Raw genomic sequence first — 55,032 nt, 5'->3', positions numbered from 1 at the left:
GCGGGACAATCTGGATGGATGTATCGGATGCGGCTGCCTCAGCCTGCCCAGTTGCGCGCTTTACAATCCGGTCGACACCGCCGCGCGCAAGGGGGCTGGCCCGCGTTATCTGATGGGGGATCGACCGTGATGGTGGGTTTTTGAGCATCAGGATCACCGGAGCTTTTCACGTGAGATCAAAGTTACATTTTGACGCGGTGTAGTGATTGCATTGACGCATCACGTGGTTTAGCCAGCTTTGAAGCTTAAATATATGCAGTGAATTGCACCGGGATTTGACAAGGGGAGTTTCCATGACTGACACGCAACGTGAGGCAATGGAATATGATGTGGTCATCGTGGGGGCGGGGCCTGCGGGTCTTTCCGCGGCGATCCGGCTCAAGCAACTGGATGCAGAGTGCAACGTCGTGGTGCTGGAAAAAGGCTCCGAAGTGGGCGCACACATCCTGTCTGGTGCCGTTCTTGATCCCGTTGGTCTGGATGCCTTGATCCCTGATTGGAAGCAAAAGGGCGCGCCGCTCAACGTGCCGGTGCGAGAAGATAACTTCTTTATGCTGGGCGAGGCGGGCAAGCTGCGGATTCCGAATTTTCCCATGCCGCCGCTGATGAACAATCACGGCAATTACATCGTGTCCATGGGCAATGTGTGCCGTTGGATGGCCGAGCAGGCCGAAGAGCTGGGCGTCGAAATCTTTCCCGGCATGTCCTGCTCGGAGCTGGTCTACGGTGACAAGGGTGAGGTGAAAGGGGTCGTGGCCGGTGAATTCGGCAAGAACCCCGACGGGACCCATGGCGATGCCTATGAGCCCGGCATGGAGTTGCACGGCAAATATGTTTTCCTCTCGGAGGGTGTGCGCGGGTCGCTGTCAAAGCAGGTCATCGAAAAGTTCAGCCTGTCGGACGGGCATGAGCCACAGAAATACGGACTCGGCATGAAGGAAATCTGGGAGATCGACCCCAACAAGCACCGCGAAGGCACGGTCACGCATACCATGGGCTGGCCCCTGGGCGGCAATGCGGGGGGCGGCTCTTTTATCTATCATCTTGAAAACAATCAGGTCTATGTGGGGTTTGTGGTGCATCTGAACTACAAGAACCCGCATCTTTTCCCCTATATGGAATTCCAGCGCTTCAAGCATCATCCGATGGTGGCGGACCTGCTGGAGGGCGGCAAGCGCGTGGCTTACGGCGCGCGGGCGATCAGCGAAGGTGGCTATCAGTCGATGCCAAAAATGGTGGCCCCCGGTGTGGCCCTGCTGGGCTGTTCGGTGGGCATGGTGAACGTGCCGCGCATCAAGGGCAACCACAACGCGATGCTCTCGGGCAAGGCCGCTGCCGAAGCCGCGTTCGCCGCGATCTCGGACAACCGGGCAGGCGATGAGCTGACAGCCTACGAGACCGAAGTGCGCACCGGTGCCATCGGCTCTGATCTGAAAAAGGTCCGCAATGTCAAACCTTTGTGGTCAAAGCATGGACTTATGGCCAGCCTTTTCATGGGTGGTATCGACATGTGGACCAATTCGGTTGGCTTCTCGCTTCTGGGCACGATGAAGCACGGCAAATCGGACGCCGAGGCGACCGAGAAAGCGGCAGATCACAAGCCCATCGATTATCCGAAACCGGATGGCAAGCTGTCGTTTGACCGGTTGACCAATGTGGCGTTTTCCTTCACCAACCACGAGGAAAGCCAGCCTGCGCATCTGACGCTCAAGGATGCTGCAGTTCCGGTGGCCCAGAACCTGCCAATCTATGCAGGCCCTTCGGCGCGTTATTGCCCGGCGGGCGTGTATGAGTTTGTGGAGGAGGAGGGTAAGGACACGCGGTTTGTCATCAATTTCCAGAACTGCGTGCATTGCAAGACCTGTGACATCAAGGACCCCGCACAGAATATCGTCTGGACAACGCCGCAGGGTGGGGATGGGCCAAACTACCCCAACATGTAGGTTCTGCCTGCCCTATTGGGCGCCGTCCCGATGAAAATCACGTGAAGGCAGCCGCGGATTATGGACCATTGAGGCCGCGAGCATTGCGCTTGCGGCGGAACCTGATAGCCTGTGCCAGCAGTCAAAAGCCATAAGAGGTCACCTATCATGATGCGCAGATTGTTGACACCGATTGCCGCCGTGGGGCTGTCTCTGGCCCTCGCGGCCCCCTTGGCTGCGCAGTCGATTGCCGGACCCTATCTGGCCGCCCGGTCTGCTGCGATACAAAATGATTTCGAGCAGGCAGCTTCTTATTACACGCAGGCACTGGCGCGTGATCCGGGTAATCTGGAACTGATGGAGAGTGCCCTTGTGGCGCAGTTGGCTCTGGGACGGCTTGAGCGGGCCCTACCGATTGCCACCGCTATTCAGAGCGCGGGCCAGACCAGCCAAGTGGCGCAGCTCGTGCTGACCGCTGATATGATAACGCGTGAGGCCTATGACGAGCTTTTGGATCTTGCCCCTTACGAAAACCGGATCGGTGCCTTGGTGGACGGGCTGGTCGAGTCCTGGGCATTGATGGGCAACGGCAGTGTCAGTGACGCGTTGGAACGCTTTGACAGTATTGCAGAAGAGTCCGGTCTCGAAGCTTTCGCGATGTTCCATAAAGCGATGGCGCTCGCGTCTGTCGGTGACTTTGAAAGCGCCGATCAGATTTTTGCTGCGGATGAGACCCGGTCGGTCCTGCAAACGCGGCGGGGGGTTCTGGCGCGGGTCGAGATATTGTCTCAGCTTGAACGCGAAGACGAAGCGTTGCAGTTGCTGCAAACCATGTTTTCAGGGGCGACCGACCCCGAAATTGATGCCGTCATCGCGGCTCTGAACGAAGAGGAGCCGCTGCCGTTCACCCACGTGAATTCGGTCAGGGAAGGCTTTGCCGAGGTATTTTTTACCGTGTCAGCGGCCCTGCGCAGTGAAGCCGAACCTGAGTATACGCTTCTTTACGCTCAAATCGCGCGCATATTACGACCCGATCACGTCGATGCGCTGTTGTTGACCGCAGAGCTTTTTGAGACCCTTGAGCAGCATGATGCGGCGATTGCGGTGTTCAAGGAGGTGCCGGCGAACGATCCGGCCTATCATGCGGCGGAGCTTGGCCGGGCAGCGGCCCTGCGCAGCTCTGGCCGGGCGGGTGCGGGGGTTGAGGTTCTCGAACAGCTCGCGCGCAGCCACGGTCACCTTGTAACCGTACAATCCGCCTTGGGCGATGCCATGCGCCAGCAGGACCGGTTTGAAGAAGCCGTCATTGCCTACGACCGGGCTGTGGCCCTTACTCAGGAAACGGGCCAGCCCAGTTGGTTCCTGCTCTATGCCCGAGCGATATCGCATGAACGGCAAGGCAACTGGGAGCAGGCCGAAGCTGATTTTCGCGCCGCCCTTGAGCTGAACCCCGGGCAGCCACAGGTGCTGAACTACCTCGGCTATTCCTTGGTGGAAAAGCAGATCAATCTGGATGAAGCGCTGGAAATGATCGAACAGGCCGTTTCGGCAAGTCCCGACAGCGGCTATATCATCGACTCTCTGGGATGGGCGCTCTACCGGCTGGGGCGCTACGAAGAAGCGGTGCCGCATATGGAACGGGCGGTGGAACTGATGGCTGTTGATCCGGTTGTCAACGATCACCTTGGCGATGTCTACTGGGCCGTCGGCCGCTACCGCGAAGCGGAATTCCAGTGGTCGCGTGCATTGTCCTTTATCGACCGCGGCGAAACCGTGGAAGATATCGATCCCGATCGCATACGTCGCAAGCTCGCAGTGGGGCTGGATGTCGTGCTCGAAGAAGAGGGCGCGGAACCTTTGAGGGTGGCGAGAGAGTAACCCTCCACCGCATGCAAACGTCCACATTCGTAAGCGTTTTTGCGCCAGCAAAAATTAACCTGACCCTTCACGTGACGGGGCAGCGCGCGGATGGCTATCATTTGCTCGACAGCTTGGTGGCCTTTGCCGATGTGGGGGATGAGCTTGTTGTGCAAACCGGCAAGACGGTCTCGGTCATCACCGAAGGCCCTGAGGCCGCAGCCGTTCCTGTCGATATGGACAACCTTGTCCTGAAGGTCGCGGCCTTGTTCGAGGACATGCCGGGCGCCTCCTTTCTGCTGACCAAGAACCTGCCGGTGTCCTCCGGTATCGGGGGCGGGTCGGCAGATGCGGCGGCGGCCTTTCGCGGTCTTATGACATTTCGGCGGGGCGGACAGGTATCCCCCGCGCTCTACGATCCGGCCAACACGCCCATGGCCCAGAAACTGCTGGCCTTGGGCGCAGACATCCCGATGTGCCTGTTGTCCCGCGCGGCCCGCATCCGCGGGATCGGTGAAGAGATGACCCCGCTTCCGCAGCTTCCCGAACTGCACGCTGTTTTGATTAACCCGAGATGTCGCGTTGCGACGCCATCTGTGTTCTCCGCCCTGAAACACCGTGACAAGCCGCCGATGCCCGCCACGCTTCCCCGGTTTGCAGGGCCAAATGACCTGTTCCTTTGGCTGGCGCGTCAGCGGAACGATCTGGAAGAGGCGGCGATGGGGCTGGAACCCGTCATCGGTGAGGTGAAGTCGGCACTTGCGGCAGACCAGAACTGTCGCCTGGCCCGGATGTCCGGATCGGGGGCCACGGTTTTTGGTCTATATGACACGGCCGCTATGGCCAGGGCCGGTGCAGATGCGCTGCGCAAAAAGCATAAAGACTGGTGGGTCAGGGCTGTACGTCTGGGCGATCAGCTTGACCGTGCCTTGCCACGTCAGTTGATCCGCTCAACCACGTAATCCGCGAGATCTGTCAGCATCTTCTTTACAGGATGATCCGGCAAAGGGGTCAGCGCTGCCTTTGCCCGCGCGCTCTCAGCGCGCGCCACGGCACTGGTGTCCGCCAGCGCGCCGTGTTTGTGCAAAAGCGAAATCGCATGGTCGAGATCGCCGTCTTCCTGCCTGCCCTTTTCGATGGTCCGCACCCAAAAGGCGCGCTCTTCCGCATCGGCCTTGGCAATGGCCTTGATCAGCGGCATTGTCAGCTTGCGCTCGCGAAAATCGTCGCCCAGGTTTTTACCGATCACACTGGCATCGCCCTGAAAATCCAGCAGATCATCGACAATCTGGAAGGCCACGCCAAGTGCGTCGCCATAGTCATAAAGGGCGCGCACCTGCGCATCAGGCGCGCCTGCGATGACCCCGCCCACCTCAGTCGCGGCGGAAAAGAGCGCGGCCGTTTTGCCCCGCACCACCTGCAGGTAAATCTCTTCGGTTGTGTTGAGGTCCTGGCTGGCGGTCAATTGCAAAACCTCGCCCTCGGCAATTGTGGCGGAGGCGTTGGACAGGATGCTGAGCACCCGCAGCGATCCGGTCTCAACCATCAGCTGGAAACTGCGGGAGAACAGATAATCGCCAACCAGCACCGACGATTTGTTGTCCCACAGCAGGTTTGCCGTCGGACGCCCCCGGCGCTGGCCGCTCTCATCGACAACATCGTCATGCAGCAGCGTGGCAGTGTGAATGAACTCTACTGTGGCGGCCAGATGGATGTGAAATGGGCCGTCATATCCGCACAGATGCGCAGCGGCGAGCGTCAGCATCGGACGCAGACGTTTCCCGCCCGCTTCGACCAGGTGGGCGGTCACTTCGGGGATGCGGGGCGCATGCTTTGAGGCCATCCGCGCACGGATCAATTCATTGACAGCCGCCAGGTCTTTTTCCAGAAAACTGGCCATACGGTCATGCGGTTTCTGGAAATTCTCGGTTTTCGACATCAACTTCCCGTTTGCAAGGCTCGACATCTTCACCGGCTTGCCCTTACATCCCTGATATGAAGGAACTTTTGCGCAGCACCGACCCTACGATCATTGCTTTTGCCACCGCCCTTCTCCAAGGGGAGGATATAGCCTGCTTTGAAATGGACGTAAACATGAGCGTACTCGAAGGCGGCATCGGAATCTTCCCGCGCAGGCTGATGGTCAGGACAGACGATCACGCAGCGGCAACGCGGGTGATGACGGATAATGACATCCCCCTCGGGTTATGACCACCCGGCTGACAAAAGACGCGTTTCTGGGCGGCAAGGTCATGCTGTATCAGCCGACAACAGGTTACCGGGCGGGCGTCGATCCGGTGCTCTTGGCCGCGACAGTGCCCGCGCAGGCCGGAGAGCGCGTTCTCGATTTGGGGTGCGGTGTCGGCGCGGCAGCGCTTTGTCTTGGAGCGCGCGTGCCCGGCCTGACCTTGGCCGGTGTCGAGCTGCAGGAAGACTACGCCGCTCTTGCGCGCCGGAACGGGGGAGGCAATTTCGAGGTGGTCACCGCTGATCTGATGGATCTGCCGCTGGCGTTGCGCCAACGGCAGTTTGACCATGTCTTGGCAAATCCCCCCTATTTCGACCGCAGAGCAGGGCGTGCGGCAACAGATACCGGACGCGAAGCCGCGCTGGGAGAAGCGACACCGCTTTCTGACTGGGTGAAGGTTGCGGCCAAGCGGTTGGCTCCAAAGGGATACGCACATTTCATCCACCGCGTCGAAAGGCTGCCCGAAATCCTGACCACAATGACCGCAAGGTTGGGCAGCATCGAAGTGCTGCCGATTTGTCCGCGGCAAGATCGCGCCACTGAACTTGTGATCGTGCGCGGTCGCAAGAACGGGCGGGGGGCGTTCAAGCTCCATGCGCCGTTGGTGCTGCATGAGGGGCCGCGCCATGAAAGGGATGGCGACAGCTACGTCGCGGAAGTGCGCGCGGCCCTGCGTCATGGTGGGTCGCTCGTTTTCTAGTCTGATATTAAGGCCTCGTTAACGCTTTGCAGGTGCATAATGCGGATGCAGCGTGACTTGAATCACATGATGTGTTCAACTTGACGCTGTAACCGAAGTAACAGGAGGACTGAATGAGCTTGAATGCACATGTTGAACAACTGAAAAAGAAGCATGAATCCCTCAGTGCGGCTGTCGAGGCCGCCCAACGTGCACCGGGCGTAGACACCCTGGATGTCGCCGACCTCAAAAAACAAAAACTCCGCGTCAAAGAAGAAATCACACGACTGTCGAGTTAAAGCTCCGGTCGACCTGTAGGGCAGGCGCGCGAAGGCGGCGCCTCCCTCTGTCCGCTAACTCACGCGCAGAATTTCCAAACCCTCTGTCACGTAAGCTGTTTTTTCGATCTCGCGGACGATCCAGTCGCGAAAAGCGCGGACCTGAGGTCGGTCTTGAGTGCCTTGCGGACACAGGAAATGAAACCGCCCCCCCGTCATGATGGCTTGCGGGAAGGGCAGCACCAGACGCCCTTCGGCAATGTCCTTGACAACCAGTGCCCGCCGTCCAAGCACCACCCCGACACCCGCCAAAGCAGCATCGATCGCGTGATCTGCCTGACTGAAGCGGGGCCCATGATCGGGGCCATAGGCGATACCCATAGCAGAAAACCACGCGCGCCAATCGCAGCGCGGCTCAACGAAGTTGATGGAATCATCAAAGATCAGCGGTGCCTTGGTCAGGCTTTGCGGAGTTGGGTATTTTTCCGCCAATCCCGGTGTCATCACCGGGGCCACCCAGTCCTCCGCAAGGGGGAGCGCCCAAAGATCCGGATCAACCGTGGCACCGTAGCGGATTGCCACATCCACCGCATCGCGCGCGAAATCCACGATCCGCAGGGAGGCAGAAAATCGCAACTCGATATCCGGGTGGCCTTGGGCGAACTCATATAATCGGGGTGCCAACCATTTGGCGGTGAAGGCGGGTCCCGCTGTCACCGTGAGCGTCTGGCCGTCCTGAAGCCGCTGCGTTGCGCGCCATGCAGCGGCGAGGGTTTGAAACCCATCCGCAGCGCCATGGGCCAGGGTTTTGCCAGCATCGGTCAGTTCGACTGCGCGGTTCAGCCGGCGAAAAAGGGGCGCTCCAAGATGCTCTTCCAGTGATTTGATCTGAAAGCTCAGTGCGGCGGGGGTCACTGACAGCTCCTCTGCGGCCTTGGCAAAAGACATATGACGGGCTGCGGCATCAAAAGCACGCAAGGCGGTCAGAGGGGGTAGGCGATCAGGCATAATCAGATAAGTATAACTTAACTGAAGGAATGAAAAGTCTCGTTTGTCACTCTTTTAAACCAATGTCATATAGGGATTAGTTTAGAAGCACTGATGAAAATCTTAAGGAGATCAAGATATGTTCGAAGCCGCCACCACGGAGAGAACCCGAGCAGCACTCCAGCGGGCCCACCAGGAACGCGGCCAGATTCTGCGCGACGCCTGGGACTGGCTTTTCCCGTCATCCGTTTCCCGCTGATTGTCTGCAGCGATCTTACGGGATAGAAAAGGGGCCGGTTTGTGAGAACCGGTCCCTTTTTTCGTCTTGGATTGGTATTCTAGACGAAGAACTGAGCGCCATTGGCAGAGATGGTCGAGCCATTGATGAAGCCTGCGTCGTCAGAGGCAAGGAAAGCCACACAGCGCGCAATCTCTTCGGGCTCGCCCAGGCGGCCCGCCGGGATCTGGCCGATAATGCTTTCGCGGACTTTTTCCGGGACGGCCATCACCATTTCTGTCGCGATGTAACCCGGGCAGATCGCGTTTGCGGTGATACCGGCGCGCGCCCCTTCCTGAGCCAGCGATTTCACGATGCCCAGATCGCCTGCTTTGGTCGCGGCATAGTTCACTTGCGCGAACTGCCCCTTCTGACCGTTGATCGAGCTGATCACGATGACGCGTCCGAATTTGCGCTCTCGCATGCCGGGCCAAACCGGATGGACCGTGTTGAAAACACCGGTCAGGTTTGTGTCGATCACCTGTTGCCATTGCTCTGGCGTCATTTTGTGGAAAGGGGCATCGCGTGTGATGCCTGCGTTGGCGACGACCACGTCAATCGGGCCAAGGTCGGATTCGACCTGGGCGATACCGTTCTTGCTCTCGTCGTAATCGGCGACATTCCACTTGTAGGTCTTGATACCTGTCTCAGCGGTGAATTTCGAGGCGGCTTCATCGTTGCCTGCGTAGGTGGCGGCGACAGAATACCCCGCATCTTTCAGGGCATTGGAAATTGCGGCGCCGATTCCCCGGCTGCCTCCGGTGACAAGTGCAACACGGGACATACTTTGGTCTCCTCCAGTGGTCTTCGATTTTGGGTCGGTCTCTTACACATGCTCACAAGAATATGCGATCATGCGGCGGGTCTTAGGCGGCGCCCGAGGAGGCCGCCTTGATCTAGATCAGGGACGCTCCAGGCACATCGCAACGCCCATACCACCACCGATACAAAGTGTGGCGAGGCCTTTTTTCGCATCGCGCCGCTTCATCTCGTGGATCAGCGTGTTCAGGATGCGCGCACCGGAGGCGCCGATGGGATGGCCGATTGCGATCGCACCGCCGTTGACATTCACGATCTCCGGGTTCCACCCCATGTCCTTGTTCACCGCGCAGGCTTGCGCGGCAAAGGCCTCGTTGGCCTCCACGAGGTCGAGATCTTCGGCTTTCCAGCCTGCTTTTTCCAAGGCTTTCCGGCTGGCGTAGATGGGGCCTGCACCCATGATCGACGGGTCGAGACCCACCGTGGCATAGCTCGCAATCCGGACCAGAGGTTCAATGCCGCGCTTTTCCGCCTCATCCGCAGACATCAGCAAGGCACCTGCTGCGCCATCGTTCAGACCGGAGGCGTTAGCTGCGGTGACCGATCCATCCTTGGTGAATGCGGGGCGGAGTTTTTGCATGGCCTCCATGGTCGCGCCGTGGCGGATGTATTCGTCCTTATCGACAACGATATCGCCCTTCCGGGTCTTGACGGTATAGGCGAACACCTCGTCCTCGAACTTGCCGGCCTTTTGGGCGGCTTCGGCCTTGTTTTGCGACGCGACGGCGAATTCATCCTGCTGCTCACGACTGATTTGCCATTTTTCAGCAACGTTTTCAGCGGTTTGACCCATGTGATAGCCGTTGAAAGCATCCCACAGACCATCGCGGATCATGGTGTCGATATATTTCATGTCACCCATCTTATGCCCGGCCCGCAGCGGGGCGGCGTGGGGTGAAAGCGTCATGTTTTCCTGACCGCCTGCGGCGACGATTGTGGCATCTCCCAGCTGGATGTGCTGTGCGGCAAGGGCCACGGTGCGCAGCCCCGAGCCGCAGACCTGGTTGATGGTCCAGGCCGAGGATTCTTGTGGTAAACCAGCGTTGATATGAGCCTGACGGGCCGGGTTCTGGCCTTGGGCTGCCGTCAGCACCTGACCCAGAATCGTCTCGGACACTTCAGATGCATCCACGCCTGCCCGCGCAACGATTTCCTTAAGCATTGCCGCGCCGAGATCATGTGCGGGGGTGTTTGCGAAAGACCCACCGAAGCTGCCGACGGCAGTTCTTGCGGCGGAGGCGATTACGACATTCGTCATGGTGATGTGGTCCTTTGCCAGTTCCTGAAAAGACCCAATTCACACGCAGTTGCGCGCGACGCAGCCCCCTCTTCATTACGGGCAACAGTTACCGCATCCTTAATTATGCATCAACAGCTTGTGTATGTGACAGACTACCGCAAAGGGAAAAACCGCTAAATCGTTAAACGGCCTGACGTATGCGATTGTCTCTCAGCCATGCCGGACGGGTGGTTGCGGCCGCAAAGTGGTAACCTTGCAGGCAGTCAACGCCGAGGCTCACCAGAACATCCGCATCTTCCTGGCTTTCGACAAATTCGGCGACGGTCAGCATGTCAAAGTGCTTTGCGATACCGACAAGCGCTGCCGTCATGGCCCGATTATCGGGGTCGTTGGCAATGCCCTGAATGAACTGCCCGTCGATCTTGATCACATCAAAACAGAACTCCTTGAAGTGGCGCAGGGCGGTATAGCCTGCACCGAAATCGTCCATTGCAAAGCAGATGCCCTGCATTTGCAGACGGTCCATGAAATCCACTACCAGCTCCGGCACCAACATGGCCGAGCTTTCGGTGATTTCCAGAACCAGCCGTTCGCCGATGAGCTCATTCCGCTTGAGCCAGCGGTCAAGCATCTGGTTCCAGGGCTGGTAGCCAATCGACCGGGCCGACATATTGATCGAGAGGCGTAATTCGGGATTGTCGTTCAGGGCGCGCAGCCCCTTGGCAAGCGCCAGCGTGTCAAGTTGTCGTCCCAGCTCCGAGGACTCAATGGCATCCATGAAGGCGGACGCGGGAATGACGCGGCCGGTTTCATCCAGTACCCGGATCAACCCTTCGTAAAAGGCGATCTTGCTCTGATCGCGTGCCTGCATCACGGGTTGATAGGCCAGCAGAACCTGCTTGTGACGGATGGCGGCGGCAACCATATCGATGGTCTGCTGATCGCGTCGTGTGACGGCAAAATTCAGGGGGTTATCGCTTCCCGGTGCGATATCGGCCATCATTCTCTTATTCGGTCCCGGCATTGTCGTCCTCGCAGTGTCTGGTTGTGCCACATTGACTCCTTGGATGCTAAAGCCGGGTTAATATTCCTATTTTGTTCTAATTTTAGATGTGATCTAACTATCCTAAACCTTCTGAAACAAAAGGAAAAATAATGAAGATGCGATGTGAGTGGGCGGGTCCGGAACAAATCTATCTGGACTACCATGACACCGATTGGGGGGTCCCGGAATATGACAGCCGCGCGCTTTGGGAGAAACTGATTCTCGATGGTTTCCAGGCCGGGTTGAGCTGGATCACGATCCTTAAAAAACGCGACAACTTCAGGGCGGCCTTTGCCGGATTTGACCCGCATGTGATTGCAGAGTGGACCCACGCAGATGTCGAAAGGCTGTTGGCCGATCCCGGAATTATCCGTCACCGGGGCAAGATCGAGGCTGCGATCTCCAATGCCCGCGTGTGGCAGCAGATCGAGGCGCAGCAGGGCTTTGACCATTTCTTGTGGAACTACGTCGATGGCAAGCCTTTGCAAAATGCCTGGCAGACCCAGGCAGAGGTGCCGCCGCAGACCGAATTGTCCGGGCAGATCTCCAAGGATCTCAAGGCGCGGGGGTTCAAGTTTTGCGGCCCCACGATCGTCTACGCCTTTATGCAAGCCACGGGCATGGTCAACGATCATCTGGTTGGGTGTCACAGGTATGATGCGGTGGCGGCCATGGGGCGTTGACTCTGTATCAATCCCCAGTATAAGCGCGGCTTCATTGGTGTTGGTGGCCCCCGCAAGGGACAGCCTGTCAGGTGCAAACCAAAGGACAACGCCCTTCACGCCCGACCGGGCCACACAGAAGGAGATCAGCCGTGACAAAACGCACCGCTGCCAAGTACAAGATTGACCGCCGTATGGGCGAAAACATCTGGGGCCGTCCGAAATCCCCGGTGAACCGCCGGGAATACGGCCCCGGCCAGCACGGCCAGCGCCGCAAGGGCAAACTGTCGGACTTCGGCATCCAGTTGCGCGCCAAGCAGAAGCTCAAGGGCTACTATGGCGACCTGACCGAGAAGCAGTTCCGCCGCATCTATGCCGAGGCGGAGCGGGTCAAAGGCGATACCGGTGAAAACCTGATCGGCCTGCTGGAACGCCGTCTCGATGCGGTGGTTTACCGTGCAAAGTTCGTGCCGACCGTGTTTGCGGCCCGCCAGTTCGTGAACCACAAGCATGTGCGGGTGAACGGCAAGATCGTGAACATCCCCTCCTACCGCGTGAAAGAGGGTGACGTTATTGAGGTTCGGGACCGCTCCAAGCAGATGGCGGCGATCCTCGAGGCAACACAACTGCCCGAGCGGGACGTGCCTGATTACATCGACGCGGACCATTCCAAGCTGTCTGCGACATTCGTGCGCACACCGGCCTTGGGGGATGTACCCTATCCGGTCATGATGGAACCGAACCTCGTGGTCGAATTCTACGCCAAAAACTAAGGTCTGATCGAGACCGAGACTTTGGGGCCGCGCCGGATCAGACCAGCGCGGCCCTTTTGCGTGGCACGGCGGGCTTTGTGCAACGTCTTGCCCTGCAGGTCTTTTTCGATTGCATGCGCCAGTTGGGGCTGGCACAGATCAGCGCCCCCCGCTAAGTTCCGCTTCAAGGAGACGGCCAGATGACGACAACGATCCGCCCGCAGCCCGGCATACTGGAGATCGCGCTTTATCAGGGCGGGGCTTCCCATATTGAGGGCCAGGCCGATCCGCTCAAGCTGAGCTCAAACGAGAACCCACTGGGCTGCAGCCCGAAGGCTGTCGAAGCGGTCACGGCAGCAGCGCTCAAAATGCACCGTTACCCGTCGACCGATCATGACACGCTCAGGCAGGCGATTGCCGCGGTGCACGCTCTGCCCAAGGATCAGATCGTCTGCGGCGTTGGATCGGACGAGATACTGACCCTGCTGGCGATGGCCTTTGCGGGGCCGGGGGATGAGGTTCTTTACCCCGAGCATGGGTTTTCCATGTACCGGATCTTTGCGCTGTCGGCCGGCGCGACCCCCGTTGTGGCCCCGGAGGCCACGCGCAAGGTGTCGGTGGACGCGCTGATCGACAGGATATCCCCCGCAACGCGGCTCATCTACATGGCAAACCCCGCCAACCCCACCGGCACGGCTCTTGATCTTGCAGAGGTGGCCCGGCTGGCCGACGCTGTGCCGGAGACATGCCTGCTGGTTCTGGATGGCGCCTATGCCGAATTCTTCGACGGCTATGATGGCGGGGCCTCGCTGGTTGCATCGCGACCAAATGTCGTTATGACGCGCACCTTTTCAAAGCTCTATGGGCTTGGGGGGCTGCGGGTTGGCTGGGCTTATGCGGCGCAGGACGTCATCGATGTGCTCAACCGTATTCGGGGGCCCTTCAACCTGTCCGAACTGGCCCTGGCCGGGGCGGAAGCCGCCGTGCGGGACCGTGCCTTCGTGGAGACCTGCCTGACATTGAATGCCGAGCAGCGGGCGCGCCTGACGGGCGGGTTGCGTCAGTTGGGCATTGCCTGTGACGACAGCCATGCGAACTTTGTGCTTGCGCGGTTCACGGATGAAAACGAGGCCTTGGCGGCGGATAAACACCTCAAGGCGGCGGGTATTCTGGTGCGTCTGGTGAAAGGCTACGGTTTTCCCGAGGCCTTGCGGATCACCGTTGGCGAGGGGGAGGATGTAACGCGGGTGCTGGACGCCTTTGCAAGTTTCAAGGGGTCGACATGAGTGTCATCTACAACCGCGTGGCGCTGATTGGTCTGGGGTTGATTGCCTCCTCCATGTTCTGGGCCATGAAGCGCAAAGGTCTGGCCGGAGAGGTGACAGGCTACGCCCGCTCGTCACAGACCCGTGACACGGCGCGCCGGATCGGTCTGTGCGATCATGTCCATGACAGCGCCGCTGAGGCTGTCGAGGGGGCGGATCTGATCGTGCTCTGCGTGCCGGTGGGGGTGATGGGCGCGGTGGCGGCGGAGATTGCACCTCACCTGAAACCGGGCGCCACCATCACCGATGTGGGGTCCGTCAAACGCGATGTGATCGATCATGTTGGGCCGCATCTGCCGAACGGCATTCACTTTATTCCGGGCCATCCGCTTGCAGGGACAGAGCATTCAGGACCTGAATCCGGCTTTGCCGAACTCTTTGACAACAGGTGGTGTCTGTTGGTGCCGGTCGAGGGCAGCGATGCGAAGGCCGTGGCCCGGCTGCGCGCGCTCTGGGAAGGTATTGGCAGCAACGTGGAGGAAATGGAGGCCGATCACCATGATCTGGTACTGGCCGTGACCAGCCACGCGCCACACCTGATTGCCTACACGATGGTGGGGGTTGCGGACGATCTGCGCCGGGTGACCGACAGCGAGGTCATCAAATACTCTGCCGCCGGGTTCCGCGATTTCACGCGGATTGCGGCCAGCGATCCCACCATGTGGCGCGATGTGTTTCTGACCAACAAGGACGCCACGCTCGAAGTGCTGGGCCGCTTTACCGAGGAGCTTTTTGCCCTGCAGCGCGCGATCCGCACCGGGGACGGCGATCACCTGCACGACTATTTTACCCGCACCCGCGCGATCCGTCGCAGCATTATCGAAGCGGGTCAGGACACTGATGCGCCGGATTTTGGACGCACAAAGGCGTCTTCGTGAAGCGGTTGATGGTCGCCCTGATGCTTTTGGGCGGTGTTGCGAGTGCCGCCCCCGAAGCCTCTTTGCGGCCCGTGGCAAGGGCCGGGGTCAATGCGGGCTCGGGCGTGACGCTGGAGCCGTCCGGAGCGATTGCGCCGCGCCGGCGGGATGCGGCGGCGGTGGCTGCTGCGGGGCGCGGGCAGGGGATGGTCGCGTCGCTCAGACCTGAATTGCGCCCGCGCAGGTTTCGCCGCATCGCGCGCGAACAGGAAAGGCTGCGCCAGCGGGGCGCGGTCTGCGGTGATCTCGACATTCAGGGAGAGGTCGTGGGGCGCGTTGCGGGGCGTCAAAACGGCTGTGGCATAGAAAACGCCGTCCGGGTCCGGACCGTCTCCGGGGTCACCCTGAGCCAGCGCGCCGTCATGGACTGCACAACGGCGCAAGCGCTCAAGACATGGGTGGATGAAACCGCCAAGCCCACCCTGCGGCGCAGCGGCGGCGGGCTCAAAAGCCTCCGGGTGGCGGCGCATTATGTCTGTCGCACGCGCAACAACCGGCCCGGCGGACGTATTTCCGAGCATGGCAAGGGCCGTGCGATCGATATCTCCGGGGTGCGGTTGCGGGACGGCACGCTGATCACCGTGCGCAACGGCTGGAATGGGGCGAACACGGCGCAGGTGATGCGCCGCCTGCACAGTGGGGCCTGCGGTCCTTTTGGGACCGTGCTTGGTCCGAACTCAGACCGGTTTCACCTCGATCACTTCCATTTCGATACCGCGCGGTACCGAAGCGGTCCCTATTGCCGCTAGCGCAGGATCAGCCGTGGTGCGGCGCCCAGCGGGACAAACCCCATGAACATGGTCCCCTCGCGGATCGCGATGGTCACGTCAATTGTATCGGGATTGCCCCCCGACCGGGCAAGTGCGCTGAGCACATTCTCGATTTGCGGACGCATCGCTGAGGGCAGCGTGCCGGCGCTTTCCGCCAGTGTCAGCATATCCTGCCAGTTGCGGGCCTGAAGCGAGACCTCGCCGCTCAGCAGGCCCGTTTCTGCCACATCAAGCGTCGCCGCACTGCGGATCAACAGCGTTCCCCAGACCGCTTCCGCCAGCCGCAGGTCAATCCGGCGGGGCTGCGGGCGAGAGACCTCGATCGCCGTGCGATCCACCGCGCGATCAAAGGCGACCGACATATCGAGCGCCAGGCTGTCGAAGGTCACGGGCCAGTCGGCCGGGACACGCAAGGCACGCCGTGGCACGCTGCCGGGTTGAAAGGCCGGGGCGTCCAGCATGAGATCATAGAGGGTCGGGTCCTCGGCGTCTTGACGCATGCGTAAGGTAAGCGCCCGGGCCCCCAGAACCGTGCCCTCGGGGGCCGCAAGGGTCCAGAGCCCTGCCGTCAGCGCCATTTCCTCCAGTTCCAAATCGGTGCCCGGATGCAGGCGCAGATCAGCGACAGCGTCCTGGGCGATTGCTGTCCTGCGTTGTTCCGGACTGGCAAAAATCATCTCATCGGCTGGAAACACCAGGCTGACAAAACCCGGCCAGAAGGCCGAGGCGTTGATGCGCAGGGAAGAGGCCTCGAACACCACACCGGTTTGTGGATCGGCCAGCACCGGGCGCTGCAGAACGGCGTCCAGTGCATTGGGGTAGCCGCTCATGCTGATCTCGGTGACCTCGGCCTGCCAGCCCTCGCCGCGCCGTTCTGCGAGCCAAGCCTCAATCCCGGCCTGCAGGGTCGAGGCGGCGAAAAACCACCATCCGCTCCACAACAGGGCAAAGACCACTGCCAACCAGACCAATCGCCGCATAAGTGACCTCTTCCGTTTCGCGCTGATTTGAGGTTTACGCAATGCAGGCAAGGAGAACCAGAGCGATGACAATGTGGGTATTCGGATATGGCAGCCTGCTGTGGAATCCGGGCTTTGAGGTTGCAGAAAAGGTGATCGCCACGCTGCCCGGCTACGCGCGGTCTTTTTGCATGCGCTCCATTCACCACCGTGGCACGGAAACGCATCCGGGCCTAGTGCTGGCACTTGACGAAGAGCCTGCGCATGTCTGCGAAGGGGTGGCGCTGGCGGTAAAGGCGGGGCACGAGGCGCAAACACTGACCTACCTGCGGGAGCGTGAGTTGATTTCGTCCGCGTATCTGGAGCGGGAATTGGAGATTGATCTGACCGATGGGCGGCGGGTTTTGGCACTTGCCTATGTCATCAGCCCTGACCATGTGCAGTATTGCGGGGGCCTGCCGCTGGAAGAGCAGGCCCGGATCATCGCAACCGCCATCGGGGGGATGGGGCCGAACACCGAATACCTCTACAACACGGCCCAGCATTTGAGCGAGATCGGCCTGCATGACCCTGACCTTGAATGGCTCAGTCAGCGAGTTCGCGCACTCAGCTCATAAATTCTTGGCGCTTGGCGGCGTTTTCTGTGTAAACTACGCCCAGAGCAGAACAATAACGGTCAGGAGCGCGGGCGGATGGCCTTACCAGACCAAGAGACCAGACCAGTCTTTTCACAACCGGTGCGGCAAATCTCCCTGATGCTGATCGTCCTCGCCCTGTCCGGGTTTGGCGGATTTCTGGCCTTGCCACGCGTCTTGCCGGTGTTTCAGGCGAACCCCTATCTGAATGGCTTTATCATCTTCGTGTTTTTCATCGGGGTGTTGGCCTGTTTTTATCAGGTTTTCCAACTGATCAGCTCTGTCCGGTGGATTGAGCGCTTTGCCACCGACAGGCTCGATGGCAGCATGCAGCCACCGCTTTTGCTGGCGCCCTTGGCCTCTTTGTTGCGCCAGCGCGGGGCGCGGATGCAGGTCAGTGCCTCCTCCACCCGCTCCATTCTCGATTCCGTGGCCACGCGGATCGACGAGGCGCGAGAGATCACACGCTACATTGTCAACATGCTGATCTTCCTCGGCCTTTTGGGGACGTTTTATGGCTTGGCCACGACCGTGCCCGCGGTGGTCGACACCATCCGCAGTCTGGCCCCGCAGGATGGGGAAGGCGGTGTCGATGTCTTCAACCGCCTGATGAGCGGGCTTGAAGCGCAGTTAGGCGGCATGGGGGTGGCTTTTGCCTCCTCGCTGCTGGGCCTTGCAGGCTCGCTGATTGTCGGGTTGCTTGAGCTTTTTGCAGGCCATGGTCAAAACCGGTTCTACCGGGAGCTTGAAGAATGGCTCAGCTCTATCACGCGGGTCGGGTTTACCTCGGGCGAGGATGCCTCAGGTGACCAGAATGTGCTGGCAGGTGTCGTGGATCACATGGCCGAGCAAATGATCACCCTGCAGGAGATGTTTCTGCAGTCCGATACCAGCCGCGCGGAGGTCAACGAAACACTGGGGGGGCTGGCAAGCTCCATCGAACGGATGACCCAGCGCATGGAAGGCTCTGACCCCTCCAGTGCGGCGCTGGAACGGGTTGCGGCGGGGCAGGAGCGCCTGATTTCACTCTTCGAGGCGCAGGGTCAGGGGGAAGGCATCGATGCCGAAAGCCGGATGCGCCTGCGGTCAATCGATGTGCAGATGCTGCGTATTCTGGAAGAGATCTCTGCCGGACGGCAGGAAAGTGTCGCCGAACTGCGCACGGATATCAACAAACTCGCTGAAGCGTTGAAACCCCGTCGTCCGCGACCTCTGGGTAAAGCGGCCCCAGGAGACGGCTGATGGCGCTGTCGCGACGCACAGGTACGCGGTTTCAGGCCTCTATCTGGCCCGGTTTCGTCGATGCGATGACCGGCCTGTTGCTGGTGCTGATGTTTGTGCTGACGATCTTTATGATCGTGCAATTCGTGCTGACTGAGCGGATCACGGGGCAGGAGACACAGTTGGATCAGCTTGCGGGCGAGGTGGCCGCCCTGGCCGAAGCCCTGGGTCTGGAAGAGCAGACCAGCGACCGGTTGCGCACCCGTGTCGGGGAGCTGGACGCCACCTTGACGGATGCCGAGGCGCGTATCGCGGCACTGACTGCCGCACGGAATGCTCAGGCCGAGGCTCTGTCCGAAGCGGAAACCCGGATCACGGGCTTTGAAGCACAGGTCGCCGCCTTGATCTCGGAACGCGACAGGGCCTTGGGTACCATCACCTCGCTTGAAGAAACCCAGCAGGCGCTGGAGACCGCCCAGGCCGAGTTGATGGAAGAGCGTGAGGCGTTGAACCTTGCGCTTGCCGCCGCGCGTCAGGAGGTTGACGCACAGGCCGAGGCGGCCCGTCTTGCAGCGGCCCGTCGCGAAGCGCTGGACGCATTGGTGGCCGACTTGCGCGCCCGCAACGCGGATGCGCAGGGCCGGATCGAGACCTTGAGCGGTCAGTTGGACGAAACACAGCAAGCCCTCAGCGCCGAAGAAGCCGCCCGCTTGACAGAGGCCGCCGCGGCAGAGCTTTTGCGCGCGCGCCTTCAGGACGCTGACGCGGAGCTGACGGCGATGACCTTGGCGCTTGAGCGGCAACGCCAGGAGGCGGAGGATACACTGACGTTGTTGGCCGCGGCGCGTGCTGCAGAGGCTGAGCTCGACACGGCTTTGGCAGCGGCCCTGTTGGAAATAGGTCGCCTTGAAGGCCAGGTTGCTGAGGGCGAGACTGCGCAAACCGCGCTCGCAGCCCTGGAGGCGCGTCAGGAGGAAATGGCCGCGCGTCTGAGCGCAGTGCTGGCGGACCTTGATGAAGCACAGGCCCGCGCGGCCTTGGAGGCCGCCGCGCGGGCGGCGGCCGAAGCTCAGGTCCAGACGTTGGCTGAGGAGGCGCAGAATGATGCAACATTGCGCACGCAACTGGCCAATGCCCTTGCCGCCCAACGCGCCGCAGAGATTCTTGCCGAAGACACATCGACAGAAGCGCAGCGGCGGGCGGCTCTTTTGGCGCAAGCGCGGAACGCCTTGGCCGAAGAGGAAGAAAACAGTGCCGCAGCACAGCGTCAGACCGAGTTGCTCAATCAGCAAGTTGCTGCGCTGCGGGCGCAATTGGGGGATTTACAGGCTTTGCTGGATGATGCCCGCGACCGCGATGCTGCCCAGCAGGTGCAGCTGCAATCGCTTGGATCGGAGTTGAACACGGCGCTTGCGCGGGTTGCGGCTGAGGAACGCCGTCGCGCCCAGCTTGAAGAGGCGGAGCGCATCAGGCTGGAAGAAGAAGCCGCGCGTCTGGCGGCAGAGGCGGAACGGCTGACCCAGGAAACAAAAGATCTTGAGCAATATAGATCAGAGTTTTTCGGCCGCCTGCGCGATGTTCTGGGGCGGCAGGAAGGGGTGCGCATCGAGGGAGATCGGTTCGTCTTCTCGTCCGAAGTGCTGTTTGAGCCGGCGCGGGCGGATCTATCGGCGGAGGGGCGCGAGGAGATCGGCAAGGTGGCCGAGATCATTTCGAGCGTGGTGGATGAAATTCCACCGGAAATCGATTGGATCATTCGCGTGGATGGGCATACCGATGATCTGCCCCTCTCTGGTGCAGGTCAATTTGCCGATAACTGGGCGCTGAGCCAGGGCCGGGCGCTGTCGGTGGTGAAATACATGGTGGATGCCTTGGGTATTCCGCCGCAGCGCCTGTCCGCAAATGGTTTCGGGCAGTATCAGCCGGTCGCTTTGGGCAATACCCCTGAAGCGCGTGCGCAAAATCGTCGAATTGAGCTGAAATTCACCGAGCGCTGAGATAGGCCTTTCCTCTTTGCCGGTGGTTTTGTTGTTTTATCGGAACGCTGTGGAAGCACCGTCGTTGCGGCGCCTGTTTCTGCTTGGCAGGCGTCTATCTTGCCGGCGCTTTTCGCCTTTGAAGCCTCTGACGGGGTCGCTTGCTTCCGGGGAGCGGCAGAGCACATGAGGTAAAATCATCGCGCCCGAAGATCGGGTACCTCTAATGCAAGACCCCTGCCAGATGCCCGGCAGGGGGTAAGCATTAAACTATACGATTGATGTGGTCAGCATTTGTTACTCTGCCGTCAGGAGTGGCGGCTTGTCTCCGGACAGACGCGGATTATCAGGCCCTTCGATTTTGAGATCGATGTTTCCGGCTTTGACGCCAACCTTCACCACACCGCCCTTGGCCAGCTTGCCAAAGAGCAAGTCTTCGGCGAGAGGCTTTTTGATATGCTCTTGTATCACACGACCCAGCGGACGCGCGCCCATCTTGCTGTCATAGCCCTTGTCCGCCAGCCATTCGGCTGCGGGCTTGGTCAGCTCAATTGTGACATTGCGATCCATGAGTTGCGCTTCAAGCTGCAAAACAAACTTTTCGACAACGCGCAGAATGACTTCCTTCGGCAGAGGTGCAAAACTGATGACCGAGTCCAGACGGTTGCGGAATTCAGGTGTAAATGTGCGCTCGATGGCCGCCGTATCCTCGCCTTCGCGACGGTCACGGCCAAACCCGATGGCTTCCTTGGCCTGTTCAGCAGCGCCTGCGTTGGAGGTCATGATCAGCACCACATTGCGGAAATCCACTGTGCGCCCGTTGTGGTCCGTCAGCTTGCCGTGGTCCATCACCTGCAACAGGATGTTGTAGACGTCCGGGTGCGCTTTCTCCATCTCGTCCAGCAGCAGTACGCAATGCGGATGTTGGTCCACACCATCTGTCAGCATGCCGCCCTGATCAAATCCGACGTAGCCGGGAGGCGCGCCGATCAGGCGAGAAACGGCATGCTTTTCCATGTATTCAGACATGTCAAACCGCAACAACTCCACCCCAAGCGTATCGGCAAGCTGTTTTGCCACCTCGGTTTTGCCAACCCCGGTGGGGCCTGCAAAGAGATAATTCCCAATTGGCTTTTCGGGTTCGCGCAGGCCTGCCCGGGCCAGTTTGATGGCCGACGACAGCGCTTCGATTGCGGCGTCCTGGCCAAAGACCACGCGTTTCAGAGACCCTTCCAGATCCTTGAGCACCTCTGCATCGTCTTTGGACACATTCTTGGGCGGGATGCGGGCGATCTTCGCGACGACATTTTCGATTTCTTTTGTGCCGATCGTCTTGCGCCGTTTCGCAGCGACCACCAGATGTTGGGCTGCCCCCGCCTCGTCAATCACATCTATCGCACTGTCAGGCAGTTTGCGGTCGTTGATATAGCGCGACGCCAGTTCGACGGAGGTTTTGATCGCATCAGCGGTGTATTTCACCGCGTGATGATCCTCAAAATAAGGTTTCAGACCCCGCAGGATTTTCACGGCATCTTCCACCGACGGCTCATTCACATCGATCTTCTGGAACCGGCGGCTCAGGGCGCGATCCTTCTCGAAATGCTGGCGGAACTCCTTGTAGGTGGTTGATCCCATGGTGCGCAGCTTACCGCCCGCCAGGGCAGGTTTGAGCAGGTTTGAAGCGTCCATGGCCCCCCCGGATGTTGCACCGGCCCCGATCACGGTATGAATCTCATCGATAAAGAGGACGGCATCTTTGTGATCTTCCAACTCGGAGACCACAGCCTTCAGTCTTTCCTCAAAATCGCCGCGATAGCGCGTGCCGGCCAGCAGTGCGCCCATATCAAGGGAATATATCGTCGTCTCGGCAAGAACTTCCGGGGTTTCGCCAGCAACAATCTTGCGCGCGAGACCCTCGGCGATGGCGGTTTTGCCGACGCCCGGATCCCCGACCAGCAGAGGGTTGTTCTTGCGGCGACGGCAAAGCACCTGAATGCACCGCTCCACCTCGGAATCGCGCCCGATCAGCGGATCAATGTCCCCTTCACGCGACTTGGCGTTCAGGTCGACGCAGTATTTCTCCAGCGCGCTCTCTTTTTTCTCGCCTTCCGTCACACCTTGCGGTTCCTCTTCGGTCTCTGGTGCGCCGGAGACCGGACGCTGTTCACCGTAAGCGGGGTCTTTTGCAACCCCATGGGCGATAAAATTCACCGCGTCATAGCGCGTCATGTCCTGCTCTTGCAGGAAGTAGGCCGCGTTGCTCTCTCTTTCGGCAAAAATTGCCACCAACACATTGGCCCCGGTGACCTCGGTGCGGCCGGAAGACTGCACATGGATCGCCGCGCGTTGGATCACGCGCTGAAAGGCTGCGGTGGGGACGGCTTCGGACCCGTCGATATCCGTGACAAGATTGCTCAGGTCTTCGTCCACGAATTCGACCAGCGTCGTGCGCAAATCTTCGATGTCGACGCTGCAGGCCTTCATGACGCGGGCCGCATCCGGTTCGTCGATCAGCGCCAGCAGCAAATGCTCCAGCGTTGCAAATTCATGTCGTCGGGCATTGGCCAGAGCCAATGCGGAATGGATTGCCTGTTCCAGTGTGGTCGAAAATGAAGGCACGTCGCGTGCTCCTTCTGATCGGGGTCGGTGGGGATGCCGAAGGATGTCAGCTCCTCGTCCAACCATAGCCTCATAGTGTTAGAGTTTGGTTGATCGTAGCGCGGCTTCAAGTTTTTTCTGCATTTTTGAGGTCACAAATTGTGTGAACGTTACAGCCAAGACTACGATATGGGCGTTAAAAAGCGTCCTTTCGGGCGCGGATTTCAGCAAATACGTCGCTGTCGGACGCGGTGGTCAGCCCTAATCTTGAACGAATTCCGGGGTTTGCGGCGCGCAGAAACGGATTGGTTGCAAGTTCAAGGGCCAGAGTTGACGGAACGGTCGGCTTTTCCTCGGCACGCGCGGCCGTGATCGCCTCGCCACGTGATATAAGATCAGGATTATCCGGTTCAATGGTTAATGCAAATCTAGCGTTGGCGGCGGTGTATTCATGACCTGAACACACTTTCGTTTCTGGCGGCAGTGCGGCGAGCTTGCCGAGCGAGGCCCACATCTGCGCTGCTGTGCCTTCAAACAGACGCCCGCATCCCAGCGCCATCAGGCTATCGGCGGTAAAGACGGCGCCTGCCGCCGCACAGTAATAGGCAATATGGCCTTTCGTGTGCCCGGAGACATCTATGACCTCCACGCGATGTCCTGCAAAATCGAAAGCATCGCCATCTTTGAGGGCAACATCCAAATCCGGCAGGCGATGCGCATCGGCGGCGGCCCCTCGCACAAGAGCTTTGTGCTCTTGCAGAACAGCCCCCAGCCCCTGCACGTGATCGTCATGGTGGTGGGTGATCCAGACCTCGTTCAGCCGCCATCCCCGCCCGGCCAGCGCCTGCAGAATTGGGCCGGCCTCGGGAATATCAACCAGCGCCGTTTTGCCTGCGTCACTGTCGTGGAGCAAAAACGCATAGTTATCAGACAGACAAGGGATGGTGACGATCTCAACGGGCATGGTCATTTTCCTCAGGCTTGGTAACACTACGCACCAGAGTGACCGAACATGGGGCCGGCTGCAATGCACCTGGATGTACAGGATCTGCGAAATTTCTACTACCGCAGCGCGCTGGGGCGGGCTGCACAGGCCTCCTTGCGGTCGCGCATGCGAGAGTTCTGGCCCGAAGCAAAGGGCCAGACCGTGGTGGGGTTTGGCTTTGCGACACCGTTGCTGCGTCCCTATCTTGGCGATGCCCGGCGCGTCATGGCGCTGATGCCCGGCCCGCAGGGGGTGATGCCCTGGCCTTCCGGCATGCCGAATGTCTCGGTCCTGACCGAAGAGACAAGCTGGCCGATCGAGACCGGCCACGTGGACAAGCTGGTGCTGTTGCATGGGTTGGAAACATCTGAACGGGCGTCCGACCTTCTGGAGGAATGCTGGCGTGTCCTCGGGCCGGGGGGGCGGGCTCTTTTCATTGTTCCAAACCGGGCGGGGCTCTGGGCGCGGCGGGATCGCACGCCTTTTGGCTACGGTCGACCCTATTCCTCAAGCCAGCTCGAGACACAGTTGCGCAAACACCAGTTTCTGCCCGAACGCCATCTTGGGACATTGTATCAAGTGCCGTCGTCGAGAAAGCTGTGGATGAAATCCGGCCCCGCGCTGGAAAAGATCGGTCGTCGCATGCCGACGTTTCTGGCGGGGGGCGCATTTATGGTGGAAGCCACAAAGCTCGTTTACCCGCCAAAGGGCAAGGTTCAGGAAAGCAAGCTGACAAACCCGGTAGGGGTGCTGAAACCCGCGGCAAAGCCGGTGTGATATCCGCCCGGTCGAGCGCTTCGTGCTCTCGCCGCACGCACACTATAATACACCCTTCTCCGTCTTGACGGTGCCCGGCGCGAGACAGCATTCCTCAGCCTGATCCGCGGGCCCCTGCAGAGCCTTGAAATGTGAGTTTCCGACCGTTTCCTAAAAGTGCCCAAAATTGCAGCTTTCCCCGTATCACATTGACGCACTATACTGTGTTGCGGGCGGCGAACCTCTCTGCTACATCACCGCTGATTTCGACGTCTTGACTCGATTCAAGTCGCGCCAACATTCCCGCGGACGCGACTTTTCGCATTAACGGGGCCTGAACATCGGAAGGGTGGACGTGTCAGAACCAGCTTCGATCTCCACAAGTATCGCTGCGCGGTACGCAACCGCAGTGTACAGCATCGCCAAAGAGGGTGGTGAAATCCCGGCTCTCGAAGCAGATATTGCTGCACTGCAGAGCGCCCTGGCCGACAGCGAAGATTTTCGCGGGTTGGTGAACTCTCCCATCTACACCCGCTCGGAACAGGCCTCGGCCGTCTCGGCGCTGGCCGGCAAGATGGAACTCAGCGACACGGTCGCAAATACGTTGAACCTGATGGCGCAGAAGCGCCGTCTTTTCGTGCTGCCGCAACTGATATCGACCCTGCATGATATTATTGCGGGCGAAAAGGGCGAGGTCACGGCTGATGTGGTGTCCGCCAAGGCGCTGACAAAAACGCAGGCCGATAAATTGGCCAAGACACTCAAAGCCTCGACAGGCAAAACCGTTACATTGAATGCAACCGTTGATGAAAGCCTCATCGGCGGTCTTGTTGTTAAAGTAGGTTCGCGCATGATCGACACGTCGATCCGCGCGAAACTGAATTCCCTCCAGAATGCAATGAAAGAGGTCGGATAAATGGGTATCCAAGCAGCAGAGATTTCTGCGATCCTGAAAGACCAGATCAAGAATTTCGGTCAAGAAGCCGAGGTGGCCGAGGTGGGCCGCGTGCTCTCCGTCGGGGACGGTATTGCGCGCGTCTATGGTCTGGACAACGTCCAGGCCGGGGAGATGGTCGAATTCCCCGGCGGCATTCAGGGCATGGCGCTGAACCTCGAATCCGACAACGTCGGTGTGGTGATCTTCGGCTCCGACCGGGACATCAAGGAAGGCGACACGGTCAAACGGACCAACTCCATCGTATCGGTGCCCACGGGCGACGAACTTTTGGGCCGCGTTGTGGACGGTCTGGGCAACCCCATTGACGGCAAAGGCCCGATCAATACGAAAACATCCTCGCAAGCGGATGTGAAGGCACCGGGGATTATCCCGCGCAAATCGGTGCACGAACCCATGGCAACCGGGCTGAAAGCGGTCGACTCCATGATCCCCATCGGCCGGGGCCAGCGCGAGCTTATCATCGGCGACCGCCAGACCGGTAAAACGGCCGTGGCGCTGGACGCGATCCTCAACCAGCAGTCCTATAACGAAGCGGCTGGCGATGATGAGAGCAAAAAACTCTACTGCGTTTACGTCGCGATCGGTCAGAAGCGCTCCACCGTGGCGCAGCTGGTCAAAAAGCTCGAAGAAACAGGCGCGATCAAATACACGATCGTTGTGGCCGCGACCGCCTCCGAACCGGCCCCGATGCAGTTCCTCGCGCCTTACGCCGCGACCGCAATGGCGGAGCACTTCCGCGACAATGGCCGCCACGCGCTGATCATCTACGACGATCTCTCCAAGCAGGCCGTCTCCTATCGTCAGATGTCGCTGCTGCTACGCCGCCCGCCGGGCCGTGAAGCCTACCCCGGCGACGTTTTCTACCTGCACTCCCGTTTGCTGGAACGCTCCGCCAAGCTGGGCGATGACGCGGGCAACGGTTCGCTGACGGCGCTGCCGATCATCGAAACGCAAGGCGGCGACGTGTCTGCCTTCATCCCGACCAACGTGATCTCCATCACCGATGGCCAGATCTTCCTTGAAACCGAGCTTTTCTATCAAGGCATCCGTCCGGCTGTGAACACCGGTCTGTCGGTGTCCCGCGTGGGCTCCTCTGCGCAGACATCGGCTATGTCCTCCGTGGCGGGCCCGGTAAAACTGTCGCTCGCGCAATACCGTGAAATGGCGGCCTTTGCGCAGTTCGGCTCAGATCTCGATGCCTCCACCCAGCAGTTGCTGGCCCGTGGCGCCCGGCTGACCGAGTTGATGAAACAGCCGCAGTATTCGCCGCTGACCAACGCAGAAATCGTCTGCGTCATCTTTGCGGGTACCAATGGATTCCTCGACAAGGTCGACGTCAAGGACGTGGGCCGTTTCGAGGCCGCCTTGCTCAACCACATGCGCACCAAACACAATGACGTTCTTGAGTGGATCACAAACGAAGATCCCAAGATCAAGGGTGACGCTGCGGATAAGCTCAAAGCAGCGATCAGCGAATTCGCCTCTGACTTCGCTTAAGAGGTAGGCCCATGCCAAGTCTTAAGGACCTAAAAAACAGAATCGAGTCGGTCAAATCGACCCGCAAGATCACCAAGGCGATGCAGATGGTTGCGGCGGCAAAGCTGCGCCGTGCGCAGGAGGCCGCGGAGCAATCGCGCCCCTACACCGAACGGTTCAACGCCGTGATGGCCGGGCTTGCGGCCTCCGTTGGCGGGTCGGATTCCGCCCCCAGATTGTTGTCGGGCACCGGCAGCGAAAAGGTGCAGCTCCTGATCGTGATGACCTCGGAGCGCGGCTTGTGCGGCGGGTTCAACTCCAACATCGCAAAGCTCGCCAAGACCCAGGCCACAAAGCTGGTGGGTGAAGGCAAAGAGGTGAAAATCCTCACGGTCGGCAAGAAGGGTCGCGATCAGATGAAGCGCGACTTTGGCGATCTGTTCATCGGACACGTGGACCTGACAGAGGTCAAACGCGTCGGTTACGGCGATGCACAAGGTATCGCCAAGGACGTGCTCGCCCGTTTCGATGGCGGTGAATTTGACGTCGCGACGATCTTTTACTCGAAGTTCGTCAACGTGGTCAGCCAGATCCCGACGGCGCAGCAGATCATCCCTGCCAAATTCGACGCGCAGGAAGGGGATGAAGCTTCGACGCTGTTTGACTATGAGCCGGACGAAGAGGCCATTCTGGCCGATCTTCTGCCACGCGGTGTAGCGACACAGATTTTCTCGGCCCTGCTGGAAAACGGTGCTTCTGAGCAGGGCGCTCGGATGTCCGCGATGGACAACGCCACACGTAACGCGGGCGAGATGATCGACAACCTGACGATTGAATTCAACCGCTCGCGGCAGGCCGTCATCACCAACGAGCTGATCGAAATCATTTCAGGCGCGGAAGCGCTTTAAGAATAAACCGGAGAAACGACATGGCAAATGCAGTCGGCAAACTAACACAAGTCATCGGCGCGGTCGTCGACGTCCAGTTCGAAGATCACCTGCCGGAGATCCTGAACGCGCTGGAAACGGATAACAATGGCAACCGCCTGATCCTAGAGGTGGCCCAGCACCTGGGTGAAAACACCGTGCGCGCCATCGCGATGGACAGCACCGAAGGCCTCGTACGCGGTCAGAAGGTGACCGATACCGACGGGCCGATCTCCATCCCCGTGGGTAACGCGACGCTCGGCCGGATCATGAACGTGGTGGGGGAGCCCATCGACGAAAAAGGTCCTGTCGCCGCGGATGAGACACGCTCCATCCACCAAGACGCGCCAGCTTTTGCCGAACAATCCACCACATCTGAAGTTCTGGAAACCGGCATCAAGGTGATCGACCTGCTGGCACCTTACGCCAAGGGCGGCAAGATCGGCCTCTTCGGTGGTGCGGGCGTGGGCAAGACCGTTCTCATCATGGAACTCATCAACAACATCGCCAAGGTGCACTCGGGCTTTTCCGTGTTCGCGGGCGTGGGGGAGCGGACTCGCGAGGGCAATGACCTCTACCACGAGATGATCGAATCCAACGTGATTAACCCCGACGACCTGTCGAAAAGCCAGGTGGCGCTGGTCTACGGTCAGATGAACGAACCACCCGGCGCGCGGATGCGCGTGGCTCTCACCGGCCTGACGCTGGCCGAGCAGTTCCGCGACCAGTCGGGCACGGATGTTCTGTTCTTTGTAGACAACATCTTCCGCTTTACCCAAGCCGGGTCCGAAGTTTCCGCCCTGCTGGGCCGCATTCCTTCCGCCGTGGGCTACCAGCCGACGCTGGCCACTGACATGGGGGCGATGCAGGAACGCATCACTTCGACGAAAGCCGGGTCGATCACCTCGGTGCAGGCGGTCTACGTGCCTGCGGATGACCTCACCGACCCCGCGCCCGCGACCTCCTTTGCGCACCTTGATGCGACAACGGTGCTGTCGCGCGCCATTTCGGAACTGGGCATCTACCCGGCTGTGGACCCGCTCGATTCCACATCGCGTCTGATGGACCCCTCGGTTGTGGGCGACGAACACTACCAGGTGGCCCGTGACGTGCAGGGGATTCTCCAGCGGTACAAGTCGCTGCAGGATATCATCGCGATCCTCGGGATGGACGAACTCTCCGAAGAGGACAAGCTGACCGTGGCGCGCGCCCGGAAAATCCAGCGGTTCCTCAGCCAGCCGTTCGACGTGGCCAAGGTCTTTACCGGCTCAGACGGGGTGCAGGTGCCCCTGACTGAGACCATCGAGAGCTTCAAGGCGGTTGTGGCCGGCGAATACGACCACCTGCCCGAGGGCGCATTCTACATGGTCGGCGGCATCGAAGAAGTCAAAGCCAAAGCTGAAAAAATGGCGGCTGACGCTGCCTAAGGAGGCCTGAGAATGGCAGATACAGTGCAATTCGACCTCGTCTCGCCGGAGCGCTTGCTGGCCTCTGCGCAGGTGACGGCTGTGCAGATACCGGGTGCTGATGGCGATATGACGGCCATGGCGGACCACGCGCCAACCATCACCACGCTGCGGCCTGGCCTGCTGATCACCGACGGGCCGGATGGCAAATCGGAATTCGTCGTGACCGGTGGCTTTGCCGAAATCAGTGCACGCGGTATCTCGGTTCTGGCGGAGCGGGCAATCCCCAAGGCTGAGGTCACCAAAGCAGACCACGACGCCATGGTGAAAGAAGCCGAAGAGGCGCTTGAAAATGCCAAGCAAGCCTTTGAAAACGAACCGGGCCCTGTCGATGACGCGGCCAAGCTGCTGGCTGACATGGTGGCCGTGGGCGATCATATTACTCTCTAGCCCAAGCATGGGCAAAAAGTTGTGATAGCTCCGGGGGGTCCCTCCGGGGCTATTTTTTTATCTCGCGGAATGGCATAGAATTTGGGGCAGGATGTCCGGGTTTCTCGCTGCAAATTCGGTTTTGGTCACCTAGGATGTCCTCGGTTTCGCTGCGTATGGGAAAAACAGAATGAAAAAATCTGCTGTTGTAGTATCGCTCTTGCTGGTGACGGTGGTTGCCGGCTGTGCACAGGCCCCGAAAGAAGTCACACAGACTGACATAGATCTGCTGGCGCTCGAGATCCGGAGCCTTGGCAGCAGTGTTGACCCCGAAGAGGCCGCACGTGCGGCTCAGATCGCCTACACTTATTCGCTGCAACTCAGACAGGAATACAATGTGACCTCATCGCCCATTCTGCACAATGCAAAGGTCAACAACGGCCTGCGGGATCGCGGCATTTGCGTGCATTGGGCCGAAGACATCGAAAAGAGGTTGAACCAGGAAGGGTTTGAAACGCTTGAGATACACCGGGCCATTGCCGAAGGCAGCGAGTTTCGCATTGACCACAGCACCGCCATCATCAGCGAGCGCGGCGATAGTCTGGAAGAGGGGGTTGTGCTGGATCCATGGCGGTTTGGCGGGCACCTGTTCTGGTCGCCAACCCTCGAAGATACCCGCTATGTCTGGGAGCCCCGAATGGAGGTTCTGTCGCGCAAATATCAGGCCAAGCTTGATCGCGAGGGGGCCGCACCGGGCCAGTAAAGCGTCCGTCAGAAAACCCTCGTCGCTTCGTATTGAGGCGTGTCCGTGGGAGGTAAGCCCTCAAGGGTGGCGTTATTCGGCCGCGTACATACCGTCGTAGATCGGGCTCAACGTCTCTGCTTCGAACAGCGAGGAGACGGAGGTGCCGTTCCAGATGTTCAGGATCGCCTGCGCAAAGACCGGAGCCGTGGGCACGATGCGGATGTTGGGTGCCTTGGCGACCGCATCGGTGGGTTCGATGGTATCCGTGATCACCAGCGATTTCATGACAGATTTCGTGACCCGTTCGACCGCCGGCCCGGACATCACCCCGTGCGTGATGTAGGAGTGGACTTCCTTGGCACCGTTCTCGATCAGCACTTCAGCGGCCTTGCAGAGCGTGCCGGCGGTATCGCACATATCGTCCACAATCAGGCAGGTTTTCCCGGAGACATCCCCGATCACTGTCATTTCTGCAATCTCACCCGGTTTTTCGCGCCTTTTGTCCACAATCGCGAGGGGGGAGTTGATCCGCTTGGCGAGCTCGCGCGCGCGGGCCACACCGCCTACATCGGGGGAGACCACCATCAGTTTGTCCATCCGGTCCTTGAATTCGGTCTTGATGTCCAGGGCAAAGATCGGAGAGGCGTAGAGGTTGTCCACGGGGATGTCGAAAAACCCCTGAATCTGGGCGGCGTGCAGGTCCATGGTCAGCACCCTTTCGATCCCTGTACCGACCAGCATATTCGCCACCATCTTGGCTGTGATCGGGGTGCGTGCCTTGGTACGGCGGTCCTGACGCGCGTAGCCGAAATAGGGCAGCACGGCCGTGACCCGCGCCGCTGACGACCGGCGCAGCGCGTCGGCCATAATCAGCAGCTCCATCAGGTTGTCGTTGGCCGGGTTGGATGTTGGTTGCAGGATGAACATGTCCTCGCCGCGTACGTTCTCAAACACCTCGACAAAGATTTCGCCGTCGTTGAACCGCTCCACCCGCGCGTCAACCAGCCCGACCTGCACACCGCGGTGCATCGACATGCGCCGTGCAATCGCTTTGGCGAGCGGCATGTTGGCGTTGCCAGAGATCAGCTTGGGTTCTTGGATTTGGGGCATGGGAGGGGCTTCCGGGAGCAGCGACAGGAAAATGTGACAGATTCGTGATGTTGACTCCACCTAACACGGCCTTACCAATCGGCAAAGAACACAGTCCCCAAAAAGGAACCGGAAAATGGCCCATATTGATCTCTTTTTCTCAACCATCTCGCCCTTTACCTACCTGGCCGGGAACCGGGCCGGAGAGGTTGCCGCCAGACAGGGTGCAACCATCACGTACAAACCGCTGGACATCATGTCGCTTTTTGCGCGCACCGGCGGCACGCCGCCCAAGGACCGGCATATCAGCCGTGTTGAGTATCGCGCCCAGGAACTTGTGCGTCAGGCCAAGAAACTGGGGATGCCGTTAAACCTCAAGCCGGCCCACTGGCCGACGAACAGCGCGCCCTCCTCCTACGCCTTTATTGCCGCGCAGAACGCGGGCGGGGGCGATCTTGGCAAGCTGATGGTAGCGCTGACCCGCGCGGTTTGGGCCGAGGAAAAGGACATTGCCGAGGATGAGGTGGTGCGGGCCTGCCTTGCAGAGGCGGGCTTTGATCCGTCGCTTGCGGATAGCGGTCTGTTGGAAGGGGCGGAGACCTACGCCGCCAACCTGGAAGAAGCGGTGGAACGTGGCGTCTTCGGCGCGCCGTTCTACATCACCGATCAGGACCAGCGGTTCTGGGGGCAGGACCGGATCGACGATCTGGAGGCCACGCTCGCCGGAAAGATGTGAGCGCAGGTTTCAACGCCCACTGCCAAAGCTTTGGGCAGGGTGCGCGGCGTGCCTTGGCGATCCACTGCACGTTGGCGCATTCGGGCGCATGGCGCGGGCTTGGTGACGCCCTGGCGGATGACCTGACGCTGGTGGCCTTCGATCTGCCGGGCCATGGCAAAAGCAACGATTGGGACGGACAATGTGACCTGCACCGGCTCTGCACCGATACGGCCCTTGGCTATCTGATAGAGCCAATGGATGTGATCGGCCATTCGTTCGGTGCGACGGTCGCCCTGCGGCTGGCGGTGGAGCAGCCGCATCTGGTGCGAAGTTTGACCCTGATCGAACCGGTTTTCTTTGCGGCGGCCAGACGGGATGCCCCTGCAAAGGCCCGTGCGCATGAGGAGGAGACGGCACCGTGTTTCACGGCGCTGGCGCAGGGCGATACCGCCCTTGCCGCCCGGCGCTTCAACCGCTTCTGGGGCGATGGCACGCGGTGGGAGAACATACCGGAGGTCACCCGCCGCTATCTTTCCGACCGGATGCATCTGGTCCCCGCCCAGACGCCGGCGATCCTGGACGACAACGCGCAGCTGATGGCACCGGGCATGCTGGGCCGGGCGGATATGCCGGGGGTGCTCGTTCAGGGGCAGAGATCGCCCGAGATCATCGACGCGATACACGAGAGCCTCGCGGCCCGCTTGCCAAATACCCGCCGGGCATGGATTGCCGGGGCCGGACACATGTGTCCGCTGACCCATCCGCTCGCGGTCGCAGATGAGATCCGCGGGCTATTGGAAATGGCTGAGGAATAGATCGAGCTGCTGTTCTGAGATCGACCAGTCACAGACAAGCCGCGCGGCGAGCATTTCCTCGGGGTCCGTGCCCTCCAATGCGCCTTCCCAGATGTAGTATTTTGCGCCTGCGGCGTGCAACCGCTGATGCACGGCGCGGGGGAAGCTGGCAAAGATCATGTTCGCCTGCGGGGCGTGCAGAAAATCCGCGCCCCTGGCCTTCAGTCCATCGGCAAGTCGGGCCGCTTTGGTGTTGGCCTGCCGCGCGCAGGCGAGCCACAGGTCATCCTCCAGATAGCCCTGCATCTGGGCCGAGAGATACCGATGCTTGGAGAACAGATGCGCGCCGCGCTTGCGCCGCAGTTCAAACTCCCAGGCCTTTTCAGGATCGAAGAACACAACCGCCTCGACGCCCATGCACCCGTTCTTGGTGCCGCCGAAACTGACGACATCGACGCCCGCCTGCCACGTCATCTCTGCCGCAGAGCAGTCGAGGGCCACCATGGCATTGGCAAACCGGGCCCCATCGAGGTGGACCGGCAGGCCGAAATCTTTCGCCACCGCCGTGAGCGCCCGCAGGTCTTGCAATGTGTACAGACTGCCCCGCTCGGTCACCTGGGTGATCGAGATGGGCCCGCGCTGGGGGCCATGCACGCCGCGGGTGTTTTCCTGTTCGATCGCGCGGCGCAGGGCATCCGGCGTCATCTTGTCCGCGCCGGGCACCAGTGTCAGCTTGGCACCGCTGGCGTAGAATTCAGGCGCATTGCACTCGTCTTCGTGGATATGGGCGACAGGCGAGCAGAACACCGTCTGCCACGGCTGCGTATAGCACCCCAGGGCAAGCGCATTGGCCGCCGTGCCCGTCGCCACCAGGTAGACCGCTGCTTCGGGAGCTTTGAAGATGTCGCGCAGCTTGTGCGTTACGCTGTCCATGATGTCGTCGGCGCCGTAGGGCATGGCGTAGCCGTCATTTGCGGCCAGCACGTGTTGCATCACCTGCGGGTGCGCGGGGCCCGCATTATCAGAGGCCAGAAACATCAGGAGGGCTCCTCTATGATATGCTCTTCCCACTCATCTTCGGGGATATCGAATTCGCTGAGCGTCATGCCCTGCACCGAAATCCCCGCCTCATGCACGGATTGCGCGGACCCGGAGATCAACGGGTGCCAGGCGGGCAGGGGCTTGCCCTGCCAGAGCAGCCGGTAGGCGCAGGTCTCGGGCATCCAATAGGCATGGGTGTCCAGATTATCCGGTCTCAGCACGATGCAATCGGGTACAAACTGATGGCGGTTTTTGTAATGCGCGCAGCGACAAGTGCTGTCATCCAGAAGCCGGCAGGCGATCCGGGTCAGGGCCACCTCGCCGGTGTCTTCGTCTTCGAGCTTGTTGAGGCAGCATTTGCCGCATCCGTCGCAGAGCGCCTCCCATTCCTGCTGGGTCATCCTGGCGAGCGGTTTACGCTCCCAAAACCTGTCCTTGAGCCCGTGGCGGTCAATCGGATCGCTCATAGGGCCGCCAGAATGGCACGTGCGCGGGCACTGTCTGCATCCATCTGGGTGATGAGCGCCTCAAGGCTGTCGAATTTTTCTTCTGGCCTGAGGTGTTCGACAAGGCCCACGGACAGCGGCGTGCCATAAAGATCGCCCGAGAAATCAAACACGAAGGTTTCCAGATTGGGTCGATTTTCCCCGAACATCGGGCGAACCCCGATGGAGGCGACCCCGTGATAACTGCCCTGATGCGGGCCCTCCAGCACGTCGACCAGCACCGCGTAGACCCCGAAGGCCGGTGGATGCAGCCCTTCTATGGACATATTCGCGGTCGGATATCCCAGCTCGCGCCCCCGTTGCTCGCCGCCGACGACGGGCCCTTCGATCCGGTGCCAGTGTCCCAGCATGGCCGCCGCCTCCCGCGGGTTGCCGTCGCTCAGCGCCCGCCGGATCGCGGTGGAAGAGACGACTGTCTCTGACTGTGCCATCAGCGGGGCAATCGTCACGTCAAAGCCCATGGTCTGACCGAAACGCTGCATGTCCGAGGCTGTGCCGCTGCGCCCTTTGCCAAAGCAGAAATCGGCGCCGACAATCACGTGGGTGAGCCCAAAGCCGTCGCAGAGCACCCGCTGAGCGAATTCTTCGGGGCTCAGGGCCGCGAGCGCCGCGTTGAAGTTCAGCTCATAAAGCACATCCACGCCGAGCTTTTCGAGCCTGCTGGCGCGCGCTTCCCGGCTCATCAGCCGAAAAGGTGCGGCATCGGGCGCAAAATAGGCGCGCGGGTGTGGCTCAAACGTCAGGATACCCAAAGGGGCCTGGGGGGCTGCGGTGCGCGCAAGATCAATCACCGACTGATGGCCCAGGTGCACGCCGTCAAAATTGCCGATCGCGGCACTTGCCCCCCGATCCTCGGGGTCGACGAATTGGTAGTCGCGCAGTATCTTCATGCACCTTGACTAGCTGCCGCAGCGGCGACACGCAAGCGGGCGAAAAGCCTTGGAGGTTTCAGTCGAACTTGCGGGACGGGGCCATGACCGTCGCCTCGCCGATCAGCACTTTTTTACCGTCCACGGCGCAATGGCAGTCCATTTTGACCCGTCGTTTGGCGGGGTCGATGTCGACTACCTTCACCTCGGCATAGACCATGTCGCCGGGGCGGACGGGCGCAAGGAATTTCAGCGATTGCCCCAGATAGACAGTCCCATGTCCCGGAAGCTGTTCCCCGATCACGGCGGAAATCAGCCCGGCGGTGAGCATGCCATGCGCAATGCGGCCTTCAAAGATCGTATCACGGGCGTAGTCATCATCCAGATGCACCGGGTTGCGGTCCGTCGATATCTGCGCGAACATCTCGATATCAGCGTCCGTCACCACCTTGTTGAGGTGCCGCGTCATGCCCATTTCGATGTCTTCGATGCAGATTGTACCACGTGGCAGATTATCCAACATGATGACCCTTCCGGTAATTTTCTACTACATAACATGATCTACTTGAAACTTTATTACTTTGCAAATGCAGAAAATCAAGCGGAATGTCTTAACGAAGATGGCCGATTGTGAAGGTTGGGTTGGATTTTTCCTGGTCCAGATAGGTTTTCAGCGCCTGCGCGTCAGGTTGCCGCATCGTTTGCGTCTCAGCGGCGGCCAGGCCCCCGGAGATAAAGAGAGAATCGATATCCTCACCCATTGCCCCCGCAATATCGGTCAGAACGCCATCGCCAATGGCGAGGATGCGATTGTCAGAGACGTCCGCACCCAGCGCTGTCAGACGGCGCCGCGCAAGATCGTAGATCGGAGGATGCGGCTTGCCGAAATAGAGGCTTTCGCCGCCCATCTCGGTATAGAGCTTTGCCAGCGCCCCGGCGCACCATTCGCGCTGGTCGCCGCGATCAACGATAATGTCGGGGTTTGCACAAAGCAGTTTCAGCCCGCGCTGCTTGGCCAGCAGAAACTGCGGGCGCATGACATCCGGGTCGGCCAGGCTGTCAAACGGGCCGGTGCAGACCATGCCTTGGGCCGCGTCCAGCGGGACGCGTTTGATAGCCAGCGGGTCTTCGACCAGCTTGGGCGGTTCAAAGAATTTGACGTCCGTCTCGGGCCCGATGTGCCAGACGTCGGTGCCCACGACCCCCCGGTACATGGCGGAGCGGGCGCTGTCACCCGAGGTCGCAATCGTATCCCAGGCGTCCTGCGGCACACCGAACTGGAGCAGTTGCTTTTCCACGCCTGCGCGCGGGCGCGGAGAGTTGGTAACCAGCACCACCTTGCCCCCGCTGGCGCGGTAGGCCTTGAGTGCCTCCACCGCTTCGGGGAAGGCGTCGACACCATTATGCACGCAGCCCCACAGATCAACAAAAAGCGCGTCATATTGCGCGGAGATATCCGAAAGCGCGGTGATGATCCGGGTCATGGTCAGGTCCTTCCTGAAGGGAGCTATGGAAGATCAAAACGCGGACGCTGCGATGGGCAGACCCGCGTTTTGGTTCAATGTCGGGGCCGTGCACCGCTTGCGGGTCAGACCTTGAGGTTGGGAATGATCTGCTTTTTGCGGCTCATGATGCCCGGCAGCACAACCGTATCGCCGCCCACTGCCGCGTCAAAGCTCTTTTCGGCCACGGATTTCACCAGATCGTTCGGCACCAGCAGGGTGGCTTCTTCGTTCAGGATGTCCACGACAAAGAGCAGTACCTGATCCGCGCCATCCTCTGAGGCCACCCCCGGCATCGCCGCCATCAGGGTGTCTTTGCGGTCCAGTACCTGCTGGGGGGAGGTTGTCTCCAGCACCGAGACGCGGAATTGCTTGCCGTCGACCTCGTATTGCTTGCTGTCCATACGCAGCAACTCCGCATCAGAGAACGCCGAAACGTCAGACTTGGCCGCAAACATTTCAGCCGCATAGGCGGAGATATCGACACCGAGGTCTTTGGCAAGATCATGCGCAACGCCCTTGTCTTCCTGCGTGGTGGTCGGGCTGCGGAACTCCAGCGTATCCGACAGGATGCACGATAGCATCGCGCCTTTCACAGATTCGGGCATCTGGGCCATGTCCTTGCCGATCATCTTCCACATGATCGTGGCAGTACAGGCCAGCGGTTCGACCCTGATCTCGATAGGGCCTTTTGTCTCCAGCCCACCGAACAGTTTGTGATGATCGATGATCTGTGTGATCTCTGCGTTGTTAATGTTGTTGGGCAGCTCTGCGGGGTTGTTGGTATCCACGATAACCACCGGCGTGTCGGCGGCAAGGTCCGAGATGATCTGAGGTTTGTCGAGGTTCCAGCGCTCCAGCATAAAGAGCGCCTCGGTATTCGGCTCACCCAAAAGCACCGGCTTTGCGGCGACACCTTTGATCTGGTTGAGATACCACGCCCAGATAATCGGGGATCCGGTGCTGTCGGTATCAGGGGATTTATGGCCAAAAACAAGCGTTGTCATACGGTGTTCCAATCGTGAGCGGGTGCATTTTTCGCGCCTTATAACACGCGGCAGCCCGGTGTCACCCCGCCGGCGCGGAATTGCATTTTTTGCCGCGGAAACCTTCGGGTCTGATCTCTTAGGGTGCTGGTGTCCCGGCGCAAATCCGCTAGGGTGCCCCTGCGTTGGAGGCTCATATGACAGCACCAAAAGAGGTGGATTTATACGCCCCGGTAAAGGCCCTGCTGCAAGGGCAGGGCTATGTCGTCAAATCCGAGGTGGGACCCGCTGACGTGGTCGCCCGGCGCGGCGCGGAGCCGCCGGTTATCGTGGAGTTGAAGCTGGTTTTATCGCTGACGCTCTTTCATCAGGCCGTGGCGCGACTGGCGGTGACAGAAGACGTCTATATCGCGGTGGCGCACCGCAGCGGGAAACGCTTTGCCAGATCGGTCAAGCAATCGGTTACGCTGGCGCGGCGGCTGGGGCTGGGGCTGATGACGGTGCGTTTGTCGGATGGTTTGGTGCAGGTGCATTGCGACCCTGGGCCTTACAGCCCGCGGCTGTCCAAAAAACGCCAAGGGATGCTGTTGCGCGAGTTTGCGCGTCGCGTCGGAGACCCCAACATCGGTGGGCAACAGCGCAGCGGTCTTGTGACGGCCTATCGTCAGGATGCGCTGAAGATCGCGCTCTTTCTCTTTGAGGCGGGCGCAAGTCGCGGCGCGGATGTGGCGCGTGAAACCGGGGTGGCGAAAGCAACTCGCATGATGCGCGACGATCACTATGGCTGGTTCGAAAAAGTCGATAGGGGGATGTACGGTCTTACACCCGCGGGCGCCGCAGTGGTGAAGGATTCGGGCCGTGTTCTAGGGCAGTGATGCCGGGTGAACGTGCCGGTCGCGCGGTGGCGTAAAATTTTTGTATTCGTCCCTGTTGACTCGCGCTTTGTACATCCCTAGCTATGCGCCGTTAGCACTCGACGTTGAGGAGTGATAACGGCAGTGCCGGACGGCTGGTCCGGAACTGTCAGGGAGAAACTTTGAGCCTTAAGGAGCTGCAAAGATGACATTCAAACCACTTCATGACCGCGTTCTGGTACGCCGCGTTGAAAGCGAAGAAAAAACCGCAGGCGGGTTGATCATCCCCGAGAGCGCAAAAGAAAAGCCTGCTGAGGGTATTGTTGTGGCTTGTGGCGCAGGTGCGCGCAAGGACAGCGGCGAACTGATCGAAATGGGTGTTGCCGAAGGCGACAAAATCCTGTTCGGCAAATGGTCGGGTACGGAAGTGACCCTCGATGGCGAAGAGCTGCTCATCATGAAAGAGAGCGACATCCTCGGGATCATCGAACCTGCGGCGGCTGCAAAGGCAGCCTGAACGCCCCGGATCGTCTGACCTAACGCTGAACAAAACTATTTTACGGAGAGAACAAAATGGCTGCTAAGGACGTCAAATTCGACACCGATGCCCGTAACCGTATGCTCAAGGGTGTGAACATCCTTGCAGATGCGGTCAAAGTGACCCTCGGCCCCAAAGGCCGCAACGTGGTCCTGGACAAATCTTTCGGCGCACCGCGCATCACCAAGGACGGTGTATCCGTGGCGAAAGAGATCGAACTGGAAGACAAGTTCGAGAACATGGGCGCACAGATGGTCAAGGAAGTCGCTTCCCGGACCAACGATGAAGCAGGCGACGGTACAACCACCGCGACAGTGCTGGCTCAGGCCATCGTCAAGGAAGGGATGAAATCGGTTGCCGCTGGCATGAACCCGATGGACCTCAAGCGGGGCATTGATCTGGCAACGACCAAGGTTGTCGCAGCGATCAAGGATGCTGCGCGTGAAGTCAACGACAGCGCCGAAGTCGCACAAGTTGGTACGATCTCGGCCAATGGCGAAGCGGAAATTGGTCAGCAGATCGCGGATGCGATGCAGAAGGTTGGCAACGAGGGTGTCATCACCGTCGAGGAAAACAAAGGTCTGGAAACAGAGACAGACGTGGTTGAAGGGATGCAGTTCGACCGCGGCTACCTGAGCCCCTACTTTGTCACCAACGCCGACAAGATGACCACCGAGCTGGAAGACTGCATCGTGCTGCTGCACGAGAAGAAACTGTCCTCTCTGCAGCCTATGGTGCCACTGCTGGAGCAAGTCATCCAGTCGCAAAAACCGCTTTTGATCATCGCAGAAGATGTTGAAGGCGAAGCGCTGGCAACTCTGGTTGTGAACAAGCTGCGCGGCGGTCTGAAGATCGCGGCCGTCAAAGCACCCGGTTTCGGTGATCGTCGTAAGGCCATGTTGCAGGACATCGCGATCCTGACAGGTGGTCAGGTCATTTCCGAAGATCTCGGCATGAAGCTTGAGTCCGTGACCATGGACATGCTTGGTTCGGCCAAGAAAATCCAGATCACCAAAGACGAGACCACAATCGTCGATGGTGCGGGCGAAAAGGCTGAAATCCAAGCCCGCGTTTCTCAGATCCGTACCCAGATCGAAGAGACCACATCTGACTACGACCGTGAAAAGCTGCAAGAACGCGTTGCCAAACTGGCAGGTGGTGTTGCTGTGATCCGCGTGGGCGGCATGACCGAAGTGGAAGTGAAAGAGCGCAAGGACCGCGTTGATGACGCGCTGAACGCGACACGTGCAGCCGTTCAGGAAGGTATCGTTGTCGGCGGTGGTGTTGCTCTGGTTCAGGCGGGCAAGCATCTTGAGGGTCTGACCGGCGATAACAACGACCAGAACGTCGGCATCGGCATCGTGCGCAAGGCGCTCGAATCGCCGCTGCGCCAGATTGCTGAAAACGCAGGCGTCGACGGCTCGGTTGTTGCGGGCAAAATCCGCGAGAGCGACGATCTGAAGTTTGGCTTCAATGCGCAGACCGAAGAATATGGTGACATGTTTGCTTTCGGCGTAATTGACCCGGCCAAAGTCGTCCGCACAGCGCTGCAGGATGCGGCATCCATCGCGGGCCTGCTGATCACGACCGAAGCAATGGTTGCAGATAAACCGTCCAAGGAAGGCGCCTCTGCAGGTGGCGGCATGCCCGACATGGGCGGCATGGGCGGCATGATGTAAGCCACACACCATCATGTGACACTTTGGGGCTCGCTGGATTGGCGGGCCCTTTTTCTATGCTGCGTACTCGACCCGGTGCGCCCGGGGGTCAAGGGATTTCAGCGCGTTTTCGAGCGTCTGGCCTAGGTGGTCTTTGCACAGGTATCCGCTGACGTTCTGTGGTGGAATTTCCTGGTGTGACACTGGCAGGCCGGATGTCAGAAACACAAAGACCGGCAGCTTTGAAAAAGCATTTACTGCTCTGATCTCGTTTAGAAATTCGGCACCGCTCATCCGCGGCATATTCAGATCGAGGGCAACGATGAAAGACGGTAATATGCCTTGGGCTTCCTCAGCGGCTGCAGAAAGTGTGTCCAGGGCCTGTTGCCCGTCATGAGCGACCTTTGTGGCATTCAGGATCCCAAGTTTTTGAATTGCCCTTTTCATGGCCCATATGCTGACGTGATCGTCATCGACCAAGAGAAAAGTGGCGGGCTGAGGAGGTAGCGCCATTAGGGTTCTTCTTGTCCTTCCGTTGCGGGGCCGGAGCAGGTTTTGATCCGAAAGGATGCGGTGATCCCCCGCGTGCCCGGTATCTTCAGAAACTTCATACATGCTGATCATATGCCCAAAGAAGTTTACGAATGATTGCCAAAGATGGCGCGCGAAGGCCCATTTCACCAAGCGGGCCATCCTGTGGCCGCGAAAGGAAACGTTGAGGCGTTAACGGTGTATTCAATCCGGTATGATAGCCAGCAGCTACGACTTGCGGAGATCTGTGCCATGAACACCCCCCCTGAACTGCATCAGCAGGCCCCTGTGACGTCCGGTCTGGACCCGGTATCCTCCTCCACCGAATTCGAAGATTTCATTTACCTGGTGAGCCACGACGTGCGCAATTCCGTCAGGGCTCTGATAGAATTGCCGCAATGGATTTCCGATGACCTGGCCGAGGCTGGGATCAAGGTCGAGGGGTCGGTTGCAGAGAGCATTGCCCTGATGAACAGCCACACGGGGCGGCTTGATCGCATGCTGGTGGATTTGCTGGCATTTTCGCGCGTGGGGCGCATGCAGGACGTGAGCGAGATTGCGGTTGATGTGGCCCTAACAGAAGTGCTTGAGGAGATGCGCATCCCGCCGGGGTTCCAGGTCAGGGCAGAACTGGACACCAACGACCTCTACATCGGGGAAAGGGACGGCCTGACGTTGTTGACCCAGCTAATCTCCAATGCGATCAAACATCACGATAAAACCGCGGGGTCAATTCTGATCTCCTTTTGTGAAGAGGCCGGGCAAACCGTGTTGCGCGTCGAAGATGACGGGCCCGGCATTGCGCCCGAGTATCGTGAAAAGATTTTTGGGGCCATGACGACCCTGCGCCCACGGGATGAGGTGGAAGGCAGTGGGATGGGGTTGGCGATCGTGCGCAAGATTGCACAGGTCTATGGGGGGCGTGCGACGGTCTCGGACGCGAAGGGCGCGCGTGGCACGCTCATCGAAGTGTCGTTGCCAAAGCAACCAGCAGCGCTGCCGTGTTCACCCGCTCAGTCCTGACAGCAGGCTTTGGGACGGTACTTCTGATGCCAGAATATTGGGGGTGGTCTGATGGCAGAGGGTGTTCCAGAAGACCACATCAAACGGCCTGACATGAGACCGCGCGGCGCAGGCCTGGGACGGCATGCTGGAGATGGCATTGATGCTCTTGTGTCCTGCGTTCTTCCACAAGCTGTCTTCCTTTCTCTTGCCGGGGTCGCGATCAATCGGCCAAAGTGTCGAATGAAGCAATGGTTCTCGCGTCAATCCCTGGCAGCTTGGGGCTGCCAAGTTCTTGCAGTCTTCGGCAACCTGTTTGAAAGGATCACGAACAGGCTGGGTTCTCCCCCGCCAATCGCATTCCATGTGAGCTCGCAGGGTCCTTGGGCGCATCACGAATAACCCTTATGGACGCTGATCGTCGTTTGCTTCTTGGCCCGAACAAGCTTGGAGGATCATGCCTGCGATTGCAGTTTTACAACAGAAAGCAGGCCCGCGCCGTGTTGTTGCCCTTGGCTCAGCTGCCGTCAGGAGATAAAGCCTCCGGATGCGCCTTATTCTTCTGACCGGTTTCACCATGATCGCATTCGCGGCCAACTCCATTCTGACCCGTATGGCGGTCGAGCCGGGGCACATCGATCCGATAAGCTTTGCACTGATTCGGGTATTTGCCGGGGCTCTTTGCCTGTGCACGCTGGTTTTGGTCAGCGGTGCAGAGTTGCCTTGGCGCGGCAAAAGCCGCTTTATTGGGGCAATCAGCCTCTCTGCCTATATGATCGGTTTTTCCCTGGCCTACATCAGCCTTGATGCGGGCCTTGGGGCGCTGATCCTCTTTGGGGTCGTGCAAATCACGATGTTTGTCTATGCAAGCTTTTTCGGCGCCCGCCCGACGACGCGCCAGATCACTGGCGCTGGCATCGCTTTCACAGGCCTCGTGATCGCGCTGTGGCCGGTGCCGCAAGATCAGTCCAATGTGGATTTTTCGGGGGCAGCCAGCATGGTTGTGGCGGGTCTGGGGTGGGCGGCCTACACGCTTTCGGGAAAATCGTCGCGTAATCCTCTGGCCTCGACTGCGGCAAATTTTGCGCTGTGCCTGCCCATACTCGGTGTCCTGATCTTGCCGTTTGTGGACCATGTCTCGGTGATCGGTATTGCGCTGGCGGTGGCGTGCGGGGCTTTGACCTCCGGGCTGGGCTACGCACTTTGGTATAACGTGCTGCCCGATTTGCAGCAAAGTGTTGCCGCTGTCGTACAGCTCAGCGTGCCGATCATTGCAATAGGTGCAGGGGCGCTCTTGCTTGGCGAGGTTTTAACGTTGACGGTTGCCCTGTCTGCGGTGCTGGTGGTCTCGGGAATTGGCTTGGCCGTTACGTCACGATCGGCTCCAATCGGTCGTGATTAAGGGACCCCTGCGGGTCAAAGGCGACCTTGGCCAGCGCAGCCGGCTAGTGCTGTTAGGCCAGGCATTGACCAACAACAGGCTATCCGAATGCACAATGACGGTGCAGAGGGCAAGGCGGGATGATTTTACAGCCACTTCAACCTATTCCTGACAATACGCGTAACGTTAAGCTTTTTTAGTTCCCTGAACACACCTATCTCAGAGTACATGGTACGGGTCATCTTTTTCATCTTGGCGATTTCAATGTTCTGGGGCGTTCCGGCTTCAGCGCAGGAAAGATGTGTTGTGCTGTTGCACGGTCTGGCCCGAACGGAGCTCTCCTTTGCCTTGATGGAAGCAGCCTTGGCCTCGGAAGGTTTTCGCGTTGTCCGGCCGGGATATCCCTCAACCGAGGCACCGGTCGCTGAACTGGTTGCCCGGACCCTGCCGGATGCGGTGGCCGCCTGCGGTCCTCAGGGACCGGTTGATTTTGTCACCCATTCGATGGGGGGTATCTTGTTGCGGCAGTGGGCGGCAGATGGGGGCGCGGATCGGATCGGGCGAGTCGTGATGCTGGGGCCCCCCAATCAGGGCAGCGAGGTTGTCGATTCCTTCGACAACATCGAGGCCTTTGGCTGGATCAACGGGCCTGCAGGGGAGCAGCTCGGCACCGGCCCCGAGGATTTGCCGCGTCGATTGCCGTCGGTGAACTTCGAGCTTGGCGTGATCGCAGGGGATCAATCGCTCAATCCTTATTTTTCCTCCTTGTTGCCGGGACCCGATGACGGCAAGGTCTCGGTCTATTCCACCCGTGTCATTGGCATGAAAGACCATATCACATTGCCCGTGACGCACACCTTCATGATGAACAATCCCAGGGTGATCGGCCAGGTCATGACATTTCTGAACACCGGTGCCTTTGATCGCAGCCTGACCTGGTTTGATGCGGTGCTTGAACAGATTGGCTGCCCGGACGGGAGTTGTGTGCCCGGGGTGGGAGAGCAAGTTGGCCAACCTTAGACTGACCGGGGCCCAGATCCTCGGACCGCAGGGCCTGCACACGGAGGGTTTGTGCATCCATGCGGGGCATGTTGTCGATGTCACGCCGGCCCGTGACGTCGATCTGACCGGCTATATCGTCCTGCCCGGCATCATTGACGTGCATGGCGACGGGTTTGAGCGCCATGTGGCCCCGCGCCGCGGGGCGATGATGCAGATTGCCGAAGGGCTTTTATCGACCGAGGCTGAGCTGGCCGCCAACGGGATCACCACGGCGGTTCTGGCGCAGTTTGTCAGTTGGGAAGGCGGGCTGCGCGGCCTTGAATTTGCGGATAGGGTCTTCAGCGCGATCCGGACCACGGCCCCGACGCTTGTGACCGATGTCCGCGCGCAACTGCGTTTTGAGACGCATTTGCTTGATCTTTACGAAGAGGTGCCGGACCTGGTGGCGCAATGGGGTGTGGATTATGTCGTTTTCAATGACCATCTGCCGCATGATCGCCTTGCCCAGGGCCGTCAGCCGCCGCGGATGGTGGGGCAGGCGCTCAAGGCTGGGCGCAACCCGGATGTGCATTTTCAGATGATGAAGGACCTGCATGCACAATCGGCGACGGTGCCTGTGGCCCTGGACAAGCTCTGCGGTCGGCTTTCGGCCGCCGATATTCGGCTGGGCAGCCACGATGACGCGACCCGGACAGGCCGGGACATCTGGCATGCGCGGGGGGCCCATGTTGCCGAGTTTCCTGAAACGCAGGAGGCAGCAGAGGCGGCCCGCGCCAGCGGTGATCTCATCGTGCTGGGGTCGCCTAATGTGGTGCGCGGGGGCTCGCATAAGGGCAATGCCAGTGCGACCGAGCTGGCGGCCTTGGGGCTTTGCGATGCGCTGGCCTCAGATTACCACTACCCAAGCCCGCGCCGTGCGGCCCTTCATCTGACGCAGACAGGGGTATTGAGCCTTCCGGAGGCCTGGGCGCTTGTGTCGGAAGGCCCCGCACGTGTCCTTGGGCTCAAGGACCGAGGCGTCCTGGCACCGGGCAAACGCGCCGATATCGTCATTCTGGATCGTGAGACCCAACATGTCGCGGCCACCCTGGCTCAGGGGCGTTTCAGCTATCTGTTGGGCGATATCGCGGATCGGTTCTTCCCGGCCTAGCGGTCAGCGCGTGATCCGGTTCACATGGCCCATCTTGCGGCCCGCTTTGACCTCGGCCTTGCCATAGAGGTGGAGCGCTGCGTTGGCCTCGCGGGCGATCTCCTGCACTCGCTCCATGTCGTGACCGATCAGGTTCTCCATCGTGACGTCACTATGGCGGGTGCCGTCGCCCAAAGGCCACCCGGCAATTGCCCGGACATGCTGCTCGAACTGATCCACCGCGCAGCCATTTTGCGTCCAGTGGCCGGAGTTGTGCACGCGCGGGGCGATTTCATTCACGACCAGCCCTTGCGGCGTGACAAAGAGCTCCACCCCCAGAACGCCGATATAGTCGAGCGCATTCAGGAGCTTGGCGGCGACCAGCACGGCGTCTGCCCGCTGCTTGGCCGACAGGCGCGCGGGCACGGTGGTGCTGTGCAGAATGCCGTCGCGGTGCACATTTTCACCGGGATCAAAGCAGGCCACCTCACCGCGCGCGCTGCGCGCGGCAATCACGGAGACCTCATGGCTGAAGGTCACAAACCCTTCCAGAACTGCAGGGGCCCCGGCCATATCCGCTAACGCCTGCGGAGCGTCCTCGGGGGTTGAGAGCCGGGCCTGCCCCTTGCCGTCATAGCCAAAGCGCCGTGTTTTGAGGATGGAAGGCGTGCCGATTTCCGCCAGCGCCACCGCAAGCGAAGCGGCATCTGAGATGGCGGCAAAGGGGGCGACCCTCAGGCCGAGGTCTTGAAGGTAGTTTTTCTCCGTCAGCCGGTCCTGGCTGACGCGCAGAGCCTCCCGGCCGGGCCGGATCGGCACGATCGCCTCGAGGATGTCCAGCGCCGAGGTGGGAATATTCTCGAATTCATAGGTGACCACATCGACGCTCTGCGCAAAGCCAATCAACGCGGCGTTGTCTTCGTAGTCGGCTCTTGTGACGCGGTAGGCCGTGTGGCCGGCCGGGGGCTCGGTTCCGGGGTCGAATATGTGGCACTTCAAGCCCAACCGTGCAGCCGCAACCGCCAGCATCCGGCCCAACTGTCCGCCGCCCAGAATGCCGATGATCGCCCCTGTCCCGAGCGGCTCAGTCATCGACGGGGACCTCGGGGATCGAGGCCGACAGGCGGGCGCGCCAGGTCTCCAGCCGTGTGGCAAGATCGGTGTCATGCAAGGCCAGAATGCCTGCCGCCATCAGCCCCGCATTGGCAGCTCCGGCGGCCCCGATGGCCATGGTGGCGACGGGGTATCCGCGGGGCATCTGCACGATCGAATAAAGCGAATCAACGCCGGACAGCGCTTTGGTCTGAACCGGGACACCGATCACCGGCACCCGGGTCTTTGAGGCCATCATGCCGGGCAGATGCGCCGCGCCGCCCGCCCCTGCGATAATGACTTGAAGGCCCCGGTCGACCGCGCCCGTCCCATAATCCCACAAGCGGTCCGGTGTGCGGTGGGCCGAGACGATGCGCTGTTCATAGGTAATGCCCAGATCGTCCAGAACCTGGGCGGCCTCGCGCATGGTGGGCCAGTCCGACTGACTGCCCATGATGATCCCAACGGCGGGAGTGCTCATGTCTTAAGGCCCTTTTACTGCCTGTTCTTCGAAGTGCCGCACTATAGTCAAGCGCGCTTGAGGCGCAATGCGGGTTGCGCGTTCAGGCAATGATATCCGGGGTCAACCTGTCCTCGATCAGGGCGATGAGGTCCTTGAGGCGCAATTTTCGCTTTTTCAGGCGCTGCAGGGTCAGTTGGTCCGCGGTGTTCTTTTCAGCAAGGGCCTGGATCGCGTCATCCAGATCCCGGTGCTCCCGTCGAAAAACAGCAAGCTCGACCCGCAAGACTTCATCCGTTTTCATCGACAGATCGGTGGGAGCATTCATTGGGGTGTGATTCCACTGTTTGGACTGCGCCCAATATAGGGCGTTGGACCGAAACCGCCTAGCCCTTGCGTTCGCTCAGAAGGCTTCCCATATTGGTGGTGTCGGTTGCCGAAACGGGACCGGCGCGTGACTGTCGCTTGATCCATAAGGACGTGTCGTATGACCAAAATGACTCTCGGAGCTTATCCCCACATGCTGGGGTTCGAGCAGCTTGAAAGATTGCTGGAACGGGCCGCGAAATCCGGCAACGAAGGCTATCCGCCTTTTAATATAGAACAGACTTCGGACTTTTCCTACCGCATCACGCTCGCAGTTGCCGGGTTTGCGGATGAGGACCTGTCCATCACGGTTGAGGATCGCCAATTGGTGATCCGCGGACGGCAGAGCGATGACAGCGAGGGCCGCGTGTTCTTGCACCGCGGGATCGCCGCACGCCAGTTCCAGCGCAGTTTTGTGCTGGCAGATGGGGTGGACGTGGGCGAAGCCGTGATGGAAAACGGGTTGCTTCACGTCGATTTGACCCGAGAAAAGCCACAATCAGTTGTTCAAACGATTAACATCAGGAAAGGGTAACGAGATGCAGGAACCATTTGAAACAACACCAGATGAAAATCGCATTGTTTACGTGAAAACAGTGGATGTATCGGATTTGCCAAGCGAAGTGCAGGGTAAGATCGAAGGGCTGGAACAGCTTTATGCCGTGCATGACAGCGATGGCCAGCAGCTTGCCTTGGTTGCCGACCGCAAGCTGGCCTTCCGTCTGGCGCGCCAGAACGATTACGCGCCTGTACCGGTTCACTAGACCCCGCACACCGCAAAGCCGCAGGTCGATCCCTGCGGCTTTGCGCGGCGTCTAAGCTTTCGCCAGAAGGACCGGTAACCCGCCTTTGGGTTTCGGTATCGGCATCCGTTGCCAGGCCGGCGTGCCCTGTGGCAAAGCGATACGACGCTGGCGCAAGAGTGTTGCCATGAAAAGCTTTACCTGCATCGTGGCAAAATGCATGCCGAGGCATTTGTGTGCCCCGCCGCCAAAGGGGGACCATGCAAAACGGTGTATGCGGTCTTCGGCCCGCTCGGGCGAAAACCGGTCGGGGTCGAACACGGTTGGATTGGTAAAGAGATCGGGGGACAGCATCGTGACGCCGGGATTGAGCGCCAGCGAGGTGCCCGCCGGGATGTCAAACCCTTTCCAGTGAAAATCACGGGTTGCCATGCGCGGGATGAAGGGGACGGGCGGCACGAGCCTAAGTGCCTCGCGAAAAACCTTGTCGGTCTCAACCATCCTGCCAAGCGCCTCTTCATTGAGCGGCGCGTCGCCCAGGCTCTCTACCTCCTCAACCAAGCGCTGCTGCCAGTTGGGATGGGCGCCGAGAGCTGCCATCATCACGGTCATCGAGGTGGCGGTGGTGTCGTGCGCGGCCATAATCAGCAGGTTGAACTGGTTCAGGATTTCATCCTCGCTCCAGCCGTGGCCGTCCTCATCTGTCGCCAGACACATCTGCGAAAAGAAATCATCGCCGCCTGCTGCGCGCCGCTCCGGGATCATTTTGCGAAAGGTCTCCCGCAGAAAGTCGCGCCCGCGCACCCCGTGCCACATGGGCGTCAAGGGGATCGGCTGGCGGATCAGCGTGACGGAGGCACGGATCTCATCGGTGATGGCCCGGTTGATTTTTTTTGCCAACGCGCCGTCAAGCGGCAGACCCATGAAAACCGCCCCGCCCATGCGCAGTGTCAGCGATTTTATAGCGGTGTAGAAATCAAACGGTCGGTCGTCCGGCCATGTGGCGATCAGGTCCGCCATCACATTGCCCATCCGTTCGCGGTAGTCGCGGATGGCAGAGGCCCGAAAGGCCGCCATCATGATCCGGCGGTTTTGCCGGTGGCCGTCAAAGTCCTGAAGAATCAGGCCACCGGGATAAATGCGTTGCAGCGCGTCCCACCCCCCGGCGGAGGAAAAGATTTTTTCCTTGTCCAAAAGCACATATTCCAGCGCCTCGGGGCCGCACAGGTTGACACGCCAAACCCCCAGCATTTTTGTTTTGTAAACGGGACCGTAGCGGCGGATGTAGTCCTGCTGCGTGCCGTAGCTGTCTTTGGCAATCTTCAGGGTATGGCCGATGATGGGGGGCACAGGAGGGCCGGGGATATGGGACAATGCGGCTCGGCTGGGCATGGATGACCTCGCTTGAAGGGGGCTGGACCTTGTGCCGATTGGCACATCAAGCGTTATCCATCAGGCGGATGAGAGCCGCCTTAAACCACCGTGCGCACGCAACACCCCCCCTGAGGGGGGGGGCATCCTGCGGTCCCGATGTCGATTACTCGGCGGCGGCGACGTCTTCTGAAACCGGGGTGTCGGCTTCATTTTCCGCCAAAAACCGCTCCGCCTCAAGCGCGGCCATGCATCCCATCCCTGCTGACGTTACCGCTTGGCGGTATTTGTGGTCGGTCAGATCGCCCGCCGCAAAGACGCCGGGGATCGACGTCTCGGTGCTGTCGGGTTTTGTCACCACATAGCCGCCCATGTGGGTTTCCAGCACGTCCTTGACCAATTCGTTGGCCGGCGCATGGCCGATTGCCACAAAGACGCCCTTGGCGGGGATTTCGGTGATCTCACCGGTCTTGGTATGCTTGACACGCACCGCCTCAACGCCCAGGGGGTTCTCGGTCCCCACAACTTCGTCGAGTTCGTGAAACCACAACGGCTCGATCTTGGGGTTTTTCATCAGTCGATCGATCAGGATCTTCTCCGCACGCAGCTCATCGCGGCGATGTACAAGAGTGACCTTTGAGGCGAAATTGGTGAGGAAAAGCGCTTCTTCGACAGCCGTATTTCCGCCCCCGATGACAACGATCTCCTGCCCTCGGTAAAAAAACCCGTCACAGGTCGCACAGGCGGAGACACCAAAGCCTTTGAACTTCTCCTCCGACGGCAGCCCCAGCCATTTGGCGCGCGCGCCGGTCGCCAGGATCACGGCATCGGCCAGATAGGTTGTGCCACTGTCCCCGGTTGCCACGAAAGGGCGCTGGTCGAGGGTCAGATCGGTGATGATGTCGCCGATAATCTCGGTGCCCATGGCTTTGGCATGCTCCTGCATCCGCACCATGAGGTCAGGTCCCTGTACTTCGGTATCACCGGGCCAGTTCTCGACCTCCGTGGTGGTGGTCAACTGGCCGCCAGGTTCGATCCCCTGCACCAGAATGGGGTTTAGCATCGCGCGGCTGGCATAGACCGCAGCCGTGTACCCGGCTGGACCGGACCCGATAATAAGAACGCGTGTGCGCCGTGTAGTCCCCATGAGAATCCCCAATCTTAATCTGAGCAGCAGGTTGGGATATATAGGTGTCCTTTTCCAGCTTAAACCCCCCGGTGCCTGCGTCTTGTGCATGACGGAGTTGCGGTGGTTCGAAATGCTAGAAAGAATCTTGCGTGTTTGCGAAACATTATTGCGCGTCTTGCCGGTGGTGTTATAACAACCGAAAATTCCGGGGGAGATATGGCAACGATGCGTTTAGATCCGATTGACCGAAAGATTCTTGCAGAACTGCAGGCGGACGGTCGCATGACAAATGTCGAGTTGGCAAAGCGCGTGGGCATTTCTGCGCCGCCCTGTCTGCGCCGGGTGCGCACACTTGAAGAGGCCGGATACATCAAAGGGTATCATGCCGACGTGGATGCGCGTGCGCTCGGGTTCGAGGTGCAGGTTTTTGCGATGGTGGGGCTTGCGAGCCAGGCCGAAGCGGACCTGACGGCCTTTGAGGATCGTTGCCGCGCCTGGCCTCTGGTGCGCGAGTGTCACATGCTCAACGGCGAGGTGGACTTCATTCTGAAATGTGCCGCCCCCGACCTTTCGAGTTTTCAGCGCTTTCTGACCGGCGAATTGCTGACCACCCCCAACGTGGCCAGCGTCAAGACATCCTTGGTTATTCGCGGGGCCAAAGATGACCCTGGCGTGCCCTTTGAGGTGCTTGAAGAGCGTCTGGCCGCCTCTGCCTAGCCTATGCGGCAGACTGGCCCTTGTCGTCCGTTGCGCGCGGATAATGCAACGGACCGAAGTCGCTCAGCAGCGTAATATTCGGAAAGAGCGACAAGAAGGTCGTGCGCAGGGTCTGGGAAAGATGCCTCAGCGATGTGGTGCCGGGATGATAGCTCTCGACCTCCAGCCCGTTTGCCATGAGAGCGGCGTGCTGGCGCAGAGCCACGTGGAACAACCGCACTGGAGCTGGCGGCAGGATATCAACCACGCTCACACCATCCACAAACCGCCCGGTCGGTGTCATCATCCCGTTTGGTGCAACGGCGGCCCGCAAATCAGGTGGGGTTTGCAGGACACGCGCGGCGGGGCCAAGATTGATAGAGTTCTCGGGCCGGTTCATGCCGAAAGTATCCGCCATGACGCGGACAATAGGGGCGTGACCTGCCGGATCGCCGGCGGAAAAGGTCGTTGACCCGATCCAGGTGACCTGCTCCGGCGTGCCATTCGCAGTCATCAGCCAGTCGCCGGGCAGGAGGTCTTCGACAGCGACAAACCCCTGCTCAGCCTGAAAGAGGGTGCCTTGTGCAAAGGCGGCAAAGACCTTGTCAAAATCTGGAAGCGTTGGAATTTTCCGTTGCCCGGTCACGATCGTGCCGTCACATTTGAGTGCAGAGATGTCGGCAATGCGGATGCCAAACGCGGGTCTCGGCACCAGCTCCGACCGAGCGCTTGTGTCCGTAAATCCGGGAGATTGCAGATCAGCCTGCTCAGGCTGCGGTGTGCGAAGCATGGGGGTACTCATCAAGCGCCTTTTCCAGAAAGGTCACAGCCCGCGTCGACCCCACCGACGAGCACGGAAAGGACCGGTTACAGTTCTCTCGTGTCTACCTGAAGACAACGAGGCCTGTTTACACCCAAATTGTCAAAAATTTGCATCAATTGTTCCGCAAGCACTGAAAGTAAACTCAACTGACGCTGATTTGTTTCGCAAAAGCCGGGTCGATGGTCACAATGTGCTGAACGAAATCACCCTTCCAGGCGAATCGCTGGAAGGGTGATTTACGGTCTTGCGACTTTGGAGGGCGGGGTTACCCGGTCCTGTGGACGTCGTGTGTCTGTTGCTGTCGTTCTGCACTTTGCTCTTGTCTATCTCTGCCCCGCGTCCAGGGCATCCGCACATCCGTTGCCTCGGATGTTGCGATGCCGGACTTGATGAAACGGTCGTTGAGTTTCATGGGTCTTCCTGCTCTGTCTTGCACTTTGTCAGTTTCGCCTATCGTCGAACATTAAATTGTCTGAGCATTTAGGCCGGTTTGGGGCGAAACAGAAAAAAGTTTAAAAAAATACAAGTGACCTTGGATTCAATTTTGAACGATTTGCCCTATTTTGGGGAATGTTGGGATGAGCGTTGTTTTCAAGGCGATTAAGGCGCAAAAACCGCCCGTTTGGTTATCAATGGTGCTGAAATCGACTGATTGTTTACCCGAATTGTGGCGCTCAGGTGGCAAATTATGCCTTAGTTTTGCCTTGAATGGCCGCGTTTCACAGCCGGATCGCGGCAATCAAGCGGCCATAGTCAGCCTCTTTTGCGTGCGTCGTGCGGCGGTAGGAGTAAAACCGCTCCGGATCAGTGTAGGTGCAATGGCGCGTCCACTCCGCCGTGCCGACGCCTGCCTCCCGTAACCGGTGCAACCCAAAGCCTGGCAGGTCAAAGTGCATCCGATCCCCGGCACCATTGGCAAAGAACCTTGCATAGCCGCTGTCTGCAGCCATGAAAGTATCAAAGAATTCAGGCCCGACCTCATACGCGGCCTGCGAAATGCTTGGGCCGATGACTGCGCGGATCGATCCGCGCTGCGCACCAAGCGCCTCCATCGTGTCCAGCGTTGCCTCCAAGATACCGTCAAGGGCCCCGCGCCAGCCCGCATGCGCGGCCCCGATCACCCCTGCGCCCGGGTCCGCAAAAAGAACCGGCTGGCAGTCTGCCGTCAGCACGGAGAGCGCAAGGCCGGGGGTTTTGGTGACAATCGCATCGGCGCGCACCGGTGTGTCGAGCGGTGCCTCGGCAGCGACGGCCTTGGCGGAATGCACCTGATGCACCCCTGTCAACTTGTCTGGCCCAACCCCCAGGGCCTGAGCGACGCGGGCGCGGTTGATCGCCACGATCTCGGTTTGGTCAGAGCTGCCGTAGCCGCAATTCAACCCGGAAAAAACGCCAGATGACGCGCCCCCGCGTCGGGTAAAAAATCCGTGTCGAACCGACGACAAACAATCGGCTGTCAGAATCTCAAGCGTCATACGTCCAATCCCGGCGGAGGGTCCTGGCCCTGTGGAAAGAGGCCCAGCACTTTGAACAGGTTTCCCATTTCGTCGGGGTGCGTCAAGCGCCGATGTGCGCGGATGTGCTGTTCCAGCGGCTGTCCCGTCAAGTTGGCGGCGAGTGTCTGGGCCCGCTGTGTGATCCCCAGCCGTTCAAGGAATACACCCTGCGGGGTCAGCTTGGTGAAGGCACAGTGTGAGGCCTCCGCCAAGGCTTCAAAGTCCACATGGGCTGTCAGATCACATGTGCCCGGAGCGCTCAGCACGTCTTGAGACTGGTGGCCCCGCAGGGCCTGCAAGGTATCGCCAAGGCTCCGCCAGTCGCCGTAGTCGATCAGGATCGCCGCCCCCCTCTGGCTCTCGATACGCGTGCTGATCGCAGTGATGATTGGGGCCGTCATCGGACAG

At 59.8% G+C, this 55,032-nt stretch carries 59 protein-coding genes (2 of these 59 running past the window's edge); 34 read left to right on the top strand and 25 right to left on the bottom strand.

The features are described 5' to 3' along the window. From soxR to H7847_RS01460, 4 genes are all read left to right on the top strand, one after another. Positions 1 to 130, top strand: partial view of a redox-sensitive transcriptional activator SoxR gene (gene soxR, locus H7847_RS01475; RefSeq protein WP_227267608.1) — the 3' portion only. 320 nt of this gene lie to the left of the window's left edge; 130 of the gene's 450 nt are visible here — the last part of the coding sequence; the start codon falls outside the window, past its left edge; its stop codon occupies positions 128 to 130. Positions 131 to 293: 163 nt separating this feature from the next. Then, positions 294 to 1,943, top strand: a complete 1,650-nt coding sequence (locus H7847_RS01470; RefSeq protein WP_227267607.1) for an electron transfer flavoprotein-ubiquinone oxidoreductase — start codon at positions 294 to 296, stop codon at positions 1,941 to 1,943. Between the two features lie 150 nt (positions 1,944 to 2,093). Beyond that, complete coding sequence (locus H7847_RS01465; RefSeq protein ID WP_227267758.1) at positions 2,094 to 3,800, top strand: tetratricopeptide repeat protein; 1,707 nt, start codon at positions 2,094 to 2,096, stop codon at positions 3,798 to 3,800. Between the two features lie 11 nt (positions 3,801 to 3,811). Further along, complete coding sequence (locus H7847_RS01460) at positions 3,812 to 4,741, top strand: 4-(cytidine 5'-diphospho)-2-C-methyl-D-erythritol kinase (protein WP_227267606.1); 930 nt, start codon at positions 3,812 to 3,814, stop codon at positions 4,739 to 4,741. Here the strand turns inward: H7847_RS01460 and H7847_RS01455 are convergent. Beyond that, positions 4,717 to 5,718 carry a polyprenyl synthetase family protein gene (locus H7847_RS01455; RefSeq protein WP_227267605.1) on the bottom strand — a complete coding sequence of 334 codons (1,002 nt, stop codon included), beginning with the start codon at positions 5,716 to 5,718 and terminating at the stop codon, positions 4,717 to 4,719. The two genes, H7847_RS01460 and H7847_RS01455, sit on opposite strands and share 25 nt — an antisense overlap. Positions 5,719 to 5,774: 56 nt before the next feature. Here H7847_RS01455 and H7847_RS01450 point away from each other — a divergent pair, with 56 nt between their 5' ends. From H7847_RS01450 to H7847_RS01440, 3 genes are all read left to right on the top strand, one after another. Continuing rightward, a complete protein-coding gene (locus H7847_RS01450) occupies positions 5,775 to 5,990 on the top strand; it encodes a putative signal transducing protein (RefSeq protein ID WP_227267604.1) in 216 nt (71 codons plus the stop codon). Further along, entirely contained in the window at positions 5,987 to 6,727 is a 741-nt protein-coding gene (locus tag H7847_RS01445) for a tRNA1(Val) (adenine(37)-N6)-methyltransferase (protein ID WP_227267603.1), read from the top strand. The genes H7847_RS01450 and H7847_RS01445 overlap by 4 nt, the downstream gene beginning before the upstream one ends. A gap of 113 nt (positions 6,728 to 6,840) precedes the next feature. After that, positions 6,841 to 7,005 (top strand): YdcH family protein, encoded by a 165-nt coding sequence (locus H7847_RS01440; protein ID WP_227267602.1) that lies wholly within the window; start codon positions 6,841 to 6,843, stop codon positions 7,003 to 7,005. 54 nt (positions 7,006 to 7,059) lie between these two features. Here the strand turns inward: H7847_RS01440 and H7847_RS01435 are convergent, their stop codons facing one another. The 4 genes from H7847_RS01435 to H7847_RS01420 form a co-directional block, all read right to left on the bottom strand. Next, entirely contained in the window at positions 7,060 to 7,992 is a 933-nt protein-coding gene (locus tag H7847_RS01435) for a transcriptional regulator GcvA (RefSeq protein ID WP_227267601.1), read from the bottom strand. A 317-nt stretch (positions 7,993 to 8,309) separates the two neighbouring features. Next, positions 8,310 to 9,032 (bottom strand): acetoacetyl-CoA reductase, encoded by a 723-nt coding sequence (gene phbB, locus H7847_RS01430; protein WP_227267600.1) that lies wholly within the window; start codon positions 9,030 to 9,032, stop codon positions 8,310 to 8,312. Positions 9,033 to 9,149: 117 nt separating this feature from the next. Further along, positions 9,150 to 10,325, bottom strand: a complete 1,176-nt coding sequence (locus tag H7847_RS01425; protein ID WP_227267599.1) for an acetyl-CoA C-acetyltransferase — start codon at positions 10,323 to 10,325, stop codon at positions 9,150 to 9,152. A 163-nt stretch (positions 10,326 to 10,488) separates the two neighbouring features. Beyond that, positions 10,489 to 11,310: an EAL domain-containing protein gene (locus tag H7847_RS01420; RefSeq protein WP_227267598.1), complete on the bottom strand. Its 822-nt coding sequence runs from the start codon at positions 11,308 to 11,310 to the stop codon at positions 10,489 to 10,491. 152 nt (positions 11,311 to 11,462) lie between these two features. On the opposite strand from H7847_RS01420, the gene H7847_RS01415 reads away from it, so the two are divergent. Together H7847_RS01415 and rpsD are read left to right on the top strand one after the other, a co-directional pair. Further along, positions 11,463 to 12,035 carry a DNA-3-methyladenine glycosylase I gene (locus tag H7847_RS01415; RefSeq protein WP_227267597.1) on the top strand — a complete coding sequence of 191 codons (573 nt, stop codon included), beginning with the start codon at positions 11,463 to 11,465 and terminating at the stop codon, positions 12,033 to 12,035. A gap of 131 nt (positions 12,036 to 12,166) precedes the next feature. Further along, the gene (gene rpsD / locus H7847_RS01410) at positions 12,167 to 12,787 is read left to right on the top strand and encodes a 30S ribosomal protein S4 (RefSeq protein ID WP_227267596.1); all 621 of its coding nucleotides are present in this window, start codon (positions 12,167 to 12,169) and stop codon (positions 12,785 to 12,787) included. Here the strand turns inward: rpsD and H7847_RS01405 are convergent. Next, positions 12,784 to 12,954 (bottom strand): hypothetical protein, encoded by a 171-nt coding sequence (locus H7847_RS01405; protein WP_227267595.1) that lies wholly within the window; start codon positions 12,952 to 12,954, stop codon positions 12,784 to 12,786. The two genes, rpsD and H7847_RS01405, sit on opposite strands and share 4 nt — an antisense overlap. A 12-nt stretch (positions 12,955 to 12,966) precedes the next feature. Between H7847_RS01405 and hisC the strand changes: the two genes are divergently transcribed. The 3 genes from hisC to H7847_RS01390 are packed head-to-tail and all read left to right on the top strand — an operon-like array spanning position 12,967 to position 15,757. Continuing rightward, a complete protein-coding gene (gene hisC / locus H7847_RS01400) occupies positions 12,967 to 14,052 on the top strand; it encodes a histidinol-phosphate transaminase (RefSeq protein ID WP_227267594.1) in 1,086 nt (361 codons plus the stop codon). After that, entirely contained in the window at positions 14,049 to 14,969 is a 921-nt protein-coding gene (locus H7847_RS01395) for a prephenate/arogenate dehydrogenase family protein (RefSeq protein ID WP_227267593.1), read from the top strand. The genes hisC and H7847_RS01395 overlap by 4 nt, the downstream gene beginning before the upstream one ends. Next, complete coding sequence (locus H7847_RS01390) at positions 14,966 to 15,757, top strand: extensin-like domain-containing protein (protein WP_227267592.1); 792 nt, start codon at positions 14,966 to 14,968, stop codon at positions 15,755 to 15,757. Before H7847_RS01395 ends, H7847_RS01390 begins: the two co-directional genes overlap by 4 nt. On the opposite strand, the gene H7847_RS01385 is transcribed toward H7847_RS01390, so the two are convergent. Then, on the bottom strand, positions 15,754 to 16,758 hold the full coding sequence (locus H7847_RS01385; RefSeq protein ID WP_227267591.1) for a DUF2125 domain-containing protein: 1,005 nt from the start codon (positions 16,756 to 16,758) through the stop codon (positions 15,754 to 15,756). The two genes, H7847_RS01390 and H7847_RS01385, sit on opposite strands and share 4 nt — an antisense overlap. Positions 16,759 to 16,823: 65 nt before the next feature. Between H7847_RS01385 and H7847_RS01380 the strand changes: the two genes are divergently transcribed. From H7847_RS01380 to H7847_RS01370, 3 genes are all read left to right on the top strand, one after another. Then, positions 16,824 to 17,354 (top strand): gamma-glutamylcyclotransferase, encoded by a 531-nt coding sequence (locus tag H7847_RS01380; protein WP_227267590.1) that lies wholly within the window; start codon positions 16,824 to 16,826, stop codon positions 17,352 to 17,354. Between the two features lie 75 nt (positions 17,355 to 17,429). Next, complete coding sequence (locus H7847_RS01375; protein ID WP_227267589.1) at positions 17,430 to 18,614, top strand: biopolymer transporter ExbB; 1,185 nt, start codon at positions 17,430 to 17,432, stop codon at positions 18,612 to 18,614. After that, on the top strand, positions 18,614 to 20,590 hold the full coding sequence (locus H7847_RS01370; RefSeq protein ID WP_227267588.1) for a peptidoglycan -binding protein: 1,977 nt from the start codon (positions 18,614 to 18,616) through the stop codon (positions 20,588 to 20,590). The genes H7847_RS01375 and H7847_RS01370 overlap by 1 nt, the downstream gene beginning before the upstream one ends. A gap of 276 nt (positions 20,591 to 20,866) precedes the next feature. Here the strand turns inward: H7847_RS01370 and clpA are convergent, their stop codons facing one another. Together clpA and gloB are read right to left on the bottom strand one after the other, a co-directional pair. Then, positions 20,867 to 23,188: an ATP-dependent Clp protease ATP-binding subunit ClpA gene (gene clpA, locus H7847_RS01365; RefSeq protein ID WP_227267587.1), complete on the bottom strand. Its 2,322-nt coding sequence runs from the start codon at positions 23,186 to 23,188 to the stop codon at positions 20,867 to 20,869. 175 nt (positions 23,189 to 23,363) lie between these two features. Next, entirely contained in the window at positions 23,364 to 24,131 is a 768-nt protein-coding gene (gene gloB, locus H7847_RS01360) for a hydroxyacylglutathione hydrolase (protein WP_227267586.1), read from the bottom strand. A 63-nt stretch (positions 24,132 to 24,194) separates the two neighbouring features. Here gloB and H7847_RS01355 point away from each other — a divergent pair, with 63 nt between their 5' ends. The 7 genes from H7847_RS01355 to H7847_RS01325 all read left to right on the top strand — a co-directional run bounded on the left by H7847_RS01355 (position 24,195) and on the right by H7847_RS01325 (position 30,866). After that, complete coding sequence (locus tag H7847_RS01355) at positions 24,195 to 24,929, top strand: methyltransferase domain-containing protein (RefSeq protein ID WP_227267585.1); 735 nt, start codon at positions 24,195 to 24,197, stop codon at positions 24,927 to 24,929. Between the two features lie 334 nt (positions 24,930 to 25,263). Further along, positions 25,264 to 25,824, top strand: a complete 561-nt coding sequence (locus H7847_RS01350; protein WP_227267584.1) for a F0F1 ATP synthase subunit delta — start codon at positions 25,264 to 25,266, stop codon at positions 25,822 to 25,824. Beyond that, entirely contained in the window at positions 25,825 to 27,363 is a 1,539-nt protein-coding gene (gene atpA / locus H7847_RS01345; protein WP_227267583.1) for a F0F1 ATP synthase subunit alpha, read from the top strand. A gap of 11 nt (positions 27,364 to 27,374) precedes the next feature. Next, positions 27,375 to 28,250 carry a F0F1 ATP synthase subunit gamma gene (locus tag H7847_RS01340; RefSeq protein WP_227267582.1) on the top strand — a complete coding sequence of 292 codons (876 nt, stop codon included), beginning with the start codon at positions 27,375 to 27,377 and terminating at the stop codon, positions 28,248 to 28,250. A 20-nt stretch (positions 28,251 to 28,270) separates the two neighbouring features. Continuing rightward, entirely contained in the window at positions 28,271 to 29,695 is a 1,425-nt protein-coding gene (gene atpD / locus H7847_RS01335; RefSeq protein ID WP_227267581.1) for a F0F1 ATP synthase subunit beta, read from the top strand. Between the two features lie 12 nt (positions 29,696 to 29,707). Then, the gene (locus H7847_RS01330; RefSeq protein WP_227267580.1) at positions 29,708 to 30,124 is read left to right on the top strand and encodes a F0F1 ATP synthase subunit epsilon; all 417 of its coding nucleotides are present in this window, start codon (positions 29,708 to 29,710) and stop codon (positions 30,122 to 30,124) included. Between the two features lie 169 nt (positions 30,125 to 30,293). Continuing rightward, positions 30,294 to 30,866: a hypothetical protein gene (locus H7847_RS01325; RefSeq protein ID WP_227267579.1), complete on the top strand. Its 573-nt coding sequence runs from the start codon at positions 30,294 to 30,296 to the stop codon at positions 30,864 to 30,866. Between the two features lie 72 nt (positions 30,867 to 30,938). Here the strand turns inward: H7847_RS01325 and H7847_RS01320 are convergent, their stop codons facing one another. Beyond that, positions 30,939 to 31,958, bottom strand: coding sequence for a ribose-phosphate pyrophosphokinase (locus H7847_RS01320; protein WP_227267578.1), 1,020 nt, complete (start codon positions 31,956 to 31,958; stop codon positions 30,939 to 30,941). A gap of 115 nt (positions 31,959 to 32,073) precedes the next feature. On the opposite strand from H7847_RS01320, the gene H7847_RS01315 reads away from it, so the two are divergent. Together H7847_RS01315 and H7847_RS01310 are read left to right on the top strand one after the other, a co-directional pair. Continuing rightward, positions 32,074 to 32,673 (top strand): 2-hydroxychromene-2-carboxylate isomerase, encoded by a 600-nt coding sequence (locus H7847_RS01315; RefSeq protein WP_227267577.1) that lies wholly within the window; start codon positions 32,074 to 32,076, stop codon positions 32,671 to 32,673. Next, entirely contained in the window at positions 32,670 to 33,470 is an 801-nt protein-coding gene (locus H7847_RS01310) for an alpha/beta fold hydrolase (RefSeq protein WP_227267576.1), read from the top strand. Before H7847_RS01315 ends, H7847_RS01310 begins: the two co-directional genes overlap by 4 nt. Here the strand turns inward: H7847_RS01310 and H7847_RS01305 are convergent. The 6 genes from H7847_RS01305 to H7847_RS01280 all read right to left on the bottom strand — a co-directional run bounded on the left by H7847_RS01305 (position 33,447) and on the right by H7847_RS01280 (position 38,374). After that, the gene (locus H7847_RS01305; protein ID WP_227267575.1) at positions 33,447 to 34,487 is read right to left on the bottom strand and encodes a threonine aldolase family protein; all 1,041 of its coding nucleotides are present in this window, start codon (positions 34,485 to 34,487) and stop codon (positions 33,447 to 33,449) included. The two genes, H7847_RS01310 and H7847_RS01305, sit on opposite strands and share 24 nt — an antisense overlap. After that, the gene (locus tag H7847_RS01300; RefSeq protein ID WP_227267574.1) at positions 34,487 to 34,957 is read right to left on the bottom strand and encodes a YcgN family cysteine cluster protein; all 471 of its coding nucleotides are present in this window, start codon (positions 34,955 to 34,957) and stop codon (positions 34,487 to 34,489) included. Before H7847_RS01300 ends, H7847_RS01305 begins: the two co-directional genes overlap by 1 nt. Next, a complete protein-coding gene (locus tag H7847_RS01295) occupies positions 34,954 to 35,886 on the bottom strand; it encodes a bifunctional riboflavin kinase/FAD synthetase (RefSeq protein WP_227267573.1) in 933 nt (310 codons plus the stop codon). The genes H7847_RS01300 and H7847_RS01295 overlap by 4 nt, the downstream gene beginning before the upstream one ends. 58 nt (positions 35,887 to 35,944) lie before the next feature. Next, on the bottom strand, positions 35,945 to 36,388 hold the full coding sequence (locus H7847_RS01290) for a MaoC family dehydratase (protein WP_227267572.1): 444 nt from the start codon (positions 36,386 to 36,388) through the stop codon (positions 35,945 to 35,947). Positions 36,389 to 36,476: 88 nt separating this feature from the next. Then, the gene (locus tag H7847_RS01285) at positions 36,477 to 37,349 is read right to left on the bottom strand and encodes an HAD family hydrolase (RefSeq protein ID WP_227267571.1); all 873 of its coding nucleotides are present in this window, start codon (positions 37,347 to 37,349) and stop codon (positions 36,477 to 36,479) included. A gap of 104 nt (positions 37,350 to 37,453) precedes the next feature. Continuing rightward, the gene (locus tag H7847_RS01280) at positions 37,454 to 38,374 is read right to left on the bottom strand and encodes a manganese-dependent inorganic pyrophosphatase (protein ID WP_227267570.1); all 921 of its coding nucleotides are present in this window, start codon (positions 38,372 to 38,374) and stop codon (positions 37,454 to 37,456) included. A gap of 176 nt (positions 38,375 to 38,550) precedes the next feature. On the opposite strand from H7847_RS01280, the gene H7847_RS01275 reads away from it, so the two are divergent. The 3 genes from H7847_RS01275 (at position 38,551) to groL (ending at position 41,424) form a co-directional block, all read left to right on the top strand. Beyond that, positions 38,551 to 39,228, top strand: coding sequence for a DUF2161 domain-containing phosphodiesterase (locus H7847_RS01275; protein ID WP_227267569.1), 678 nt, complete (start codon positions 38,551 to 38,553; stop codon positions 39,226 to 39,228). 184 nt (positions 39,229 to 39,412) lie between these two features. After that, positions 39,413 to 39,724: a co-chaperone GroES gene (locus H7847_RS01270; RefSeq protein ID WP_227267568.1), complete on the top strand. Its 312-nt coding sequence runs from the start codon at positions 39,413 to 39,415 to the stop codon at positions 39,722 to 39,724. A gap of 56 nt (positions 39,725 to 39,780) precedes the next feature. After that, positions 39,781 to 41,424: a chaperonin GroEL gene (gene groL, locus H7847_RS01265; RefSeq protein WP_227267567.1), complete on the top strand. Its 1,644-nt coding sequence runs from the start codon at positions 39,781 to 39,783 to the stop codon at positions 41,422 to 41,424. Between the two features lie 54 nt (positions 41,425 to 41,478). On the opposite strand, the gene H7847_RS01260 is transcribed toward groL, so the two are convergent. Beyond that, positions 41,479 to 42,084, bottom strand: coding sequence for a response regulator (locus H7847_RS01260; protein ID WP_227267566.1), 606 nt, complete (start codon positions 42,082 to 42,084; stop codon positions 41,479 to 41,481). Between the two features lie 102 nt (positions 42,085 to 42,186). Between H7847_RS01260 and H7847_RS01255 the strand changes: the two genes are divergently transcribed. The 4 genes from H7847_RS01255 to H7847_RS01240 all read left to right on the top strand — a co-directional run bounded on the left by H7847_RS01255 (position 42,187) and on the right by H7847_RS01240 (position 46,469). Next, positions 42,187 to 42,957 (top strand): sensor histidine kinase, encoded by a 771-nt coding sequence (locus H7847_RS01255; RefSeq protein ID WP_227267565.1) that lies wholly within the window; start codon positions 42,187 to 42,189, stop codon positions 42,955 to 42,957. 526 nt (positions 42,958 to 43,483) lie between these two features. Next, entirely contained in the window at positions 43,484 to 44,338 is an 855-nt protein-coding gene (locus H7847_RS01250) for a DMT family transporter (RefSeq protein ID WP_227267564.1), read from the top strand. Between the two features lie 243 nt (positions 44,339 to 44,581). Continuing rightward, a complete protein-coding gene (locus H7847_RS01245; RefSeq protein WP_227267563.1) occupies positions 44,582 to 45,337 on the top strand; it encodes an alpha/beta fold hydrolase in 756 nt (251 codons plus the stop codon). After that, the gene (locus tag H7847_RS01240; RefSeq protein WP_227267562.1) at positions 45,324 to 46,469 is read left to right on the top strand and encodes an alpha-D-ribose 1-methylphosphonate 5-triphosphate diphosphatase; all 1,146 of its coding nucleotides are present in this window, start codon (positions 45,324 to 45,326) and stop codon (positions 46,467 to 46,469) included. Before H7847_RS01245 ends, H7847_RS01240 begins: the two co-directional genes overlap by 14 nt. A gap of 3 nt (positions 46,470 to 46,472) precedes the next feature. Here the strand turns inward: H7847_RS01240 and H7847_RS01235 are convergent, their stop codons facing one another. The 3 genes from H7847_RS01235 to H7847_RS01225 form a co-directional block, all read right to left on the bottom strand. Continuing rightward, complete coding sequence (locus tag H7847_RS01235; RefSeq protein ID WP_227267561.1) at positions 46,473 to 47,540, bottom strand: 5-(carboxyamino)imidazole ribonucleotide synthase; 1,068 nt, start codon at positions 47,538 to 47,540, stop codon at positions 46,473 to 46,475. Continuing rightward, positions 47,533 to 48,021: a 5-(carboxyamino)imidazole ribonucleotide mutase gene (purE, locus tag H7847_RS01230; RefSeq protein WP_227267560.1), complete on the bottom strand. Its 489-nt coding sequence runs from the start codon at positions 48,019 to 48,021 to the stop codon at positions 47,533 to 47,535. The genes H7847_RS01235 and purE overlap by 8 nt, the downstream gene beginning before the upstream one ends. Positions 48,022 to 48,103: 82 nt before the next feature. Next, positions 48,104 to 48,328 carry a YdcH family protein gene (locus H7847_RS01225; protein WP_227267559.1) on the bottom strand — a complete coding sequence of 75 codons (225 nt, stop codon included), beginning with the start codon at positions 48,326 to 48,328 and terminating at the stop codon, positions 48,104 to 48,106. 159 nt (positions 48,329 to 48,487) lie between these two features. On the opposite strand from H7847_RS01225, the gene H7847_RS01220 reads away from it, so the two are divergent. Then, positions 48,488 to 48,901, top strand: a complete 414-nt coding sequence (locus tag H7847_RS01220) for an Hsp20 family protein (protein ID WP_227267558.1) — start codon at positions 48,488 to 48,490, stop codon at positions 48,899 to 48,901. Positions 48,902 to 48,905: 4 nt separating this feature from the next. Further along, entirely contained in the window at positions 48,906 to 49,130 is a 225-nt protein-coding gene (locus tag H7847_RS01215; protein WP_227267557.1) for a DUF1150 family protein, read from the top strand. Positions 49,131 to 49,181: 51 nt separating this feature from the next. Here the strand turns inward: H7847_RS01215 and H7847_RS01210 are convergent, their stop codons facing one another. After that, positions 49,182 to 50,483 (bottom strand): cytochrome P450, encoded by a 1,302-nt coding sequence (locus tag H7847_RS01210; protein ID WP_227267556.1) that lies wholly within the window; start codon positions 50,481 to 50,483, stop codon positions 49,182 to 49,184. Between the two features lie 163 nt (positions 50,484 to 50,646). After that, on the bottom strand, positions 50,647 to 51,627 hold the full coding sequence (trxB, locus tag H7847_RS01205; RefSeq protein ID WP_227267555.1) for a thioredoxin-disulfide reductase: 981 nt from the start codon (positions 51,625 to 51,627) through the stop codon (positions 50,647 to 50,649). A gap of 198 nt (positions 51,628 to 51,825) precedes the next feature. Here trxB and H7847_RS01200 point away from each other — a divergent pair, with 198 nt between their 5' ends. Further along, positions 51,826 to 52,326, top strand: coding sequence for an Lrp/AsnC family transcriptional regulator (locus tag H7847_RS01200; protein WP_227267554.1), 501 nt, complete (start codon positions 51,826 to 51,828; stop codon positions 52,324 to 52,326). A gap of 1 nt (position 52,327) precedes the next feature. Here H7847_RS01200 and H7847_RS01195 read toward each other — a convergent pair whose 3' ends face one another. The 3 genes from H7847_RS01195 to H7847_RS01185 all read right to left on the bottom strand — a co-directional run. Continuing rightward, complete coding sequence (locus H7847_RS01195; RefSeq protein ID WP_227267553.1) at positions 52,328 to 53,095, bottom strand: Hint domain-containing protein; 768 nt, start codon at positions 53,093 to 53,095, stop codon at positions 52,328 to 52,330. Between the two features lie 752 nt (positions 53,096 to 53,847). Then, positions 53,848 to 54,603 carry a peptidoglycan editing factor PgeF gene (pgeF, locus tag H7847_RS01190; RefSeq protein ID WP_227267552.1) on the bottom strand — a complete coding sequence of 252 codons (756 nt, stop codon included), beginning with the start codon at positions 54,601 to 54,603 and terminating at the stop codon, positions 53,848 to 53,850. Further along, positions 54,600 to 55,032, bottom strand: the final stretch of a protein-coding gene (locus H7847_RS01185; RefSeq protein WP_227267551.1) for a class I SAM-dependent methyltransferase. Its footprint extends 626 nt past the window's final position; 433 of the gene's 1,059 nt are visible here — the last part of the coding sequence; the start codon falls outside the window, past its right edge; the stop codon is at positions 54,600 to 54,602. Before H7847_RS01185 ends, pgeF begins: the two co-directional genes overlap by 4 nt.

The organism is Roseobacter weihaiensis, assembly GCF_020622345.1.
GTDB lineage: Bacteria > Pseudomonadota > Alphaproteobacteria > Rhodobacterales > Rhodobacteraceae > Roseobacter > Roseobacter weihaiensis.
Note: the sequence above shows the minus strand (reverse complement) of the source record. Positions and strands in the feature narration are given on the sequence as shown.

Bases quoted from the DNA above. Each gene is read 5' to 3' on its own strand.
- H7847_RS01470 (WP_227267607.1), top strand. From the start codon at position 294: ATGACTGACACGCAACGTGAGGCAATGGAATATGATGTGGTCATCGTG.
- H7847_RS01465 (WP_227267758.1), top strand. From the start codon at position 2,094: ATGCGCAGATTGTTGACACCGATTGCCGCCGTGGGGCTGTCTCTGGCC.
- H7847_RS01460 (WP_227267606.1), top strand. From the start codon at position 3,812: ATGCAAACGTCCACATTCGTAAGCGTTTTTGCGCCAGCAAAAATTAAC.
- H7847_RS01455 (WP_227267605.1), bottom strand. From the start codon at position 5,718: ATGTCGAAAACCGAGAATTTCCAGAAACCGCATGACCGTATGGCCAGT.
- H7847_RS01450 (WP_227267604.1), top strand. From the start codon at position 5,775: ATGAAGGAACTTTTGCGCAGCACCGACCCTACGATCATTGCTTTTGCC.
- H7847_RS01445 (WP_227267603.1), top strand. From the start codon at position 5,987: ATGACCACCCGGCTGACAAAAGACGCGTTTCTGGGCGGCAAGGTCATG.
- H7847_RS01440 (WP_227267602.1), top strand. From the start codon at position 6,841: ATGAGCTTGAATGCACATGTTGAACAACTGAAAAAGAAGCATGAATCC.
- H7847_RS01435 (WP_227267601.1), bottom strand. From the start codon at position 7,992: ATGCCTGATCGCCTACCCCCTCTGACCGCCTTGCGTGCTTTTGATGCC.
- phbB (WP_227267600.1), bottom strand. From the start codon at position 9,032: ATGTCCCGTGTTGCACTTGTCACCGGAGGCAGCCGGGGAATCGGCGCC.
- H7847_RS01425 (WP_227267599.1), bottom strand. From the start codon at position 10,325: ATGACGAATGTCGTAATCGCCTCCGCCGCAAGAACTGCCGTCGGCAGC.
- H7847_RS01420 (WP_227267598.1), bottom strand. From the start codon at position 11,310: ATGATGGCCGATATCGCACCGGGAAGCGATAACCCCCTGAATTTTGCC.
- H7847_RS01415 (WP_227267597.1), top strand. From the start codon at position 11,463: ATGAAGATGCGATGTGAGTGGGCGGGTCCGGAACAAATCTATCTGGAC.
- hisC (WP_227267594.1), top strand. From the start codon at position 12,967: ATGACGACAACGATCCGCCCGCAGCCCGGCATACTGGAGATCGCGCTT.
- H7847_RS01395 (WP_227267593.1), top strand. From the start codon at position 14,049: ATGAGTGTCATCTACAACCGCGTGGCGCTGATTGGTCTGGGGTTGATT.
- H7847_RS01385 (WP_227267591.1), bottom strand. From the start codon at position 16,758: ATGCGGCGATTGGTCTGGTTGGCAGTGGTCTTTGCCCTGTTGTGGAGC.
- H7847_RS01380 (WP_227267590.1), top strand. From the start codon at position 16,824: ATGACAATGTGGGTATTCGGATATGGCAGCCTGCTGTGGAATCCGGGC.
- H7847_RS01375 (WP_227267589.1), top strand. From the start codon at position 17,430: ATGGCCTTACCAGACCAAGAGACCAGACCAGTCTTTTCACAACCGGTG.
- H7847_RS01370 (WP_227267588.1), top strand. From the start codon at position 18,614: ATGGCGCTGTCGCGACGCACAGGTACGCGGTTTCAGGCCTCTATCTGG.
- gloB (WP_227267586.1), bottom strand. From the start codon at position 24,131: ATGCCCGTTGAGATCGTCACCATCCCTTGTCTGTCTGATAACTATGCG.
- H7847_RS01355 (WP_227267585.1), top strand. From the start codon at position 24,195: ATGCACCTGGATGTACAGGATCTGCGAAATTTCTACTACCGCAGCGCG.
- atpA (WP_227267583.1), top strand. From the start codon at position 25,825: ATGGGTATCCAAGCAGCAGAGATTTCTGCGATCCTGAAAGACCAGATC.
- H7847_RS01340 (WP_227267582.1), top strand. From the start codon at position 27,375: ATGCCAAGTCTTAAGGACCTAAAAAACAGAATCGAGTCGGTCAAATCG.
- atpD (WP_227267581.1), top strand. From the start codon at position 28,271: ATGGCAAATGCAGTCGGCAAACTAACACAAGTCATCGGCGCGGTCGTC.
- H7847_RS01330 (WP_227267580.1), top strand. From the start codon at position 29,708: ATGGCAGATACAGTGCAATTCGACCTCGTCTCGCCGGAGCGCTTGCTG.
- H7847_RS01325 (WP_227267579.1), top strand. From the start codon at position 30,294: ATGAAAAAATCTGCTGTTGTAGTATCGCTCTTGCTGGTGACGGTGGTT.
- H7847_RS01320 (WP_227267578.1), bottom strand. From the start codon at position 31,958: ATGCCCCAAATCCAAGAACCCAAGCTGATCTCTGGCAACGCCAACATG.
- H7847_RS01315 (WP_227267577.1), top strand. From the start codon at position 32,074: ATGGCCCATATTGATCTCTTTTTCTCAACCATCTCGCCCTTTACCTAC.
- H7847_RS01305 (WP_227267575.1), bottom strand. From the start codon at position 34,487: ATGTTTCTGGCCTCTGATAATGCGGGCCCCGCGCACCCGCAGGTGATG.
- H7847_RS01300 (WP_227267574.1), bottom strand. From the start codon at position 34,957: ATGAGCGATCCGATTGACCGCCACGGGCTCAAGGACAGGTTTTGGGAG.
- H7847_RS01295 (WP_227267573.1), bottom strand. From the start codon at position 35,886: ATGAAGATACTGCGCGACTACCAATTCGTCGACCCCGAGGATCGGGGG.
- H7847_RS01290 (WP_227267572.1), bottom strand. From the start codon at position 36,388: ATGTTGGATAATCTGCCACGTGGTACAATCTGCATCGAAGACATCGAA.
- H7847_RS01285 (WP_227267571.1), bottom strand. From the start codon at position 37,349: ATGACCCGGATCATCACCGCGCTTTCGGATATCTCCGCGCAATATGAC.
- H7847_RS01280 (WP_227267570.1), bottom strand. From the start codon at position 38,374: ATGACAACGCTTGTTTTTGGCCATAAATCCCCTGATACCGACAGCACC.
- H7847_RS01275 (WP_227267569.1), top strand. From the start codon at position 38,551: ATGACAGCACCAAAAGAGGTGGATTTATACGCCCCGGTAAAGGCCCTG.
- H7847_RS01270 (WP_227267568.1), top strand. From the start codon at position 39,413: ATGACATTCAAACCACTTCATGACCGCGTTCTGGTACGCCGCGTTGAA.
- groL (WP_227267567.1), top strand. From the start codon at position 39,781: ATGGCTGCTAAGGACGTCAAATTCGACACCGATGCCCGTAACCGTATG.
- H7847_RS01255 (WP_227267565.1), top strand. From the start codon at position 42,187: ATGAACACCCCCCCTGAACTGCATCAGCAGGCCCCTGTGACGTCCGGT.
- H7847_RS01250 (WP_227267564.1), top strand. From the start codon at position 43,484: ATGCGCCTTATTCTTCTGACCGGTTTCACCATGATCGCATTCGCGGCC.
- H7847_RS01245 (WP_227267563.1), top strand. From the start codon at position 44,582: ATGTTCTGGGGCGTTCCGGCTTCAGCGCAGGAAAGATGTGTTGTGCTG.
- H7847_RS01235 (WP_227267561.1), bottom strand. From the start codon at position 47,540: ATGACTGAGCCGCTCGGGACAGGGGCGATCATCGGCATTCTGGGCGGC.
- purE (WP_227267560.1), bottom strand. From the start codon at position 48,021: ATGAGCACTCCCGCCGTTGGGATCATCATGGGCAGTCAGTCGGACTGG.
- H7847_RS01225 (WP_227267559.1), bottom strand. From the start codon at position 48,328: ATGAATGCTCCCACCGATCTGTCGATGAAAACGGATGAAGTCTTGCGG.
- H7847_RS01220 (WP_227267558.1), top strand. From the start codon at position 48,488: ATGACCAAAATGACTCTCGGAGCTTATCCCCACATGCTGGGGTTCGAG.
- H7847_RS01215 (WP_227267557.1), top strand. From the start codon at position 48,906: ATGCAGGAACCATTTGAAACAACACCAGATGAAAATCGCATTGTTTAC.
- trxB (WP_227267555.1), bottom strand. From the start codon at position 51,627: ATGGGGACTACACGGCGCACACGCGTTCTTATTATCGGGTCCGGTCCA.
- H7847_RS01200 (WP_227267554.1), top strand. From the start codon at position 51,826: ATGGCAACGATGCGTTTAGATCCGATTGACCGAAAGATTCTTGCAGAA.
- H7847_RS01195 (WP_227267553.1), bottom strand. From the start codon at position 53,095: ATGCTTCGCACACCGCAGCCTGAGCAGGCTGATCTGCAATCTCCCGGA.
- pgeF (WP_227267552.1), bottom strand. From the start codon at position 54,603: ATGACGCTTGAGATTCTGACAGCCGATTGTTTGTCGTCGGTTCGACAC.